This window comes from Glycomyces xiaoerkulensis (genome assembly GCF_002798405.1).
GTDB lineage: Bacteria > Actinomycetota > Actinomycetes > Mycobacteriales > Micromonosporaceae > Glycomyces > Glycomyces xiaoerkulensis.
This window is the reverse complement of sequence record NZ_PGGV01000039.1, coordinates 6,321-62,567: the sequence shown is the minus strand read 5'-3', so window position 1 is coordinate 62,567 and position 56,247 is coordinate 6,321. Positions and strand designations below refer to the sequence as shown.

54 protein-coding genes and 1 pseudogene (1 of these 55 cut by a window edge) are annotated in these 56,247 nt (G+C 71.1%); 26 read left to right on the top strand and 29 right to left on the bottom strand.

All coding sequences use genetic code 11. From position 1 onward, the window contains the following. Positions 1-747, bottom strand: partial view of a hypothetical protein gene (locus tag CUT39_RS19890; protein ID WP_157930853.1) — the 5' portion only. The gene continues 351 nt to the left of window position 1, outside the view; only the first 747 of its 1,098 coding nucleotides appear in the window; it begins with the start codon at positions 745-747; its stop codon lies beyond the left edge, outside the window. Between the two features lie 361 nt (positions 748-1,108). On the opposite strand from CUT39_RS19890, the gene CUT39_RS19885 reads away from it, so the two are divergent. After that, positions 1,109-2,647: a gamma-glutamyltransferase family protein gene (locus CUT39_RS19885; RefSeq protein WP_198587302.1), complete on the top strand. Its 1,539-nt coding sequence runs from the start codon at positions 1,109-1,111 to the stop codon at positions 2,645-2,647. Positions 2,648-2,718: 71 nt separating this feature from the next. Beyond that, the gene (locus tag CUT39_RS19880; RefSeq protein ID WP_157930852.1) at positions 2,719-3,837 is read left to right on the top strand and encodes a DNA glycosylase AlkZ-like family protein; all 1,119 of its coding nucleotides are present in this window, start codon (positions 2,719-2,721) and stop codon (positions 3,835-3,837) included. Positions 3,838-3,897: 60 nt separating this feature from the next. Here the strand turns inward: CUT39_RS19880 and CUT39_RS21550 are convergent, their stop codons facing one another. From CUT39_RS21550 to CUT39_RS19865, 3 genes are all read right to left on the bottom strand, one after another. Next, positions 3,898-5,055 (bottom strand): S1 family peptidase, encoded by a 1,158-nt coding sequence (locus CUT39_RS21550; protein WP_100449206.1) that lies wholly within the window; start codon positions 5,053-5,055, stop codon positions 3,898-3,900. A 314-nt stretch (positions 5,056-5,369) separates the two neighbouring features. Next, positions 5,370-6,044: a response regulator gene (locus CUT39_RS19870; protein ID WP_100449205.1), complete on the bottom strand. Its 675-nt coding sequence runs from the start codon at positions 6,042-6,044 to the stop codon at positions 5,370-5,372. Continuing rightward, positions 6,041-7,354: a sensor histidine kinase gene (locus CUT39_RS19865; RefSeq protein ID WP_100449204.1), complete on the bottom strand. Its 1,314-nt coding sequence runs from the start codon at positions 7,352-7,354 to the stop codon at positions 6,041-6,043. Before CUT39_RS19865 ends, CUT39_RS19870 begins: the two co-directional genes overlap by 4 nt. Before the next feature lie 144 nt (positions 7,355-7,498). On the opposite strand from CUT39_RS19865, the gene CUT39_RS19860 reads away from it, so the two are divergent. The 8 genes from CUT39_RS19860 to CUT39_RS19825 all read left to right on the top strand — a co-directional run bounded on the left by CUT39_RS19860 (position 7,499) and on the right by CUT39_RS19825 (position 13,285). After that, on the top strand, positions 7,499-8,203 hold the full coding sequence (locus CUT39_RS19860; RefSeq protein ID WP_100449203.1) for a DUF998 domain-containing protein: 705 nt from the start codon (positions 7,499-7,501) through the stop codon (positions 8,201-8,203). Continuing rightward, complete coding sequence (locus tag CUT39_RS19855) at positions 8,200-8,931, top strand: class I SAM-dependent methyltransferase (RefSeq protein WP_100449202.1); 732 nt, start codon at positions 8,200-8,202, stop codon at positions 8,929-8,931. Before CUT39_RS19860 ends, CUT39_RS19855 begins: the two co-directional genes overlap by 4 nt. A gap of 16 nt (positions 8,932-8,947) precedes the next feature. Further along, complete coding sequence (locus CUT39_RS19850) at positions 8,948-9,211, top strand: hypothetical protein (protein ID WP_100449201.1); 264 nt, start codon at positions 8,948-8,950, stop codon at positions 9,209-9,211. A 160-nt stretch (positions 9,212-9,371) separates the two neighbouring features. After that, positions 9,372-9,812: a hypothetical protein gene (locus CUT39_RS19845; protein WP_100449200.1), complete on the top strand. Its 441-nt coding sequence runs from the start codon at positions 9,372-9,374 to the stop codon at positions 9,810-9,812. A 66-nt stretch (positions 9,813-9,878) separates the two neighbouring features. Further along, positions 9,879-10,937 (top strand): hypothetical protein, encoded by a 1,059-nt coding sequence (locus CUT39_RS19840; protein WP_100449199.1) that lies wholly within the window; start codon positions 9,879-9,881, stop codon positions 10,935-10,937. After that, complete coding sequence (locus CUT39_RS19835; protein ID WP_100449198.1) at positions 10,937-11,650, top strand: hypothetical protein; 714 nt, start codon at positions 10,937-10,939, stop codon at positions 11,648-11,650. Before CUT39_RS19840 ends, CUT39_RS19835 begins: the two co-directional genes overlap by 1 nt. Positions 11,651-11,879: 229 nt before the next feature. Beyond that, positions 11,880-12,683, top strand: coding sequence for an SDR family NAD(P)-dependent oxidoreductase (locus CUT39_RS19830; protein ID WP_100449197.1), 804 nt, complete (start codon positions 11,880-11,882; stop codon positions 12,681-12,683). A gap of 251 nt (positions 12,684-12,934) precedes the next feature. Beyond that, positions 12,935-13,285 (top strand): Rv3235 family protein, encoded by a 351-nt coding sequence (locus CUT39_RS19825; protein WP_100449196.1) that lies wholly within the window; start codon positions 12,935-12,937, stop codon positions 13,283-13,285. A gap of 132 nt (positions 13,286-13,417) precedes the next feature. Here the strand turns inward: CUT39_RS19825 and CUT39_RS19820 are convergent, their stop codons facing one another. The 4 genes from CUT39_RS19820 to CUT39_RS19805 form a co-directional block, all read right to left on the bottom strand. Further along, positions 13,418-14,632 (bottom strand): MFS transporter, encoded by a 1,215-nt coding sequence (locus CUT39_RS19820; protein WP_100449195.1) that lies wholly within the window; start codon positions 14,630-14,632, stop codon positions 13,418-13,420. 41 nt (positions 14,633-14,673) lie between these two features. Beyond that, on the bottom strand, positions 14,674-16,008 hold the full coding sequence (locus CUT39_RS19815) for a hypothetical protein (protein WP_100449194.1): 1,335 nt from the start codon (positions 16,006-16,008) through the stop codon (positions 14,674-14,676). Further along, positions 16,005-16,514: a SigE family RNA polymerase sigma factor gene (locus CUT39_RS19810; RefSeq protein ID WP_100449193.1), complete on the bottom strand. Its 510-nt coding sequence runs from the start codon at positions 16,512-16,514 to the stop codon at positions 16,005-16,007. The genes CUT39_RS19815 and CUT39_RS19810 overlap by 4 nt, the downstream gene beginning before the upstream one ends. A 112-nt stretch (positions 16,515-16,626) precedes the next feature. Next, on the bottom strand, positions 16,627-18,069 hold the full coding sequence (locus CUT39_RS19805) for a protein kinase domain-containing protein (RefSeq protein WP_100449192.1): 1,443 nt from the start codon (positions 18,067-18,069) through the stop codon (positions 16,627-16,629). Between the two features lie 388 nt (positions 18,070-18,457). Between CUT39_RS19805 and CUT39_RS19800 the strand changes: the two genes are divergently transcribed. Next, positions 18,458-19,960 (top strand): Hsp70 family protein, encoded by a 1,503-nt coding sequence (locus CUT39_RS19800; RefSeq protein ID WP_100449191.1) that lies wholly within the window; start codon positions 18,458-18,460, stop codon positions 19,958-19,960. Between the two features lie 142 nt (positions 19,961-20,102). Further along, entirely contained in the window at positions 20,103-20,420 is a 318-nt protein-coding gene (locus tag CUT39_RS19795) for a DUF4333 domain-containing protein (RefSeq protein ID WP_100449190.1), read from the top strand. A 49-nt stretch (positions 20,421-20,469) separates the two neighbouring features. Here CUT39_RS19795 and CUT39_RS19790 read toward each other — a convergent pair whose 3' ends face one another. Then, positions 20,470-21,531: a hypothetical protein gene (locus CUT39_RS19790; RefSeq protein WP_100449189.1), complete on the bottom strand. Its 1,062-nt coding sequence runs from the start codon at positions 21,529-21,531 to the stop codon at positions 20,470-20,472. A 217-nt stretch (positions 21,532-21,748) separates the two neighbouring features. Between CUT39_RS19790 and CUT39_RS19785 the strand changes: the two genes are divergently transcribed. Then, a complete protein-coding gene (locus tag CUT39_RS19785; RefSeq protein WP_100449188.1) occupies positions 21,749-24,076 on the top strand; it encodes a M28 family peptidase in 2,328 nt (775 codons plus the stop codon). Here CUT39_RS19785 and CUT39_RS19780 read toward each other — a convergent pair. The 5 genes from CUT39_RS19780 to CUT39_RS19760 form a co-directional block, all read right to left on the bottom strand. Continuing rightward, the gene (locus CUT39_RS19780) at positions 24,073-25,527 is read right to left on the bottom strand and encodes an ATP-binding protein (RefSeq protein ID WP_100449187.1); all 1,455 of its coding nucleotides are present in this window, start codon (positions 25,525-25,527) and stop codon (positions 24,073-24,075) included. The two genes, CUT39_RS19785 and CUT39_RS19780, sit on opposite strands and share 4 nt — an antisense overlap. 227 nt (positions 25,528-25,754) lie before the next feature. Beyond that, on the bottom strand, positions 25,755-25,952 hold the full coding sequence (locus CUT39_RS19775; RefSeq protein ID WP_100449186.1) for a DUF397 domain-containing protein: 198 nt from the start codon (positions 25,950-25,952) through the stop codon (positions 25,755-25,757). Continuing rightward, positions 25,949-26,797 carry a Scr1 family TA system antitoxin-like transcriptional regulator gene (locus tag CUT39_RS19770; protein WP_157930851.1) on the bottom strand — a complete coding sequence of 283 codons (849 nt, stop codon included), beginning with the start codon at positions 26,795-26,797 and terminating at the stop codon, positions 25,949-25,951. The genes CUT39_RS19775 and CUT39_RS19770 overlap by 4 nt, the downstream gene beginning before the upstream one ends. A 181-nt stretch (positions 26,798-26,978) precedes the next feature. Further along, positions 26,979-28,181 (bottom strand): McrC family protein, encoded by a 1,203-nt coding sequence (locus CUT39_RS19765; protein WP_100449184.1) that lies wholly within the window; start codon positions 28,179-28,181, stop codon positions 26,979-26,981. Beyond that, positions 28,178-30,412, bottom strand: a complete 2,235-nt coding sequence (locus CUT39_RS19760) for an McrB family protein (RefSeq protein WP_198587301.1) — start codon at positions 30,410-30,412, stop codon at positions 28,178-28,180. Before CUT39_RS19760 ends, CUT39_RS19765 begins: the two co-directional genes overlap by 4 nt. A gap of 184 nt (positions 30,413-30,596) precedes the next feature. Between CUT39_RS19760 and CUT39_RS19755 the strand changes: the two genes are divergently transcribed. After that, positions 30,597-31,442 (top strand): NAD(P)H-binding protein, encoded by an 846-nt coding sequence (locus CUT39_RS19755; RefSeq protein ID WP_100449182.1) that lies wholly within the window; start codon positions 30,597-30,599, stop codon positions 31,440-31,442. Positions 31,443-31,458: 16 nt separating this feature from the next. On the opposite strand, the gene CUT39_RS19750 is transcribed toward CUT39_RS19755, so the two are convergent. Continuing rightward, complete coding sequence (locus CUT39_RS19750) at positions 31,459-32,391, bottom strand: aldo/keto reductase (RefSeq protein WP_100449181.1); 933 nt, start codon at positions 32,389-32,391, stop codon at positions 31,459-31,461. A gap of 32 nt (positions 32,392-32,423) precedes the next feature. Further along, a complete protein-coding gene (locus CUT39_RS19745) occupies positions 32,424-33,284 on the bottom strand; it encodes an aldo/keto reductase (RefSeq protein WP_100449180.1) in 861 nt (286 codons plus the stop codon). Positions 33,285-33,436: 152 nt separating this feature from the next. Between CUT39_RS19745 and CUT39_RS19740 the strand changes: the two genes are divergently transcribed. Then, positions 33,437-34,360 (top strand): LysR family transcriptional regulator, encoded by a 924-nt coding sequence (locus tag CUT39_RS19740; RefSeq protein ID WP_198587300.1) that lies wholly within the window; start codon positions 33,437-33,439, stop codon positions 34,358-34,360. A gap of 17 nt (positions 34,361-34,377) precedes the next feature. Here CUT39_RS19740 and CUT39_RS19735 read toward each other — a convergent pair whose 3' ends face one another. Beyond that, positions 34,378-35,208 (bottom strand): MerR family transcriptional regulator, encoded by an 831-nt coding sequence (locus CUT39_RS19735; protein ID WP_198587299.1) that lies wholly within the window; start codon positions 35,206-35,208, stop codon positions 34,378-34,380. 100 nt (positions 35,209-35,308) lie between these two features. Further along, positions 35,309-36,151, bottom strand: coding sequence for an alpha/beta fold hydrolase (locus CUT39_RS19730; protein WP_100449177.1), 843 nt, complete (start codon positions 36,149-36,151; stop codon positions 35,309-35,311). Between the two features lie 76 nt (positions 36,152-36,227). Between CUT39_RS19730 and CUT39_RS19725 the strand changes: the two genes are divergently transcribed. Then, positions 36,228-37,079, top strand: a complete 852-nt coding sequence (locus tag CUT39_RS19725) for a helix-turn-helix domain-containing protein (protein ID WP_100449176.1) — start codon at positions 36,228-36,230, stop codon at positions 37,077-37,079. Positions 37,080-37,137: 58 nt separating this feature from the next. Here CUT39_RS19725 and CUT39_RS19720 read toward each other — a convergent pair whose 3' ends face one another. The 4 genes from CUT39_RS19720 to CUT39_RS19705 are packed head-to-tail and all read right to left on the bottom strand — an operon-like array spanning position 37,138 to position 40,547. Then, positions 37,138-38,307, bottom strand: coding sequence for an ABC transporter permease (locus CUT39_RS19720; RefSeq protein ID WP_100449175.1), 1,170 nt, complete (start codon positions 38,305-38,307; stop codon positions 37,138-37,140). Beyond that, on the bottom strand, positions 38,294-38,962 hold the full coding sequence (locus CUT39_RS19715; protein WP_100449174.1) for an ABC transporter ATP-binding protein: 669 nt from the start codon (positions 38,960-38,962) through the stop codon (positions 38,294-38,296). The genes CUT39_RS19720 and CUT39_RS19715 overlap by 14 nt, the downstream gene beginning before the upstream one ends. Beyond that, a complete protein-coding gene (locus tag CUT39_RS19710; RefSeq protein ID WP_100449173.1) occupies positions 38,959-40,020 on the bottom strand; it encodes a peptidoglycan-binding protein in 1,062 nt (353 codons plus the stop codon). The genes CUT39_RS19715 and CUT39_RS19710 overlap by 4 nt, the downstream gene beginning before the upstream one ends. After that, positions 40,017-40,547 carry a hypothetical protein gene (locus CUT39_RS19705; RefSeq protein WP_157930849.1) on the bottom strand — a complete coding sequence of 177 codons (531 nt, stop codon included), beginning with the start codon at positions 40,545-40,547 and terminating at the stop codon, positions 40,017-40,019. The genes CUT39_RS19710 and CUT39_RS19705 overlap by 4 nt, the downstream gene beginning before the upstream one ends. A 144-nt stretch (positions 40,548-40,691) precedes the next feature. Here CUT39_RS19705 and CUT39_RS19700 point away from each other — a divergent pair, with 144 nt between their 5' ends. Both CUT39_RS19700 and CUT39_RS19695 read left to right on the top strand, forming a co-directional pair. After that, the gene (locus CUT39_RS19700; protein WP_100449211.1) at positions 40,692-41,363 is read left to right on the top strand and encodes a response regulator transcription factor; all 672 of its coding nucleotides are present in this window, start codon (positions 40,692-40,694) and stop codon (positions 41,361-41,363) included. Next, entirely contained in the window at positions 41,360-42,502 is a 1,143-nt protein-coding gene (locus CUT39_RS19695) for a sensor histidine kinase (protein WP_100449171.1), read from the top strand. Before CUT39_RS19700 ends, CUT39_RS19695 begins: the two co-directional genes overlap by 4 nt. Before the next feature lie 42 nt (positions 42,503-42,544). On the opposite strand, the gene CUT39_RS21375 is transcribed toward CUT39_RS19695, so the two are convergent. Then, positions 42,545-43,357, bottom strand: coding sequence for a helix-turn-helix domain-containing protein (locus tag CUT39_RS21375; RefSeq protein WP_100449170.1), 813 nt, complete (start codon positions 43,355-43,357; stop codon positions 42,545-42,547). 104 nt (positions 43,358-43,461) lie between these two features. Here CUT39_RS21375 and CUT39_RS19685 point away from each other — a divergent pair, with 104 nt between their 5' ends. Continuing rightward, positions 43,462-45,273 carry an MFS transporter gene (locus tag CUT39_RS19685; protein ID WP_100449169.1) on the top strand — a complete coding sequence of 604 codons (1,812 nt, stop codon included), beginning with the start codon at positions 43,462-43,464 and terminating at the stop codon, positions 45,271-45,273. A gap of 21 nt (positions 45,274-45,294) precedes the next feature. On the opposite strand, the pseudogene CUT39_RS21370 reads toward CUT39_RS19685, so the two are convergent. Beyond that, positions 45,295-46,035: pseudogene (locus CUT39_RS21370) on the bottom strand (MFS transporter); the annotation flags it as partial. Between the two features lie 255 nt (positions 46,036-46,290). On the opposite strand from CUT39_RS21370, the gene CUT39_RS19675 reads away from it, so the two are divergent. The 3 genes from CUT39_RS19675 (at position 46,291) to CUT39_RS19665 (ending at position 49,060) form a co-directional block, all read left to right on the top strand. Continuing rightward, positions 46,291-47,145, top strand: a complete 855-nt coding sequence (locus tag CUT39_RS19675) for an alpha/beta hydrolase (RefSeq protein ID WP_100449167.1) — start codon at positions 46,291-46,293, stop codon at positions 47,143-47,145. 213 nt (positions 47,146-47,358) lie between these two features. After that, positions 47,359-48,429, top strand: coding sequence for a sensor histidine kinase (locus tag CUT39_RS19670; protein ID WP_100449166.1), 1,071 nt, complete (start codon positions 47,359-47,361; stop codon positions 48,427-48,429). Between the two features lie 4 nt (positions 48,430-48,433). Further along, the gene (locus tag CUT39_RS19665) at positions 48,434-49,060 is read left to right on the top strand and encodes a response regulator (protein ID WP_100449165.1); all 627 of its coding nucleotides are present in this window, start codon (positions 48,434-48,436) and stop codon (positions 49,058-49,060) included. Between the two features lie 86 nt (positions 49,061-49,146). Here the strand turns inward: CUT39_RS19665 and CUT39_RS19660 are convergent, their stop codons facing one another. The 3 genes from CUT39_RS19660 to CUT39_RS19650 form a co-directional block, all read right to left on the bottom strand. Continuing rightward, positions 49,147-49,635 (bottom strand): hypothetical protein, encoded by a 489-nt coding sequence (locus tag CUT39_RS19660; protein ID WP_100449164.1) that lies wholly within the window; start codon positions 49,633-49,635, stop codon positions 49,147-49,149. A 326-nt stretch (positions 49,636-49,961) separates the two neighbouring features. Continuing rightward, the gene (locus tag CUT39_RS19655; protein ID WP_100449163.1) at positions 49,962-50,621 is read right to left on the bottom strand and encodes a response regulator; all 660 of its coding nucleotides are present in this window, start codon (positions 50,619-50,621) and stop codon (positions 49,962-49,964) included. After that, positions 50,614-51,780 (bottom strand): sensor histidine kinase, encoded by a 1,167-nt coding sequence (locus CUT39_RS19650; RefSeq protein WP_100449162.1) that lies wholly within the window; start codon positions 51,778-51,780, stop codon positions 50,614-50,616. The genes CUT39_RS19655 and CUT39_RS19650 overlap by 8 nt, the downstream gene beginning before the upstream one ends. A gap of 204 nt (positions 51,781-51,984) precedes the next feature. Between CUT39_RS19650 and CUT39_RS19645 the strand changes: the two genes are divergently transcribed. Continuing rightward, a complete protein-coding gene (locus CUT39_RS19645; protein WP_100449161.1) occupies positions 51,985-52,899 on the top strand; it encodes an ABC transporter ATP-binding protein in 915 nt (304 codons plus the stop codon). Then, complete coding sequence (locus CUT39_RS19640; protein WP_100449160.1) at positions 52,896-53,606, top strand: hypothetical protein; 711 nt, start codon at positions 52,896-52,898, stop codon at positions 53,604-53,606. The genes CUT39_RS19645 and CUT39_RS19640 overlap by 4 nt, the downstream gene beginning before the upstream one ends. A gap of 19 nt (positions 53,607-53,625) precedes the next feature. Here CUT39_RS19640 and CUT39_RS19635 read toward each other — a convergent pair whose 3' ends face one another. Continuing rightward, the gene (locus CUT39_RS19635; protein WP_198587298.1) at positions 53,626-54,243 is read right to left on the bottom strand and encodes a hypothetical protein; all 618 of its coding nucleotides are present in this window, start codon (positions 54,241-54,243) and stop codon (positions 53,626-53,628) included. A 129-nt stretch (positions 54,244-54,372) separates the two neighbouring features. Here CUT39_RS19635 and CUT39_RS19630 point away from each other — a divergent pair, with 129 nt between their 5' ends. Continuing rightward, entirely contained in the window at positions 54,373-54,990 is a 618-nt protein-coding gene (locus CUT39_RS19630) for a TetR/AcrR family transcriptional regulator (RefSeq protein ID WP_100449159.1), read from the top strand. Further along, a complete protein-coding gene (locus CUT39_RS19625; RefSeq protein WP_100449158.1) occupies positions 54,987-55,898 on the top strand; it encodes an SDR family oxidoreductase in 912 nt (303 codons plus the stop codon). Before CUT39_RS19630 ends, CUT39_RS19625 begins: the two co-directional genes overlap by 4 nt. Positions 55,899-56,067: 169 nt before the next feature. Here the strand turns inward: CUT39_RS19625 and CUT39_RS19620 are convergent. Beyond that, positions 56,068-56,247 (bottom strand): RICIN domain-containing protein (locus CUT39_RS19620; RefSeq protein ID WP_198587297.1); only part of this gene is annotated, 180 nt, incomplete at its 5' end.

Sequence of the window (56,247 nt, the reverse complement as noted above, 5' to 3'; positions counted from 1 at the left end):
CTGCCTGACTCCGGACCCCGACTGTTCGTCCTGGACTTCCGCGGTGTCTTCGTACGACTCCGTGGTCAGGAACACGAGCATGGGGCCGACCCGGTCGGCCAGTTCCGCGAAGGCCTCCCTGCTCCGCAGCGCCGGGGTCAGCACCCCGAGCGTGGTGCTCTCCGGCAGGCCCTCGGCGGTCATCGCCTCGCGGACCGCCTTCAGGTGGTCGACGACCAGCGCCTCGTCGTGGGCGTGGATGGCCGCTAGCATCACCTCGTCGAACCGGTGCGAGGTACCGTCGTCGTTCCGATCGGATGACAACGCCTGCAACAGGTCCCGGTAATGCTTCACCAGTTCCCCCTGGGCGGCGTCCTCCAGGAACTGGAGCGTCGCGGCCGTGCCCTCGGCGCGCAGATAACCGCGCACCTCGTCGCCGGGCTCGGCCTCGATGATCTCGGCCACCGGCGTCCCGTCGACGCACAGTTCGCTCAGTCCGTGCTGCGGAGACGAGGGGTCGACGTGCGCGCGAAGGCTGAAAGGGGAAGTCACACGGTCGGCCGGCAGCACCATCATGAACTCTTGGTCCTCGGAGTTGATGCGCAGCCGCATCCCCTCGGTGTCATTGCCGCGCAGGCCGTAGAGATTGAGCGCGATCAGCAGCAGTTCGCTCCACTGGAGGTCATGACGCACCGCCAATCGCCGCCAGCGGCGCACGGTCGACGAGATCGGGCCGGCAGTATCTGCAGGCTGAGTCGGCTCGTCCATCACCAGTTCCGATCCTTCTTCTCGTCCCCACCGCTGTCTTCCACCGTACAAGAGACTTTGCCGTACAGGTGGACACGGTCTGCTTCCATGCTAGGCGCTACCAGGCCCAAAAGCATGCGTCGTGATCGGCGGCACTCCGATTCCCACCGCCGTCGGAATACCGTTCCCGGCCCTCGGCACTTATCCTCGGCATCGAATGCATACACCCCTGATGACGTGGAGCCGCGCATGTGAATCGGTGTGGCGCATCGGCGTGTCTCAAAAAGTAGCGGACAAGTTCACTAGCCGCGCGGCAAGGTAGGCTTCGGTCCCGGAGGCCGCGCCCGACCGGCCCGGCCCGACCGCCGAGAAAGGAGCACCGTTGGTCAGTCAAGGCATGGTGTGCACGGTCGACCCGCGCGCCAGCGACATCGGACGTGCAGTGCTCGCATCCGGCGGCAACGCCGTCGACGCCGCCATCGCGTCCGGGGCGGCCCTGGCCGTGGTCGCTCCGCATCTGTGCGGGCTCGGCGGGGACCTGTTCGCGCTCGTCCACCGGCCCGGCGACCCGGCGCCGGCCGCCTTGAACGCCTCGGGCCGCGCCGGTTCCGGCGCCGACGCCGCGGCACTGCGCTCCGAAGGGCACCGGGAGATGCCGTTCCGCGACGACATCCGCTCCACTCCAGTGCCCGGGTGCGTCGACGGCTGGCTCGCTCTCCACGAGCGGTTCGCGACCAGACCGATCGACGAACTCCTCGGCCCCGCCGTCGAACTGGCCGATCGCGGCTGGCCCGCCACCGCCATGCTCGCCCGCGCCGGGAGCACCCTCGAAGGCGTCGCCGGCGCCGAAGACCTCGTCGGACTCCGGGCCGGCGATACCGTCACGCGTGCCCGGACCGCCGCCGCGCTGCGGGCGATCGCCGCCGACGGCCGCGACGGGTTCTACCTCGGCGACTTCGGCCGCGGCCTCATCGAGCTCGGCGAGGGCCTGTTCACCGAGGCCGACCTCGCCGACTCCCAAGCCGACTGGGCGCAGCCGCTGGGCGTCGACGCCCTCGGCCACCGCGTCTGGACCGCCGCCCCGAACTCCCAGGGCTACTTGCTGCCGCTGGCCCTGGCCATCGCCGGACACCTGGAGGTGCCCGACGACCCGGCCGACCCGCTGTGGGCGCACTACCTGATAGAGGCCTCCCGCCAGGCCGGGGCCGACCGACCCGAACGGCTCTACGACGGCGCCGACGTCTCCGACCTGTTCGACGCCGCCGCCGACCGGGCCGGACTGATAGACCCCGACCGGCGCGGCGAGGCCCCCGTCGGTCGCCGGCCGGGCGGCACCACCTACATGGCCGTGCTCGACGGCGAGGGCACGGCCGTGTCCTACATCCAGTCCAACGCCGCCGGGTTCGGCACCGGGCTGTTTGAACCGCACACCGGCATCGGTCTGCAGAACCGCGGCACGGGCTTCAACCTGACCCCCGGCCACCCGGCCGAGTTCGCGCCCGGCCGCCGACCGCCGCACACACTGGTGCCGGCGTTGGTCACCCGAGCCGACGGCACGCTGCGGCTGGTCGCCGGGACCATGGGCGGGGACTCCCAGCCGCAGATCCTCATCCAGTTGCTGCACCGGGTCCTGCGCACCGGGCAGCCGGTGGCGGCGGCCGTGGCCGCGCCGCGGTGGCGGCTGCACCCGGGCGAGACCGGCTTCGCCACCTGGACCGGCGCCCACGGCCTCGACGTCGAGATCGAAACCGAAGCGCCCCAGACCTGGAGCGCGGGACTGGCCGCGCGCGGGCACGCCGTCGCCCCGGCGGGTTCCGGTTTCGGGCACGCGCACCTGATCGAGGTCGACCCGGACGGCGCGGTGTCGGGCGCGGCCGACCCTCGCGCCGAGACCGGGACGGTCGCGGCCGCGCCGAACTGACCGGTCGGCGGATTGTCGGTCCCGGCCGCTACGGTCGGGCCGATCGCGTACGCCGAAGGGAAGAAGCAGCAGTGCCGGAGTCGATCAGCCTCGCCCAGGCCCGCCGGATCGCCGTGGCCGCTCAGTTGCGGCCCCGGGCCGCGCGCTACAAGACCGTGCTCGAGCGGCTCGGCTGCATCCAGCTCGACACCATTTCGGCGGTCCGCCGCGCCCACGAGCTGACGCTCCTGGCGCGCGGCCTCGACCTCGACGAGGTCACCGGCAGCCTCGACGAGCGGCGCACCGCCGTCGCCTTCGAAGGCTGGGGCCACGCGATGTCGCTGCTGCCGGTCTCGGCCTGGCCGTACCACTCGTTGCGGCGGTCCCGGTGGCGCGACCACTGGCGGGAGCACCCCGTCCCGGCGTCGGCGATCGCCGACGTCCGAAGCCTGGTCGCCGAGCACGGGTCGGTCACCGTCGGACACTTCCCCTCGGGGGCGATGCACCGCGGCGAAGGCCCGAGCAACATGGGCGACAGTTGGAATCTGCGCACCGACCACAAGCGGGCCGCCGAACTGCTGATGCTGACCGGAGAACTGGCCTGCACCCACCGCATCGGATTCAAACGCGTCTACCGGTCCGCCCGCCGGGCCGTGCCCGCCCGCCACTTCTGGGACGCCGATGAAGCCGAATGCCGCCGGTATCTGGTCGGCACCGCGCTGCGCAACCTCGGCGTCGCCACCACCAAGGACGTCGCCGACTACTTCCGCATCAAGGTCGCCACCGCCGAGGCGACCCTTCGCGAACTCGAGATCGAGCAGGTCGCGGTCGAAGGCTGGCGGAGCCGGGCCTGGGTCGACCCCGGCGTCCGGCGCCTGCGCACCCCCGGCACCGACCGGCCGGTCGCGGTGTCCATGTTCGACCAGTTGGTGTGGCTGCGCGAGAGGATGGCGCGGCTGTGGGGCCACGACTGGAAGATCGAGATCTACGTGCCGCGAGCGAAGCGGACCTTCGGCTACTACTGCCTGCCCATCGTGGTCGGCGACGATATCCCCGGTCGAGTGGCGCTGCGCCGCAACAACGGCGAATTGGTCGTGGAGGCCGCGCAGTGGGACGAGTCGCGCGCCGACCCCGAACACCTGAAGGCCGCGGTCGACCGCGTCGCGGACTGGGTGGACGCCAAGGCCCGCTGGGAGGCCCCGCGCGCGTGAGATCGCGGAGGGCCTCCCCTCTCGGGAAGGCCCTCCGCTACCGGGGGGAAACGGGGAACGTCAACTGGTGACCAGCGTCAGGTTCCAGGCGTTGAGCGCCGGGTTGATGGGCTGGAAGTAGGTCGTTCCGCCCCAACTGCAGTTGCCGGAGCCGCCCGAGGTCATGCCCTGGGCGCTGTTGCCGCTGATGAACGACCCGCCGGAGTCGCCGGGTTCGGCGCAGACACTGGTGCGGGTCAGGCCGTAGACGGAGCCCTGGGAGTAGCGCACCGTCTGGTTGAAGGCCTGGATGGTCCCGCAGTGCCATCCGGTCGTCGAACCGGAGCGGCAGACCGAGGAGCCGACCGCGGCGCGGTTCGAGTTGTACACATAGCGCGAACCCGAGTACATGTTCACGATGTTGTAGAGGGTCTCGCCGCTTCCGACTTCCACCCATGCGGCGTCGTTGCCGGGGAACACCGAGTTGCGGAAGGTGCCGGGCGCGGCCGAGCCTCCGGTGACCCGGGCGCCGGTGCTGCCGCAGTGGCCGGCGGTGAGGAAGCCGGGCGTGCTGCCCCGGCGGGCGGCGAAGCCGACCGAGCAGCGTCCCGAGTTGTTGATGTAGTAGGCGTCGCCGCCGCGGACGTAGTACGGCTCCGGCGCCTCGGTGGTGGTGTCGACGGTGACCATGTCGGCGTCGATTCCCGCGGCCTCTGCCAGGTCGGTCGCGGAGTCGGCGTCGGCGGCCTCGATGACGACGGTGTTGGCCGGGAGGTCGACGTAGTAGCCGTAGACGTCGTCGCCGGCGACCTTGTCGAGCACGTCGATCGCGGCCTCGAGGTCGGCCATGTCGTGGTCGACCACGACCGGGGTGGCGCCTTCGGCGGCCAGCTCGTCGGTGTCGGCCTTCGAGGTGGTGGCGACCATGATCTCGTCGGCGTCATCGGAGACCCACAGGCCGGCGTAGGTCTCGTCGAGCGATTCGGGGACCTGCTCGAGCAGGTCGGAGGCGACCGACTCGACCGCGAGGCGTTCGTAGACCTCGGATGCGGTGAGGTCGAAGGTCTCCGACATCTCGTTGACCATGCCGGCGCTGACGTTGCCGAGCAGGTCGGCGCGGGCCTCATCGGCCTTCAGCTCGAGCGGGTCGGCCGAGGCCGGCGCCGAGCCGAAGGTGAGGGCGGTTGCGGTTGCGATGGCGCTCGCGGCGGTGACCGCAAGCACGCGTTGGCGTTTCATCTCTCAATGCCTTTCGGGTGAGGGCATAAGACAGCTACCGGGGGGTAGTTGTCGCGGCAGTTGCTGGTGAGCAACGCCACACAGAGGAGATTAAAGCCAAAACGCTCAAAACAGAAGATGGCAATAATTCAGTTAATATGCCTCCAGTATTCATTTTGCTGTTGAAATACGAAGAGCCACGCCATTGCCGTGTTTTACGGTCATACTGCTGCAAACTGCTGCGGCCCGTGAGGCGGATGAGATCTGCTGCCTCGCGGGCCGGAACGGATAGGGTCGGCTTCCGGTCACAAACCGTTCCCCCGAGCACCCGCGCCTCAATCGCGGGGTTCCCCGGCGGTCACCAGGCCGGTCTCATAGGCGCAGATGACCGCCTGGGCCCGGTCGCGGAGGCCCAATTTGGCGAAGAGGTTGCCGACGTGCGTCTTCACCGTCTGCTCGGACACGAACAGATGCGAGGCGATCTCGCCGTTCGACAGACCGCGCGCGATTAGGCGCAGCACCTCCTCCTCGCGTGCCGTGAGCGCGTCGAGCTTCGAGGATCGGACCAGTTCGCCGCGCCGCGAGCCGAAGAACTCCTCGACCAGACGCCGCGTCACCGACGGCGCCAGGAGCGCGTCCCCGTCCGCGACCACCCGGACGGCGCCGGTCAGGTCGTCCGGCGGGGCGTCCTTGAGCAGAAACCCACTGGCACCCAGTCGCAGCGCCTCGTATACGTAGTCGTCGACATCGAACGTGGTGAGCATCAGAACCCGCGGGCGCCGCTCTTCGGGCGTCGACAGGATCCGGCGTGCGGCATCCAGTCCGTCCAACTTGGGCATGCGGACGTCCATGAGGACGACGTCGGGCCGCAAGCGCGAAGTCTCGGTGACGGCCTCGACTCCGTCCGCGGCGTCGCCCACCACCTCGATGTCCGCCTGCGCCGCAAGCAGCGCGGCGAATCCGGCACGCACCATCGCCTGGTCGTCGGCGATGAGAACCCGTATGGTCACGATGATCGCTCCTGTGGTGTCGGTCGGGCGTCGAACGGCAGCTCGGCCCGGACGCGGTATCCGCCGGCATCGGTGGCCCCGGTCTCGAGCGACCCGCCGAGCAGGGAGACGCGTTCGCGCATCCCCGCCAGGCCGAGCCCGACGCGCTGCGGCTCGGTCGCGCGCCCGCCCTCCGGCGGCGCGGCATTGACCACCGTAATCACCACCTTCGACCCGAGCCGGCCGACCTCCACTTCGGTCGCGGCCCCGGCGGCGTGGCGCACCACGTTGCTGAGCGCCTCCTGCACCACCCGGTACATCGTCAGCGAGACCGACTCCGGCAGATCCTCGGGCAGCTCGTCCACGGTCAGCGCGGCCGGCGTCCCGGCCCGGTCGACGGCCTCGACCAGGCTGTCGAGCTCTTCGGGTCCGGGCACCGGCTCGCGCGGCCCCGATTGGTCGTCGCCGCGGAGCACCGCCAGCAGTCGACGCATCTCGCTCAGCGACTCCCGGGCCTGCTCGCTGATCGACCGGAACTCTCCGCGGGCGTCCTCGTCGAGACCCTCGACCCGGTACTCGGCCGTCTGCGCCTGCACGGTGATGACCGACATGTGGTGGGCGACGATGTCGTGCAGCTCCCGGGCGATCCGGGCCCGTTCTTCCAGGAGCCGCCGCCGCGTGCGTTCGGCCTCGGCGACCTGCTCCTCCTCGGCGACGCGGGCCCGCCCCTGCCGCCAGATCCGCACCGACAGGCCGACCACCAGGAACAGAGCCCCGTAGGTGCCGGTGATGGTGAGGTTCTCGTTGACCGTGTCGACCGGGGCGGCCGCTCCGGCGGTGACCGGATCGAGGAACCCGTTCACGGTCGCCCAGGACACCCACGCTCCGGCCGCCAGCGTGCCGAGCCACACGGCCACCGCCACCCCGAGCCGCCGTTCGCGGGCGACCGCGAACTGCACCACCATCAGGCAGAACATCAACGGCACCGTCGCCGGCCATGGATCGGAGCCGATCGTGTCAGCCCCCACCGCGACCATCGCGTAGGAGGCCATCGCCAGCAGCCAGGCGGCGAACGGCCGGAACCGCGCAAGGACGATCGCCGCGCTGGTCAGGACCGCGACCACGATGCCCCAGCGCATGGAGTACTCGGTGTGCAGGATCTCGCTGTGGGGGCCGAGCAGGACCAGCGCCAGCGGCACCGAGCCGGGGCCGACGAACGCGAGCACTGTGGACAGCCTCCAGCGCCACGAGTCGTCGCCGACCGCGCCGGTGCCGATCAGATAGCTGAGGAACCACCGCGCACTGCGGCGCGGACCGTCGTCGGATCGCACCGCTCCAACCTAAGCCGATCCCGACCGCGCACTCATCACCCGCCGGTGCCGTTTCGCGCGTGCCGCCTCACCCCGTGGCATGAGGGCCGATCTCGCGCCGCGGAGCGAGGCCGACCGGGCCCGATCGGCCATAGCGTTCGCCGCATGAATCGAGCACTGCTGAGAACGAGCGCGGCCGGGGTCGCGGTCGGCGCGCTGAGCTTCGCGATCATGCACCTGACCCAGTCGGCCCAGGTCGATCCGGTGCGGTCTCCGGTCTCCAGCTACGCGCTGGCCTTCCCCGGGGCCGTCCTGTTCCCGACCGGCGTGCTGGGGCTGGCGCTGGCCTGCGCGATCCTGGCCGGTCGCGGGGTGGGCCTGCCCAGTGACCGCTCGATCCGAATCCTGCTGGGCGTCACGGTCGTGATGCTGGTGGGTGCGGCTGTCTTCCGGACCGGAACCGCCGAGTCGGGCTTGACCGTAGGCGCTCAGATCCACCGCTACACCGCCGGCGCGGCGTTCGTGATGCTCACGGTCGTGGCGGGGCTCGCGGCCTTGCGGATGCGAGAGGCCGCGGCACCGCCCGGAGTTCGCCGGGCCACGCTCGGAGCGGCCCTCATCTCGGCGTCGATGTTCGCGGTCACCACGGTCAACACGTTCCTGCCTGACCTGGCCGACGGGGGCCAGTGGCGGGGGATTCCGCAGCGGGTGCTGCTGATGGCGCTGTCGGTCCTGGTCTGGACGCTCATCGTCAATTCGAGTCGCCGGGCCGAGCCGGTTCCGGTCCCCTGGTCCCGCGTGGTGAGCCGCGAACTGGTTCCGGCGACCGATGCCGTACCGGCCGGAGTCTTCGTAGCGTCGGAGTCATGAACAAGCCGATGCGCGACTTCGAGCGACTGTCGACCGCGATCGATGCGATCGCGGTCCACGTCCAGCGCTACGAGCGGTACGCATCGGAGCTGGCGCGGGCCCGTGCCGAGCTGGCCGCCATGCGTCGCGACCGCCCGGGCCTGCGGGCGGCGCTGGACGACATGGAGGCGGAGCTGTCGTACCTGCGGGTGCGGGCGGCGCGGCCGGGCACGGTCGTCCAGATCGGTTGCGACGGTGGATGGTCGGCCGCTTGGCTGCTGCTGGCGTTGCGCGACAACGCCCACGGGCGCCTGTGCACGTTCAGCCCGGCCGGAGAGCCGGCCCGGGCCGTACCCGCCGAGTTGGCGGCGGAGCGCTGGGAGTTCACGGCCGGCGACGTCCGGAAGCGGGCCGAGGCGCTGCCGGCCGAGATCGGCTACCTGTTCGTCGACGGGCCCCATTCGGCCCGATTCGCCCGGTGGTACCTGGCGAACCTGGTCGCGCCTCTGGCTCCCGGTACCCCGGTGAGCGTGCACGACGTCTTCCACCACCGACGCCTGCTCCCGTTCGGGGAGGCCGCGGTGCTCCTCGGGTGGCTGCACCGCCACCGGATCGACTACTTCACGGCCGCCCCGGCGCGGCAGCCGGTGGTCCACCGCCAGTTGGGCCGTGTCCGAATGGCGATGGGGTTCTATGAGGACCTCCGCCGCTCGCAGCGCAACCCGATGGTGTTCTTCCAGGCCCCCTGAGCTTGAGTTCTGAGTTGTGTGGGCGGTATGGGCGCGAAGGCCGCTGGTCGCCTTCGAGATCGCGGTCGTCGTCTCGGGCGTCGCGATCCGGCTGGCCGCAGCCGCCGTGTCAGGTGACCCCGAGCTGACCGGAGTGGTCATCACCCAGCTCGGGTCCGGGCTTCTTGACCACTGCGGCCCGATCGGACCGGTCCGCACCCGCGAGATGGAGCAGTGGTGCGACCGGACGCGGAACGACGCTTCTCCGAGCGACGGCAGCCCCGCCGAGGAGGTCCGGTAGGGACCCGATGCGACCGCGAACGGCGTCGGCCAGTGGTGGAGCGCGTATTGCACGATCGTGTCATGATCGACGAGCGTCGCGCGCGACCTCGTGTGCCACCCCGGACGGAGCGCCCGACAAGCGACGAGTACCGACACGAGTGACCCCAGTTGGAGACCGGTTGGGCGACAGGATCAGATACGACCCGCAACTCATCGACGAAGTCGGACGTACCGCCTGCCCCGACATCGCGAACTTCTACGACGACATCACGTCGCAGGCCGCCGACGCCGGACGCGGCCGAAGCGGGGCGTTCGGTGACCACGACTTGGCCGGGACCTGGAACGACATGTTCAACCTGTTCTACGAGATCGTCCACGAGACCGGCCAGAATGTCCGCACCCTCGGACCGACGCTCATCGAGATCGCGCAGGACCAGGAGATCCTCGAGGGCGAGCTCGTCCAGTCCTTCGGCGACATGGAGTCGGAGATCGAGGACAACGGCTACGACTCCTCGCCCTCGGAGAACTACGAGGACGCGCCGGCGGCCCCTCCTGACCCGGACGAGAAGGATGAGAACCCGTACGCGGATCATCTCAACGGCGGGTACGGCCCCTACTAACGGCCGACGAGGCACGTTGAAGCGCAATGACCAGCGGCACTGCGACGCGATCTACCGGGAGGCGTCTTGAGCTACTACGAAGGCATCGACTTCGGCTCGCTGCCGAATACCTACGGCGACATCAGGGACAAGATCAGCGAACTCCACCCGGCCTTCCTGGAGATGTACCAACGGGAACACGCTTTGTCGGCGTGGCCGGACTATGAGTTCATCATCAAGCTCTCACTTGACGAGGCGGCCGACAGGTCCCGACGCAACAATCAGTCGATCCTGGGCAACACCAACACCCAGGACCTGCAGAATCCGCACCGGCCTCCCCACATACTCCCCTTCCGCGTCCCCAAGGACGCCACCGAGGCCGACGAGGCCGCCATCGACCAGGCGGCGAGCGCGGACACGGAGACGGCGCTCGAGGAGATCCGCAGCGCCTTCTTCGAGGTGCTCGACGACGGTTCGCTCGCGCAGATCGACGGGCTGCTCCGGCAGGCGGCGCCCATGGCCGAGACAATCGACTCGCTCATCGAGACCCACCAGGACGGAGGGTTCAAGCAGATCCGCGAGCTGTTCGAAGCCTGGGAGGGTTCCGACGCCGACGAAGGCATGGAGAAGTACGGCAACCGCCTCCGGCCCGCGGCCGGCTTCCACCGGCTGATCGCCGCCGGACTTCTGTCCGGAGGCGCCGCCGAATGCGCCGCCAAGCTTACCGCTCAGCTGCAGTTGGGCGAGGCGCTCGACAAGGTCCACGACCAGATCGACGAGTTGAAGTCCGGCAGCAACCCCAGTCTCAAGATCTCGGCTCGGACCGTCTTCAGTCATGTCCCCTTCTCGGGGGTCCTCATCAGCCTGGGGGACGGCATATCCGAAACTATCGGCAAGGACGACTCGTCGGTCAGCGACTGGGTGAACGGCTTCTTCGACGCTCTGGAATTCGACTACGAGATGGGGCTGGAGTCGCAGAACGCGTCGAAGCTGAAGAGCGAGCTGCTGGCGACCGCGGAGGCGGCCAAGGAGCAATTGCGCTCGGCCAGGGACGACGCAAAGAACAGCTTCGCGATCGACTACGGCACCTGGGAGGGCTTTTACAATTCCGACCCCCAAGTCCTCATCCCCGGGGAGAAGGACTGATGGCCCGTTCCGCTCTCCGGTCCGCCCCGCCGCTGGCGGCGGCCGTCCTCCTGGTGGCGGCGATCGGCTGCACCGGCGGCGGCGAAGAGGACCCGCCCCCCACCGAATCCCCGGCGACTGAGACTGACGCCGAGCTCGACTACTACACCATTCCCACCGATCCTTGCTCGGTGGCGGACCTGACGGGTCTCGAGACGATGCTCGGGCCGACCGAGTCGACCGGACCGGACTACGGCGACGAGGAAGAGGAGTCGATCTCGGTCTCGGGAGACACCTATTGCGATGTCCGATATCACGACGGTACCAACGAGACCTGGGTGTACCTCTCGATCGAGCTGCTGCGGGAACCGGCCGGGGAGGCCGCCGGGCAGGACCCGAACCACGACTTCGGTCACTGGTGGTCCTACACATCGGACGACGCCGACGAGAATCTCGAGTCCGTGCCCGATCCGGTGGCGATCCCGGTCGAGACTGCATGGGAGTCGTCGCAGGTGTTGCATTTCATTGAAGTCAGCGATGATCGATTGACATGGGACCCGGAGGGCAGTGGGCTCGCCCTCATCGGCACCTTCACTGAAAGCAACGTGGCCGTGAAGATCGCGCTTACCAGGGAAGGCTTCGACGAGCCTGAGACGCCGGAGCCCGACGAAGCCGCCGAGGCGATGGTCGACCTCGCCGAGCAGATCCGCCCGAGCCTGGGACCGGTGCCGTAAGCGAGCTTCAAGGCGTTGAAGCGGCGAGCGGTCGCCACGGCCTCCACCAACCGTTCGCTCCGAGTTTGAGCACTGAGCACCGTGCGCCAGTCCGAGCGGTTCTCGTCCGGTCGGCAGGGCAGCGAGGCGAAGACCGCCCACCGGAGTGAACCGGCCCGGACCTGGGCCTGAGACCGCCGTCATTCGGCAACCGGCCGCGCGAAGCCGCCGAAAGTCATACATTCAAGGCGTGGAGCCAGCAGACAGGGTCTTCGTCGTCACCGGGGGCGGGAACGGCATCGGCCGGGAGGTCGTGCTCGGCCTGCTCCGCCGCGGCGCGCGCGTCGCCGCCGTCGACCTCAGCGAAGAGGGCCTCGCCTCGACCGTCGGACTCGCCGCCGCCGACGACCGGCTGACCACCCACAAGCTGAACGTCGCCGACCGCGATGCGGTCGGGCGGCTCCCGGCCGAGGTCGAAGGGACCTTCGGCCGGATCGACGGGCTGCTCAACGTCGCCGGCATCGTGCACCGCTTCGCCCGCGTCAACGACCTGGACTTCGAAGAGATCGAACGGGTCATGGCGGTCAATTTCTGGGGCGTGGTCAACACGGTCAAGGCGTTCCTGCCGATCCTGCTCGAGCGCCCCGAGGCGAGCCTGGTGAACGTCTCCAGCATGGGCGCGCTCGCCCCGGTGCCCGGGCAGAGCGCCTACGGCGCCAGCAAGGCCGCGGTCAGGCTGCTCACCGAGGGCCTCTACGCCGAGTTGCGGGAGACCCGCGTGGCCGTGAGCGTGGTCTTCCCCGGAGGTGTCGGCACCGACATCCTCACCCACTCCGGAGTCGAGATGGACCGCGGCAAGGGCTCGTCCGGCGCCGCCCGCAAACTCACCGCCGCCGACGAGGCCGCCGCTCAAATCCTCGATGCGGTCGAGAAGGGCAGCTTCCGTGTCCGCATCGGGGGCGACGCCCGCCTGCTCGACCGCCTCGCCCGATTCATGCCGCAGCGCGCGACCGTCATGATCGCCGACAAGATGAAATCGCTGCTCGAATCCTGAGGCGCCGACGCCGGTGGCGACACACGGGGCCGATTCGCCGATTTTTGTAGGGTTCGGCATCCGGTGCCGGTTTACCCCCGCGGCTGTGTCGCTTACGTCGACCGATCCGAGTTCCCGTCACAGTACAGGGTCCACAGTCATCGCATCGGGTGAACGGATCGATCACCAAGGGTGCGTTTGACTTCACCGATGGTGATGTCTAGATTCCTTCCTCAATGGAAAAAGCCCACCATTTTTCTGGAGGAACGATAGTGCGCCGCAACGATGCCGTGCCCCAGTCCGACCGACTCTCGCCGCGCCAGGCGGTCAACGTCTCCTGCTACTTCCTCAATGTCCTCACCGGACGCAAGCCCGCCGCGGGGGCGAAGCAGCTCGCCACCGCGCACGGCTGGGTGGCATTCGCGCGGGTACGACGACGAGTACCCTCGCGGTTCCGGCGGGTCCGCGTGCGGCGCATCGCCTGCCCGGGTCCCGACATCGCCGAGATCGTGGCGATGGTGGAGGACGGCCGCACCCACCGGGCCATGACCTTCACCTTCCGCGCCACCGTCGAGGGCTGGCGGCTCGACGACTGCGACCTTCTGGACGGAAGCCGGCGGTAGCGGCCGCTCGGGGAGCGGTCCTCGGCACGGAGATCCTGCCGAGCGCCGCTCCCGGCGACCGTCAGTGGTCGCGGGCCGGGATCGGAAACTGCTCTGGCCCGGCAGGAACGACGCCGCCACGAGGACGCCCGCTCAGCCGACCGGGGCTCGCTCCCGCGGCGGCTTCGGGGAGTACCGCGGCACCCACTTGGCGAGCCATCCGGCGCCGAGCCACGAGACGGCGCCCAGCGCCACCGCCGCCGCACTGAGCGGGAATGCCAGGGTGACCAGGCTGATGATCCCCGGACCGGCGACGTTGCCCAGGTCGGCGCACAGCCGCCAGCCGCCGAGGAACTGGCGGCGGTCCTCGGACGGAGCGACGTCGGCGCCGAGCGTGAGCACGATGCCGGCAGAGATGCCGTTGCCCAGCCCCATCAGGCAGGCGACCAGCCCGATCGTCGCCACCGAGGCGGTCAGCGGCAGGATCAGGAAGCCGGTGCCGAGCACCACCATGGCCGGCAGCGCGACCCAGAGCCGGCCGAAGCGGTCCATGATCGCGCCGCCCGGATAGAACAGGAGCATGTCCACCGCCGCCGCGGCCCCGAAGATGAGGCTGGTGGTGGTGGCGTCGTGCCCCTGGGACTCGGCCCAGAGCGGCACGATGCTCTGCCGGGTGGCGCGGGCGACCGAGATCAGCAGGATCCCCACCCCCACCGTCGCCAGTGCCCTGCGGTGGGCCACCAGTACCGACCAGGTGCCGCGCCGGGGCGCCGCGGGCGCGGCGCGGCCGTCGGCGGGCAGCCTCGGCAGGGTGAGGCCGAGCAGCCCTCCGGCGAGGCTCATCGACCCGGCGAACGCGTAGGCCGCCCCGAGCGCGAACTGGTCGACCAGGAACGCGCCGGCGAACGGCCCGATGAACAGGCCGATGCGGAAGGTCCCGCCGAGCGTCGACAGGGCCCGGGCGCGGTAGTGGGTCGCGACCGCCTCGGCCAGGTAGGCGTGCCGGGCCAGCCCGAACACCGCCGTCGCCAGGCCCCAGACGAACACCGCCGCCGAGAACACGGCGAGCGAGCCGGTCACGGCGCCGACGAAGAGCGCCGCGGCGTCGACCAGGCACGCGGCGAACAGGATCCGCTTCTCCCCGAACCGCTGGGCCAGCGCTCCGGCGGGCAGGTCCCCGGCCAACTGGCCGAATCCCAGGAGCGCGGCCACGACCGCGGCTTGCGGGACCGTGGCGCCCAGGTCCAGTGCCGACAGCGCGATCAGCGGCACGATCGCGCCGGTGCCGATCGAGATCAGCGTGGTGGGGCCGTAGACCGGGACGAGCAGCGAACGCCAGTGGATCGGTGCGGAGGGCTCGGCGGTCACGGCGCGAACCTACCAAGCGCTGAGCCCTACTTGCCGACCGGTCAGCGGATCTGGTGGACGATCTCATCCAGCGCCTCGAAGCCGACCGGAGGGTCGGCGGTGCCGCCGACGACGCCGGCGCCGATGGCCCAGCCGTCGGCGGCCCGGTGCTCGATCGAGGTCAGCTCCGTCTGACCGCCGCCGTAGGTGCGGTGGGTCAGGGCGGTGGATCCGTCTAGCTCGGTGAACTCGCAGTCCGCGGCGAGGGTGCACCGCGCGTAGTGCTCAGCGGCGGTCCGGGTGGCCCCGCCGTCGCCGGGAGCCTCGATCGGGGTCTTCTGGAGGAAGAACGTCACCGCCTCGCCGCCGACGTCCACCTCCAGGTAGGCGAGCTCCGTGCCGTCGTTGCCGTAGTGGTCGTCGGCGGCCGGGGCGAACCCGGTCGGCTCCCCCTCCGCGATCTCGGCTTCGGGAACCGTCGCGACCACGGCTTGGGTGAACGCTTCGATCAGTTCGCCGTCTTCGGGGATGAGGTACCCCTCGTCGTGCTCCCGCGTCGGCGACTCCTCGCCGCCCGCGATGGCGGCGGCGATCCCGGCGAGCTCTTCGTGCGTGACCTCGAGGGGCTCGAGGCCGTATTCGCCGCCGCCCGTTTCGACCCGGACGACCGTGCCGTCCGCGAGGCCGAGCAGGACGCCGCTGAAGGGGATCGGGTCGCCTTCGGGATTCTCGTCCTCGTCGACCACGACCCGGCGGTCTCCTTCGGTCTCGAGCAGGGCGCCGGCCTCGGAGCCGTGGTTCCAGGTGCAGTCGGCGGCCTCGCCGCACTCGGCGATCTGCTCCATCCGTTCCTCGAGCGGCCCCTCGACCGGGTCCCGGACCTCCACTGTGAGGTCCGCGTCGCCGCCGGAGTCGGGGAAGACGGCGATCTCGTGGTACCGGTAGCCGCCGAAGTCCGGGTCGTAGTGGAAGCCGTCGTAGTCGGTCTGGCCTTCGACGCAGAGCGCGCCGAGGCTGCCGCCGATCTCGGTGACGGCCTCGTCCAGGGCCGCCTCGTACATCGCCGAGGTCTCGAGCTGCTCGGAGGTCATCTCCTCGGTCGGCCCGGGGCACGGCTCGTACGGGAGCTCCTCGCCGTCCTCGGTGGTCTCCGCGGGGGGTTCGGGCCCGGCCTGGCCGACCGGCGGCCGGTCTTCGCCGGAGAGGACCACCGGGGCGGCGAGGACCATTGCGGCGGCGGCGAGCACCGCCAGTCCGCTCGAGCCGGCGATGGCGGTTCGCCGCCGCCGGACCGATCGGCGGCCGGCGGCGACGATGGCGTCGGTTCCGGCCCGGTGCACGGGTTCGGGATCGGCCAGCGCTGACGTGAAGAGTCTACGGATTTCGTCGGGGTTCACGATGGGGCTCCTTGGCCGGTGAAATCGGCGTTCTCGTACAGGGCTCGCAGCGTCTGCAGCCCCCGCGCGGTCTGACTCTTGACGGTCCCGACCGAGCAGCGCAGTATCCGCGCGCTCTCCTCGACCGACAGGTCCTCCCAGAATCGGAGCACCAGGGTCGCCCGCTGCCTGGGCGGCAACCGGGCGAGGGCGGCGACGGCGGTCAGGCGGTCGTCGTGGGTGTGCTCACCGGCCGTCGGGCCGGGCGGTTCGGCGAACGAGCGCTCGCGCCGGAACCATCCCCGGCGCGACTCGTCGATCAGCGAGTTGGCGATGATCCTGCGGGTGTAGGCTTCGGCGCTGTCCCGGCGCGTCCGGGTCCATGCCGAGTACAGCTTGACCAGCGAAGTCTGCACGGCGTCTTCGGCGCGGTGCCAGTCGCCGCACATCAGGAACGCCGTGCGCAGGAGAGCGCCGCGGCGGGCTTCTACGTATTCGCAGAACTCGACTTCTTGCTCGGGGGTCATTGGGGCCTTCCGTCGCGTCTCCGTCCCCCGTTACTACGGAGCCGGACCGCCGCCGGGTTGCACGGCGGAAGGACGGTCCTCGGAGGGAGGGCGTCAGTCGACGCGCCTCGCCTCAGGGGCAGTCCTTCAGCCCGAAGTAGGAGATGGTGACCTTGCGGTCGTATTCGACCCATTCGCCGCCGTCGGGGTTCTGGGAGACGATGTTGCACCCGCCGGTCCGGGCGCCCGGTTCGGGCAGGAGCGTCGGCGCGACGGCCACCCGGGTGTAGCCCAGCGAGGTCAGGTGCTGCTCGGCGTCGTCCGCCTCCATGCCGATGACGTCGGGGAGCTCCGCGCCGGTCGCCGGCGGGGCCGCGGTCGGCTCGTCGGGCTCGGGCGCCGGTTCCACCGGGGCGACCTCGGTCGAGTCCGCGGCCGGTTCGAGCGTCTGGTCGGCACCGGGCGGGTCGGTCGCCTCGTCCACCGGCGAGGGCTCGATCCCGGCTCCGCCGGGGACGACACTGCTGGAGACGAAATCGGAGGCGGGGGCGGGGTGCTCCAGCGACTCGTCCGAGCCGACCGCCGTGCCCACCCAGGGGCGCCACACCACCGCCACCAGGACCGCGATGAGCACCGGGACCAACCCGGCCAGGAGCAGGGACTTCCGGCCGCGCCGCCGCTCCCGGCCGCCGAGCTCCTCGGTCGCGGCCGGCGGCGTCGGCCGGGTCTCGCCGGTCCGCTGCGCCGGGACGGCGACCGGCTCGACCGCGGCCCGGCAGGCCGCGGCCAGCTCGGAGCCGGTCGGCCACCGCTCCTTCGGGTTCTTCTTCAGGCAGCGCGCGACCACCTCGCCCACGCGGCCCGGGATCTCGGGCGGCAGCGACGGCGGCTCCTCGTAGAGATGCATGTGGACGGTATCCAGAGGATCGTCCGAGGCGAAGGGCGGCCGGCCGGACAGGCACTCGTAGGCGACCGCGCCGAGCGAGTAGAAGTCGGCGAAGCGGCACACCTTCCGGCCGTTGAGCTGCTCCGGTGACACGTAGGACGGGGTCCCCAGGATGCCGTTGGGCGAGGTCAGCCGGGACCGGTTCTCGTCGAGCGATATCCCGAAGTCGACCAGCCTCGGCGAGCCGTCGGGCTCGATCAGCAGGTTGCCCGGCTTGATGTCCCGGTGCACCACCCCGCGCTCGTGGGCGGCGTCGAGCGCCTCGGCGACGGCGGCGACGTACCGCATGGCCTCCTCGGGCGCGAGCCGGCCGTGCTCCTCGAGCAGTCCGGTCAGCGTGCGGCCCTCGATCAGCTCCATGACGATGTACCGCACCGGGCGTCCGCCCTCGACGGTCTCGCCGTAGTCGTAGACGTCCACCAGGCCGGGCCCCTTCAACCCGGCCAGGATCCGCGCCTCCCTCGCGAAACGGTGGCTCGAATCCCGGTCGGCAAGGGCCGCATGGAGGATCTTCACCGCCACGGTGCGCTCGAGGTAGGAATCGAAGGCGCGCCACACCGCGCCCATGCCGCCCGAGGCGATCATGGCGTCGAGCCGGTACCGCTCGGCGACGAGCGTTCCAGTATCCACACGGTCTCCCTGGGGGCGTTTCGGGGAACGAGAACCGCGAGCATGGGTCACTGCTCGCGCAAGAGGCGTCTCTCAGCGTACATACGCGCCGCCGCACCGGGCCCACCGCAGACCACCCGGGGCGACCGGCGACCACCGCAGCGATGAACCGTTGCGCCCCTGGGCAGCCGCCTCCGCAGGAGGTGGGAGCGCGGCGCGGGAGCGCTCGCAGGACCACCGCCGCGGGCCACCGGACTTCACCCGGAGGGAGTAGAGGGGCGGGCGGTGCCTTTCGGGTGAGAATCGGCGGCGACCCCCATCGGTGGGCAGGTCGTCACAGTGCGCTCCGACTGGGACGGCTACGCGCCGTAGTTTCTCTTCACGGCCGGTTTTGCCTAGACTCGTCCCCATGCATCCCTCCCGCCCGCCGGCCGCAGTGGGCATTGACCTGGGGTCCTCGACGACGACGGTCATGGTCTGCCGCGGCGAAGAACGTCCACGTGCCCAACGAGTCGACCCCGGTTCCGACGAGCTCCCCACCGCCCCGGCCGCCCTGGTCATGCCCGCCTCCTGGGACGAGCCCCGGCGCCGTGCCCGCGCCGCCGAGGCCGACCGGGCCGGCTTCGGCCACGCCGAGCCGATCGCCGAACCCGAGGCCGCCGCCCGCTACTACACCGGCGTCGTCGGACGCGAGCCGGCACCCGGCACCCCGCTCGTCGTCTACAGCCTCGGCGCCTCCTCCTGCAACGTCAGCGTCGTGACCGCCGAGGACGACCGCTTCACGGTCCTGGCCGCCGACCACCTCGACGACGTGGGCGGGCGGCGCTTCGACGAGCTCCTCGGCGCCTACCTCGCCGGGAGGCACCGCCCCGACCACCCGGAATTCGCGAGCCGGATCGACGGCACCGGCGACCCGGCCGACCGCGCGGAACTGCTCGACCGGATCAGGGCCGCCCGCGAGAAGCTGTCCGACTGGGCGACGGTGACCGTCGACGCCGGGTTCGGGCCGGAGCTGACCCGGACCGAGTTCGAACAGGTCGTGGCCGACCCGGTCGCCGCGACCATCGCCCTGGTCGAGCGCACCATGGACCGGGCCGGCCTCACCCCGGACGATCCGGTGAAACTGATGGTCGTCGGCGGCGCCGCCCGGACGCCGATCCTGGCCTCGAGGCTGCGCGAGCGATTCAACGCCGACCTGTTTATTCCGGCCATGCCCGAGCTGGCCGTCTCGGAGGGAGCGGCGCTCGCCGCGCTCGCGGGCGCGGCCAAGTCCGGCACGTCCGGGCCCGTCGGCGATCCTCGCCCGCACTCGATGCTGCCGTTCGGGGTGCTGGTGGTCGCCCTGGCGCTGCTGTTCGCGATCGCCGCGCCGATCGGCGTCGGACTCGTCCGCGGCGACATGGCCTTCACCGAGGTCGTCGGCGACAGCGCGATCGACCTGCCCGAGCTCGGAGGCCTCCCCGAATCCGAGTCCGCATCGGAGTCCGAGGCCGAGCCGGACCGGCAGGACCCGCCGGCCCCGGAGTCCAGCGACGCCCCCGGAACGCCGACGACCGGCGAGCCGCCGAGCATCGAATCGGAGACCGAACCCGGCGCCGAACCGTCCGAGTCCGAATCCGAACCGCCATCGGACGAGCCCAGCACCTCGCCGTCGAGCCCCCCGGCCTCCGAGAGCCCGGACGCCACCGGCGTGATCCCCGACGTCACGGGCGAGTCGGTCTCGGACGCGAAGCGGATCCTCGCCGAGGAGGGGTTCACCGAGGTGGTGGTCCACGGCCGCCGGCGGACGCACGAAGGACCCCGCTACGACGACTGCGAGGTCTCCTCCCAAGGGCCCGCGGGCGGGACCGAGCGCGGCTACGACGACCGGATCACCCTCACCTACACCTACGTCGGTACCGACACCTGCTGACGCCCACCGCATCGAGGCCCGACCGGCGTTGTTCCCGGCGACGGTTGCCCATGGCCGCTAGCCTGTGAGGCGGCCCTTCGGCGTGGTCGGATCCCCGCTCGCGCACGGGCCCGCAGACACGACCACATAGGAAGGCCTGCCCATGAGGAAGCCAATCGCACTCGGCGTCCCGCTCGCCGCGGCCGCCATGGCGCTCTCCGCCTGCACGGCGGAGGCCGGGCGGACCATCTCGGCCGATTCCATCGCCGACGCCGCCGCCGACGCCCTGGAAGAGCAGATCGGCACCCGGCCCGACGTCGACTGCGGAGACGACGCCGTGATTCCCTCCGAGGGCAAGGAAGTCGACTGCGTGCTCACCGACCCCGAGACCGGGGACGAGTACGACACCACCGTCACCTTCGCCGGAGAGGACGGCGGCGAATGGAACTTCGACGTCCAGGTCGCGAGCGAACCCCGGTAGGCCCGCCGCGGCGATGCGAACCGCCCGGCCCGCATCGCCGCACCGGCGACTACTCCGGCGCTTCGGCCGGTCGCGGGTGCACGAGGAGGACCACCAGGACCGCCGCCAGCGCCGCCGCGACCGGCGGTCCCGTCCACATCTCCGGGGCCGGCCAGTCGTCGGCCTCCACACTCGACACGACGAAATAGGCCAGCCACGTCACCACCGACCAGCCGGCGGCGAAGGCCAGGAGGTCCGCCCGCCGCGCCGCGTGGAGCGGCCTGACCCTCGTCCACAGGTCGGCCAGGACGCCCGATCCCAGCAGGACCGCCATGATGCCGAGGTTGTCGAAGCCGACGGTGGCCCCCGAAACCAGGGCCGGCCCGGCGAACAGGATCGCGTGGGCGCCCGCCGGGGCCCGGAAACGGCGGGCGACGACCAGGATCGAACCGGTGAGGATCGCGTTCGCGCCGACGACCGCGCCGGCCAGCCCCCGGGCCTCGGGCGGGAAGTGGCCGTGCTCCTCGGTCGGCTGGAACATCCACACCACGTCCTCGGCCGTCCAGGCGAAGGCGTTCACGTACCGGAAGAACATCAGCAGCATCAGCAGGAACAGGCTGAAGCCGATGAAACCGGGGACGACCGGCCCCAGCCTGGGTGAGGCGGACAGGTCGCGGCGCCGCCAGACCGCCAGCCACGGGGCGATCACCATCATCCCCGAGCCGACCGCCAAACCGAGGTGCGAGGGGCTGAAGAAGGCGTCGATGGACGTCTCGATCCCGAACACCGAATGCCAGAGCATGTCGGCGACGCCCATGAGCAGGAACAGCGGGGCGCCGACGACCGCGGGGCCGTAGCCGACCGGCACCGCCGCCGGGCCGTGACGGCCGGCGATGAGATTGCGCAGCACCAGCAGGGCGACCCATCCGGCGAGCGCGGCGAATCCCGAGTAGAGGGACAGGTGCCACCAGGTCCAGAACGACTCGGGGCGCCCGGTGGCGTGCGCCCAGAGATCGAGGGTGAATCCTCCGATGAACCAGAGGGACAGCAGCGTGGTGACCAGGTCCTGCCACCAGGCGGGGAGCAGGCGCTCCTGTCGTGAATCGGTGAGAAGGCTTTTGAGCGTGATCATGCCGGGCTCCAGGGGGTCTGGGCTATTCGCCCTTATGGTGGCCCAGAAGGCGTTTCGGCACAAGGTCCCATGTGAACACCGACCGGGGTCACCGGGCGCGCCGCGGGCCGCCGGGAATCGTTCGCTCAGGTCGCGATCGGCACCGGAGGTCGACATCAAGCGAGCGCCGACCAGTACAGTGGGTGCGTCCCCCGGCTCCGAACCCCGAGGACCGCCGATGAACGGCCGCATACTCGCTCTGCCCGCCCGCCCCTGGGCCGCGCTGGCGCTCCTGGCCGTCCTGGCCGGGCTCGCCGTCGCGAACTGGGCCGCCGACACCGCCTCGCCGTCGCCCGCACCCGCCGACGCTCCCGAACGCGCCTTCAGCGCCGACCGCGCCTGGGACACCGTCGAGGCCGTCGCCGCCGAACCCCACCCCATCGGCACGGACGCCAACGACCGAGTCAGGGACCTCCTGGTCGACCGGCTCGAGACGCTTGGCTTCAACGTCGAGGTCGAGACCGGACCGGCCCGCGACACCGCCGACGGCCGGGTCCACTTCGGCTCGGTCGCGAACATCGTCGCGACCCTGCCGGGCACCGACCCCACCGGCACGGTCCTGCTCACCTCCCACTACGACTCGGTGCCCTCGGGACCCGGCGCGGCCGACGCCGCCTCCGGAGTCGCCGCCCTCGTCGAGACCGCTCGGGCGCTCAGCCTCGACCGCCCCCACCGCAACGACATCGTCGTGCTGCTGACCGACGGCGAGGAGATGGGACTGCTCGGCGCCGAGGCCTACACCCGCGCCCACCCGGCGACCGACCGGCCGACAGTCGTCCACAACCTGGAGGCGCGCGGCGTCTCCGGACCCTCCCTGATGTTCGAGACCTCGGAGGCCAACGCCGAGCTGATCGACCTATTCGCCTCGGCCGCACCCCACCCGCACGGCGACTCCTCGGCCATCGAGGCCTACCGGCAACTGCCCAACGACACCGACTTCACCCGCTTCGCCGAAGCCGGGTACATCGGCCTCAACACCGCCTTCATCGGCGGCGCCTCCTGGTACCACACCCCGCGCGACGACACCGACCACCTCGACCCGGCCAGCCTCCAGCACCACGGCGAGAACGCCCTCGGCGTCGCCCGCGAACTGTCCGGCATGGACCTGACCGAACTGGAGGCTGACCGCGACCGGACCTTCTTCGGGTTCCTCGGCGCCCTGATCCACTACGACCAGGCATGGAACGCGCCGCTCGCCTTCGCCGGTCTCGCCGCCGCCCTGGCGGCGGCCGGTCTCGCGCGGGCGCGGCGCCTGCTGAGCCTGCCGCGCCTGGCCGGAGCCTGCCTCGCCTTCACCGCGCCCATCACGCTCGCGGCCGCGGCGGCGATAGGCCTGTGGCCCGCCCTGCAGGCACTCCGCCCCGGCTACGCCGACACCTTCGGCCTGCTGTTCAACCGCACCTTCTACTACCTGGCGATCCTGGCGTTCGCACTCGCGGCGGTGGCCGCCTGGTACGTGCTCCTGCGCGGCGTGCTCGGCCGCGCGGCCCTGGCGCTGGCGCCGCTGATGTGGCTGGCCGGGCTCGGCATCGCCACCGCCTTCGCCGTCCCCGGAGCCTCGTTCGTATTCGCCGTGCCCGCGCTGGCCGCGGTCGGCCTGGTGGTCGCGATGGCCCTCGAGCGGCGCCGCCGGGCGCTCCGCGCGGTCGGCTACGCGGTCTTCGCGCTGTCACTGGTGCCCGTGGTGGTGCAACTGAGCTGGACGTCGAACCTCATCGAGGCGTTCGGCATGGAGCTCGCCGCCGTCCCGGCGGTGCTGATCGTCCTGTTCGCCGCCCCGGTGCTGCCGGTGGCGACCATGTTCGGCGGCACGGCGACCCGGGCGCCGTGGTTCGTGCCCTCGACCGCAGCGGTGTCGGCGCTGGCGCTGGTCGCCGCCGGATTGGCGGTCGACCGGTTCGACGCCGACCGCCCCCGCCAAGCCTATTTGTCCTATGTGATCGACGCCGACAGCGGCGTCGCGGCGTGGGTGAGCCGGGACCGGGACCGTTCGGAGTGGACCTCCCGGTACGTCACCGAGGACGGCCTGGAAGGCTCCGGGCTGCCGGAGGCCTACGTCGCCGCGTCCGCGCCGGTCACCGGCCACGGCACGGCCGACCCGGTCGACCTGGAGCCGCCGCAGGCCGCCTACGTCGCCCAGGAGGCCGGCTCGGTGACGCTCCACCTCTCCTCGCCGCGCGGGGCGAACACGATGTGGCTGGCCGTCGACGGCGGACCCGAACGAGCCGAGGTCGCCCTGCCGGACGGCACTACCGCGAGCGCGGAGATCGACCCGCCGGCCGATGGCGAGGGCCCGACGCAGATCTGGTTCTACAATGTCCCCGACGAAGGGGTCACCGTCACCGTCCACGGTCAGGCCCACCTGCTCGACTTCACCGTGTTCGACCAGTCCCACGGCCTCGAAGGCCTCGACGGCTTCACCGAGCGGCCCGACGGACTCATGCGCTCCCGCAACCGTCTCAGCGACACCGTCACCGTCGCCACCCAGGTCATCGATGCGCCTTAGGAGCGGTAGAGCTCGTCGAGCCCGATCAGTTGGATCCGGGGGTCCTTCGCCGCCTCGGCGGTGAGGTCGTCGCTGAACCCGGCGGCGCTGAAGCAGGCCAGGGCCGCGTCGGCGGCCCGGTGGTGCTTGCGTTCCAGCAAGTCCCGCACCCGGGCGAGCCTCGCGAGGTGGTGCAGGTCCATGCGGGTGCCCCACTTCGCTTCGCCGATGCAGAGCACCTCGCTCGGCCGTCCCGGCTCGGTCGGGCCGGTGGCGACGACGTCGATCTCGATCGGGGTGCGGGTCCGCTGGTCGGTCATGGTCCCGGCGGCCACCGCGGCGGGGAAGGCTCCGAATCGGTCGCCGGAGGCGGTGTAGGCGCGGCACAGTTGCTCGAAGTGCGGGCCCATCACCCGGCTGTGGAACTGCGGCTTGCTCTCCTCCCAGACCGAGGCGGCCTGGCCGAGTTCGAGCCGGGACCAGGAGCGGCGCATGATCGCTTCGTAGAACTCGATCAGCGGCTCGTTGATGCGGAACAGGTGCCGGTTGGCCTTGAAGGCGTCGGGCTCGATGCGGATCAGGTCGCAGTCTTCGAGGACCGAAAGGGCGTGGGTGAGGTCGGAGGCCTGGCGTCCGCAGTGCTCGGCGATGCCGCCCCGGGTGTGGCGGCCGGCGGCGATGGCACCGAGTACGGCGTGGTACAGCGAGGGGCTGCGGACGCCGCTCTCGGTGGTGATGAGGTAGCGGGCCTCGCGGTAGAGGGGGCTCCGGTCGTCGAGCACGTGGCCGATCACCCAGTCGTCGAACTCGGAGAGGTCCCGCGGCGCATGATGGTCGACGTACCGGGTGCGGTAGGCGGGGGTGCCGCCGGTGACGGCGTGCAGGAGTGCGGCGAGCCTCGGGTCGTCGGCCTGCCAGAATTCGGCGGCGGTGCGGTAGTCGAACGGTTTGACGATCAGCTCGAGGGAGGCTCGCCCGCGCAGGGGGGCGTCGCCGCTGAGCAGGCCGCCCATGGTCGCCATCGCCGACCCGCACAGGATCAGGCGGGTCGGCGCGGCCTCGGTCCACGCCCGCTCGCGGGAGTCGATCTGGTGCTGGATGATCGACGGGAGGGCTGGGGAGGCGCCGATCAGGTAGGGGAACTCGTCGATGACGACGCTGCGGCCCGCGCAGTGCTCCAGGACCTGGTTCAGCGCCTCGTTCCAGGAGTCGAACTCGAAGGTGCCGGGGGTCTGGAGGTAGTCGGCCAGGGCCCGGCCGAGCTGGGCCAGGGATTCACGTTCGGTGGCCTCTTCGGCGGCGAAGTAGAACCCGCCGGTGGCGTGGGTGAGGGCCTGCAGCAGGAAGGTCTTGCCTTGGCGTCGCCTGCCGCTGACGATGCCGAGCGTCGGTTCGGGCGCGGGGCTGTTGACGAACCGGTCCAGGGCCCGCCATTCGCGGTCCCGGTCGAAGAGCACCGCGGGCTTGTCCATGAACCTCCCTAATCTCATGCAACTATGGTTCATGCAAGTATACTTGCATGAACCATAGTTGCATGGAATCGTGCTAGCGGTCGCCCGATCGCCGCCGAAGCGCTGGACGGTGTCGCTCGAGGGAAGGCGATCGGCGGCGGGTTCTCGGTGCCGCCGCCGACGCGATGGATGGTGCTGTGCTTTGTGGGCGGCAGCCCGCTTGCCTCCACGCCGGGCTGTCGCGACCACTACTGCCCGGGGGCGTCCTTCACCCATGCGAGTAGAGCGTTGTAGCTGCTCGCGTCGACGGTGAGGATGGGGCGGTCGTCGGCGAGCTTGCTGTCGGACACCTGCGGGGTTTCGCCGTTGAGACGGACCTCCACGCAGTTGTCGTCCTGGTTCGCGCCGCTGCGGCTGGACTTGCGCCACGGCCCGATGCTCGTCATTTCAGGAAGTCCTCCAATGCGATCGACTTGCCCGATGCCTGCTTGAAGGCACCGGTGAAGAACCTACCTCGCGTCGAGTCGGCGGGAATGAATCCCGAGCCCCGAGGCGCCTCGACGTTGAGTATGGTCTCCTCGCCGTCGTCGTATTCCAGCAGCTTCAACGTCCAGGTCTGCAGGTTGTAGCGGCCGGCGCTGAACGGAATGACCCGGACATCGGCGAAGGGGAGGGCAGAGATCTTGCCCAGATCGGCCAGGATCTCTTCCTTCTCGGGGCCGAGGTCGATCGTCAGCGCGGCCTCACCGAGCAGGAACATGGCCGGGCGCTCGGACCTGATCCAGCGTTCACGCCGTGTCATCCGGAACTCCAGCCCCTCATCCCAGTCGAACTCGTCTTCACCGGAGACGCCGCTCGTATCTCGGATCATCCGGCAGTACGCCTCGCTCTGGATGCGCGAGGGGAGCACTGAGAACGAGTGGAATGCCAGGTAACCGGCATTGTCCTCGCACTGCTGGTAGAACCAGCCGCGGTCTTCCAGGACGCTCGCGTAGTGGCTGCACCAGTCTCTTGCTCTGGCTGCCTCCGCGAGCCGTGCGATGTGGTCCATCAGCTCGTACGGCGTCCGGTAGAAGCGGAGCAGCGCGAGCACGGTACCGACCTTGAGCCCGCGATACCGCCCGGACTCCAGACGTGTCAGGGTCTTCGGCGAGCAGATGTCCCGCGGGATGTCGGTCTTCTCGTACCCCTTGGGCAGCCGCGGTCGGGGCCGGGTCCGTTCGGAGATGAGTTGGCGGCCCAGCTCCATCAGGGGAGGAGGGCCAGGGATCGCTCCGTCACTTTCCGTCATGATCCGGGATTGTGGATATCGTGACCGGTTGGTTACAAGATCATCCTGTGTGTCGCACACGTGTCGGCCTGTGTCGGATATCCGACTTTGGTTGAATTCGGTTGCGCAGGCGGCAATCCTGGCTCGGGATGGCCGACGAGCCTTCTTCCTGGTTGCGATTCGCTCGGGAGAGAGCAAGGAGTCAATCGAGGTTCGCGTTGGAGCGGCCAGTGCGAAGGGGGCCGAGCACCTGCTCGGCCAGCTCGCCGATCTTTCGGAGGATCGTGGTCGGTGGCGCCTCGAGGTCGAGAGGGAACCTGAGGATGCGGATGGGGGAGTTCCGGACGCTCAGCCACTCCGGTTCCCGAAGTCCGTGGGCGTAGACCAGGCAACCCGTCGTCGCGGCGAGCGCGGTGCAATAGGACACGATCTGGAAGTGGTCGGTATTGTTGCCGCTCTTGTCCTGGAACTTGTACTTGGCGTCCAAGACCGCGTCCGTCCCGCTTCCCGTGGACACGATGACATCGGCTCTGATCTGGATGGTCCGCTGGTTGTCGAGGTGGCCGCGGAACTGGTCGTCGACCCGTCCTCGGAGGCGGGTGAACGACTCGCGCAACGCCACGGTGACGAAGTCCTCGAAGACCTGGTGTACGGGGACCACGAACGACGCCACGTTCATCCCGCCGGGGTCCGTCTCCGTCGACTGGTGGCGGAGCACGATCTCGGCGATCCGGAGTGCGTCGGTGTAGTGCGCGTTGAGGCGGGTGGTCGACCATTCCGGGATCGACCTCGTGTCGGCCAGGACTCCGGCCCCGCCGAGATGTGCGTCGAGCCGGGCGATCCGCGCCGGTATCCCGTCGGGCAGCCTGGGCACGTCGGCCATGCTCCGCAACGCCGTCCGGAGCAGCCGGTTCTCGACGACATCGGTGGTGTGCTCGTCGTACCGCACTTCCAGGGGGAACGACTGGCCGGGACGGGCGCCGATCTGGTCGGCCACTCTCATGCGGCCCCGGAGCACTGGCGAGGCGGCGTCGACCGACGCGTATCCCCGGATCGGGCCGCGGGCCAGCGCGCGTTCGGCGTACCGGACGAGGGACTCGGCCAGCGCCGGCCACAGGTCGGCCTCGGCGGCTCCGGGGGCGTCCTCGGGGCGGAAGTTCGGGTTCTTGGCGTATCCGATCAGGAACAGCAGCCGCGAGATGCCCATTTTGGGCTGGACCTGGACGTCCAGGTCGCCGATGCGGACCGCGCCGACCTTGCCGGTGGCGCGCAGGCCCCACCGTCCGCCCGGCGCGGGTGCGACCTTGACCAGTCCGGTCTCCCTGAGCGCGGCGGCGGTGTCGTGGTCGATGGTGCGGACTTCGGGCCGCTGCTGGAACTCGTCCAGCACCACGGGGTCGGTCACGTCGCGTTCTGCTCCCGGTCCGCGTCCGGGTTCGCCGCCGCTCCGGTCGCCCGCCGGACGGCGTCGAGTCCGAACCGGTCGTTGATTTCGGTACGGCCGAGCCTGCCGTGGAAGTGCTCCTCCAGCAGCGGCAGCAGGTCGTGCCGCCATATCCGGGCGAGCCCGGCGTCGGTCTCGGCCTCGGAGCCCATGAGGTACGAGGGACCGATCTTGAAGTCTCGGTCCGATTCGGGGATGGCCTCGTTCAGCGCCCGCAGCAGCGCCGGACGCGGATCGTCGGTGGCGTCGCCGCCCAGCGATCGGGTGAGGAGATCGCGCACCGGCCACTCCTCGGGATGCATCTCCTCGAACGCGAACCGGCGCCGGATCGCGGCGTCGAGCAGCGCGATCGACCGGTCGGCGGTGTTCATGGTGCCGATGAGGTAGACGTTCTCCGGCAGCGAGAACGATTCGCCGGGCGAGTACTGCAGGCGGACCGAGCGCTCGCGGTACTCCAGGAGGAAATAGAGCTCACCGAAGACCCTCGACAGGTCGGCGCGGTTCATCTCGTCGATGATGAGCACGTGCGGACGGGGATCGTTGTGCGCCTTGCGCGCCAGGTCGCGGAGCGGCCCCGGCCTCAACTCGAACCCGACTGAGCCGTCCTTGGCGGGAGTCGGCCGGAAACCCTCGAAGAAGTCCTCGTAGGAATAGGAGGAATGGAACTGCACCAGTTCCACCGCGTCGCGGTCGGTGAGGTGCGCCGCGAGTTCCTGGGCCAGATAGGTTTTGCCGGTTCCCGGCGGCCCGTAGAGCACGATCTGCTTCCGGCTCTTGACCAGCGATACCAGGTCGCCCAGCCAGTCGGGGTCGTAGTGGATCCGCTCGGACAGCCGCTGCAGCCGTGCGGGATCGAGCGGATCGACCACGGGAGGGGTCTGCCGTGCCTCCTCGGTCGAGTCGGCCTCGAGTCCGATCAACTGCGACAGTTCCTTGAGCTCGCCGCTGATATCGACGATCCGGTCGGAGCGTTGGAGCGCCGCCCGCAGCGACTGCGGCGCATTGGCGAGCGCCATCGGCCTCTCGTTGTACCAGTCGACCTCGCGGTGCAGTTCCGCTCCGGGCTCCGTGCCGAGCGTCGGTTCACTTTTGACCACGCCGGCCCAGAGCCGGTCGTCGACTACGGTCACCACCAGGTCGTCGGGCTGGATCAGCGACCAGAACGAGTGGATCTCCGTGGTCAGCGCCAGGCGGTCGGCGTAGTCGAGGTGGCCGTAGCCGCTCTCGACCGCACTCCGGATCACCGCCCGGTCCATGGTCTGCGGCAGCGGACCGAGGCGGGCGCCGGGGAAGGTGATCGAGCCCTGATCGGTCCACGGCGACGGCCCTGTTTCGCCGCCCTGCGGCGGGCGGAGGAACCAGGCCCGCTGTTCGTCGCCGGGCCGTATCGCCGTCCTCCATTCGTCCCTGAACGGCCGCTTGTAGAGGTCGATCCGGTCGCCGTGCTGCCGTTGCAGGCGCAACGTGATCTCGAACAGGTCCCGGTCGGGGTCGCCGGTGGCCTCGCCGTGGGGCAGCAGGTGCCCGAATGCCGCGCGGATCCTGCGCTTGTGCTCGACATTGACGATCGGGAGGAAGTATCCGGGGAAGGCGAGGTAGAGCAGCGCCTCGGTCATGGAGGCCATCCCTCCGGCTGTGCGGACCCAGTCGCGCCAGGCCCAGGGGTCGGCGATGATGCGCGACCGCTCGTCTTCGGGCAGTCGGAACCAGCTCGTGAGCAGTTCCACCGCATCGAAGAGCCATTTCCACAGCATCGTGTGCGCTCCGGTGCCGCCGTTCCAGGTGCCCTCGTGGAAGGCGTCCAGGACGTGGTCCGGGATCTCGACGCGCTTGCGCATCCAGTGGAGCACCCGCTCCACTCGTTCGATCTTGCTGCTCGGCCTGAGATTGCCCTTGAGCAGGGGGAGGGACTGCAGCGCGAGCAGTTCGGCCATGAGGAGCTTGGCGTCGTCGGAGGCGTCGGCCAGTTGCCGTTCGAGCTTCTCGTGGAACTTGTCGCTGCCTTCGTCCGGCCGGAGGTTGTAGCAGCGGTGGAGTTCACCGACCGTTTCGGCGTTCCACAGCGGTCTGCCCCGGTCGAACAGGGACGTGCCTTCGCCGAATCCCAGGTCGATGTATTCACGGCCGACCGCGCGGATGCCGTCGTCGTCGCGGGCGGGGATCAGGACTTCGCTCGTCGAGGGGTCGATCACAAGCCAACCTTTCGGTGCTCCGCAGCTCTCTGTCCTCATGCTACGTCGCCGGACCGACCGGCCCGAGGCAGTGCCGTACCGGCGAGTACAGCGGAGTCGATGGAGCGCCGCCGTAGACGCATCCGCATGGACCGTGGCGTCTGGGACATGTGAGCTCGCGCGTCGGGGGAGTTGACTGGGTTCCATGGCAGACAGGAACGAATCCACCATTCTCGTCACCGGCGCCACCGGCAAGGTCGGCCGCCGACTCACCGAACGCCTGCGGACGGCCGGGCACGACGTCCGCCCGGTCTCCCGCAGCACGGCGGTCCCGTTCGACTGGTTCGACCGGTCCACCTGGGCGGCGGCGCTCGAAGGCGTCGGGGCGGTCTACATCATCCCGCCCGACGAGCCCTTCCCGGCCGATGAGTTCGCCGCCGAGGCGGTCAAGGCAGGTGCGAGCCGCCTGGTCGCCCAAGCCGGGCGGCGCATCCACCTCCTGACCGAGCTGCTGGGCATCGAACCCGGGACGATCGGCATGCACGCGGCCCAGGAGGCCGTGCAGAAGACCGACGCCACCTGGACGGTGCTGCAGCCCAACAACTTCAACCAGAACTTCAACGAAGGCATCCACCTTGACGAGCTGCACGCGGGCGAGCTCGCGCTGCCGCTGGACGACGCCGCCGAGCCGTTCATCGACGCCGACGACATCGCCGCCGTCGCCGCCGCGGTCCTGACCGAGGACGGCCACCACGGCCGGATCTACGAACTGTCCGGCCCCGAAGCGCTGACATACGCCGAAGCGGTGGCCGCGATCTCGGAGGCCACCGGCATGGAGGTGTCCTTCCGGTACGAAGGCCCCGAAGCCCACTCGGCGCGGTTGCGGTCGGCGGGCGCGCCGGAGGAACTCATCGGGTTCCTCGAGGCGATGTACCAGCTCATGCGCGAAGGCGGGATCGGCGAGGTGGCCGACGGCGTGAAGCAGGTGCTGGGCCGCGAGGCGGTGTCCTTCGCCGACTGGGCCGCCACGGCGGACTTCGGCCGGGCGTAGCCCGGCCAACCGGGGCCTACGGCACGGTGTATCCGGCGGCGCGGAACAGCTCGTACCACTCCGCCCGGGTCAGCGGGACCTCGGAGCCCTGGGCCGAGGCCGCCACCCGCTCGGGGTTGGTGGTGCCGATGACCACCTGCATGTTCGCCGGGTGGCGAGTGATCCAGGCGGTGGCGATCGCCAGCGGCGGCACACCGTACTTCGCCGCCAGCCGGTCGATGGCGCGGTTCAGCTCCGGATACCGGTCCGAACCCAGGAACGGCCCGTCGAAGAAACCGGCGGTGAACGGCGACCAGGCCTGCACGGTGATGTCGTGCAGCCTGCAATAGTCGATCAGCCCGTCGTCGCGGCTGATCGACTGGTCGAGCCCCTGCATGTTCGCGGCCACACCCTGAGCCAGCAGCGGGGCGTGGGTGATCGAGAGCTGCACCTGGTTGGCCACCAGAGGCTGGTTGACGTATTTGCGCAGCAGGTCGATCTGCCTGGGAGTGTGGTTCGAGACGCCGAAGGCGCGGACCTTGCCGGCGGCGGCGAGCTCGTCGAAGGCGCGGGCCACCTCCTCGGGCTCGACCAGGGCGTCGGGCCGGTGCAGCAGGAGGATGTCGATGTAGTCGGTGCCGAGCGCGGCCAGGGATCCGTTCACCGACTCGACGAGGTGCTCGTAGGAGAAGTCGAAGTACGGGCCGTCCTTGACGATGCCGGCCTTGGTCTGGATGGTCAGCCGCTCCCGCTCGGAGGCGGTCAGGCGCATCGCCTCGCCGAAGCGGCGCTCGCAGCCGTGGAGGTCGTGGCCGTAGACGTCGGCGTGGTCGAGGAAGGAGATGCCCGCATCGGTGGCGGTGCGCACCAGGGTGCGGATCTCTTCGTCGGTCTTGTCGGGGATGCGCATGAGGCCGAGCACCACGTTCGGTGCGGTGATCTCGGTGCCGGGCATGGTGAAGGTCTTCATGGAGTTGTCCTCGTCGTCGGTGGAGTGGGCGGTCAGGCCGCGATGAGGCGGGCGAGCTGGTCGTCGGTCAGCTCGACCTCGGCGGCGCCGGCGGAGTCGCGGATGCTCTCGGGGCGCGAGGCGCCCGGGATCGGGACGACCACCGGGGAGAGCGCGAGTTCCCATGCGAGCGTCGCCTGGTAGACGCTGACGCCGAGTTCCTCGGCGACCGACCGGAAGGCGGCGTGCCGGTCGGCCAGCTCGGGGGCGTTGGCGATGCCGCCGAGCGGGCTCCACGGCAGGAAGGCGATGCCGAGCCTGGCGCAGTGTTCGAGCTCTTCGAGGCTGGACAGGAAGCGCGGCGAGAACTGGTTCTGGACCGAGGCGAGGCGGCCGCCGAGGATCTCGTTGGCCTCCTCGATCTGGTCGATGTTCGCGTTCGAGATCCCGGCCATCCGGATGGTGCCCTCGTCGAGCAGGTCGCGGAGGGCGCCGATCGAGTCGGCGTAGGGCACCTCGGGGTCGGGCCGGTGGAACTGGTACAGGCCGATCGCCTCGACGCCGAGTCGCTTGGCCGAGTCCCGGGCGGCCTGCTTGAGGTATTCGGGGCGGCCGTTCTGGGTCCAGCTTCCGTCGCCGGGGCGCAGGTGGCCGCCTTTGGTCGCGACGAGGACCTCGTCGGCTCCGGCGCCGCGTCCGCGCAGCGCGCGGGCGATGAGCTCCTCGTTGTGGCCGACTTCGCCGGCGTCGCGGTGGTAGGCGTCGGCGGTGTCGATGAAGTTGACGCCGGCGTCGAGCGCGGCGTGGATGGTGGTGATCGACCGGTCGGCGTCGGGGCGGCCCTCGATGGACATCGGCATGCCGCCGAGGCCGATCGCCGAGACGCGGCGGTCGCCGATGGTGCGCTGCTGCATGGCTGCTCTCCTTGATGCCGGATGGGATGCCCTGGGGCACGTCGATGCGGTGATCGCCGCGGGGGCTGGCTGACCCTGGACATCCTAGGAACCGGTAATCTAGAAGTCCAATAACTGCTACTTATGGGATTCAGAAGCACGGGGCATCGATCATGGATCTGCGGCAAATGGAATACCTGGTGGCGCTCGCCGATGAGAGGCACTTCACTCGCGCCGCCGAGCTCACCGGGATCTCGCAGTCGGGCCTGTCGGCGGCGATCCGCGGCCTCGAAGAGGAGCTCGGCACCGGCCTGTTCGTCCGGACCACGCGCCGGGTCGAGCCCACCGAGGCCGGGTTCGCGCTGCTGCCGTATGCGCGGTCGATGCTCAAGGAGGCCGCCGACGCGCGCGACGCGGTGGTGAAGGCCAGCCGCGCCGTTTCCGGGTCGCTCCGGATCGGGTCCGAGCAGTGCCTCGGCCTGGTCGACGTCGCGGCCCTGCTCGACCGGTTCCACCGCCGCCACCCGCAGGTGGAGACCCACTTCACGCAGTGCGGTTCGCACGACCTGCTCGGCATGCTCAGGTCCAGCGAGCTCGACGTCGCCTTCGTCGCCACCGACCGGCACCTCAGCGCGCTGCCGCACACCGAGATCGGCCGGGAACCGCTGGTCGTCCTGCCGCCGCCGGACCACCCGCTCGGCACCCGCGCCTCGATACCCTGGGAGGCGCTGGACGAGGAGGACTTCATCGACTTCGGTCCGGCCTGGGGCATCCGCACGCTGAACGAGGCCGCATTCGCCTCGCACGGCGTGCACCGGCGGGTCCGGTGCTCGGTCAACGACGTCCACACCCTGCTGGACCTGGTCAACCGCGGACTCGGCATCGCGGTGGTGCCGAAGCACGTCGCCGCCAAGCCGCAGGCGGCCGGGCTGCGCGCCCTACCGCTGGCGGACGGCGGGGTTCCGGAGTGGACCGTCTCGGTGGTTTCGACGACCGGAGGCCACGCCGAGGCCCCGGCCGCCCACCTGCTGGAGCTGCTCAAGGACACGCCGGTCTGCGGCAGCGAACCGGCCCGCCTGGCGCTCGACCGCGCCTGACCGGCCGCCGATCACGTTCAGTCCGGCGCCGGGCAGGGGTGCTCGCGGACCGGGCACTGCAGCTCGACCGCCCGGGGGTCGTTCGGCGGGCCGTCCAGGTGGACCTGGCGGTGCAGGCCGTGCGAGGTCAGGCCGTGCTCTTCGAGCGCGACGTCGAAGGTCGACCAGGCGTCGGCGATCTCGGCGGCCGGCCCGCGGTGGATCACCGCCGCGCCCCTGGCCTCGGCCGGGAGGTCGACGACCTCGACGCCCTCGGCGCCGCCGAACTCCTCGCCGATCGGGACGGCGGCGGCGATGTCGATCTTCGAGCCGTCGGGCCGCCCGTAGTAGGTGCGGACGCCGCCGCTCTCGACGGCGACGCCCGCCGCCGCCAGGCGGTCCTTGAGCGTCTCGAACAGCGGCGCGATGGCGTGGCCGATCTCGGTGGTGTCGTTGACCTGTGCGGCGATCTGGGCGAGTCGCAGCGCCGGCAGCGGCTTGAACTCGAGCGTGTCGTTGGTCATGGTCAGTCCTCTTTCGATCGATCGAAGACGCCTGCCCACCTCTTGCAGCCGCCGGGTGTCGGTCTCGATCCGCTGCTCCAGCTCGGCGTGCCGCGTGCGCAGCATCCGGTGGAGCCGTTCGGCCGGGACCTCCTCGTCGAGGATGGCGCGGCACTGGGCGAGCGTGAAGCCCAGCTCCTTCAGGGCGACCAGCGCGTTCACCCGCCCCACCTGCGAGGCCGAATACCAGCGGTACCCGGTGGACGGGTCCACGTGCTGGGGACGCACCAGGCCCTCGGCGTCGTAGTGGCGCAGCATCCTCACCGACACCCGGGCGTGGCGGGCGAGATCTCCGATACTCAACATGGCCACATCAGTCCAGCCCATCTCACCGTGTCAGGGTCAAGGCGATCCTCTCACGGCATGACGTGACCTGGACAACATACGAGTGCTCCGGTCGCGGCCGCTACACCCTCCGCCGGGCGGTGAAGGCCAGCAGCAGTTCGGCCGTCCGCGGCGGATCCTCCAGGATCGGGGAGTGTCCGACCCCGGGCAGCCGGTCGACTTCCGCGCCCGGGACGGCGCGGTAGTCGGCGGCCGACGAGGACCGCCATCGCCGGTCGTGCTCGCCGAAGATCACCAGCAGCGGCTTGCCGACGTCCGCCAGACGGTCGGGCAGCGTCCGCTGCTCCAGGTAGTGGTCGGCCGCCTGCGTGGTGGCGGCGAACGAGTGGAAGGTCATCCCGCGAACGTCGTCCACAATCGATTGCGGGACCCGGAAGCCGTCGCGGCTGAAGCCGGTGGCGGCGAGCCGGCGGACCTGCTCCTCGTCCGGCGGCCAGTGCGAGGGCCCGATCCCGGCCGGTTCCGGCGCGATGAAGGCCCCCATGTCCGGACCGGTGCTGACGAGCGCGAGCGCGTCCACCAGCTCGGGCCGCTGCTCGGCGAGTGAGGCGGCGACCATGCCGCCGCTGGAATGGCCGACCGCCACGGCCCGCTCGATGCCGAGACGGTCCAGCGCCTGTCCGGCCCGGCGTCCCTGGTCGGGTATCGAGTAGGTGCCGTCGTCCGGCTTGGCCGACCGGCCGCATCCGAGCAGGTCGATCCGGATGACGCGATGGGACGCCGTCAGCAGCGGTACCAGCGCGTCCCACGAACGGCCCGACGCGGCCGAACCGTGGACCAGCAGGAGCGCCGGAGCGTCCGGGGGACCGTCGTCGCGCGCGTGGATGTCGCCGTCCTCCAGAGGCAGGAGCGTTCCCTCGGTGGTCTCGGAGTCGCCTTTCACCTGCGGTTCTTCATCAGTCATGAGGCCATGGTCGCCCGGGGCAAGCGCCGGGGTCTTGGAGGAATGTTCCTGCCCGGTCGGCGCATAGAATGGGCGGATGCGTTCCAGTGCGGGCGAACGGGCCGACCCGGCCGAGTGGGACGTCGCGACTCCGGGACGGCCCGGCCGGGTGCCCGGCGTCGGCATGGCCGGATTCGGCGTCCGCCGCCTGACCGGCCTCCGCATGATCCCGCACCCGGCCGTGACGCTGGTCCTGGAGTTCGGTGCGGGACGCCCCGTCGTGGACGAGGCCGCCGGGCGGCGGCAGTGCGGCAACCTCGTCGCCGGGCTCGGAAGCGGGTTCGGCGGCACGGTCCGGGTGCATGGGGAGCACATCGAATGCGTGCAGGTGCGCCTGTCCCCGCCGCTCGCGCGCGCGGTCCTGGGCACCGACCCCGGCGACCTGGACGGCGCCACGGTGGCACTCGACGACCTGTGGGGCCGCGAGGCGCGCCGGATCAGCGAGCAACTGGCCGAGTCCTCCTCATGGGAGGACCGCTTCGCGCTGGTCGAGGCCGTCCTCGCCCGTCGCGGTCAGGGACGGCACCCGGTGGAACCGGAGGCGGCCCTGGCCTGGAACCGGATCGTCCACAGCCGCGGCCGGGTCCGGGTCGACCGCCTGGCCGCCGAGATCGGATGGAGCCGCAAGCGCCTGTGGTCCAGGTTCCGCACGCAGATCGGTCTGTCGCCCAAGCAGGCCGCCAAGCTGGCCCGCTTCGACCACGCCGCCCACCGCCTGGTCGCGGGCGAGGCCGCGGCCTGGGTCGCGTTCGAGAGCGGCTACAGCGACCAGTCCCACCTGCAGCGCGAGGTCAAGGCGTTCACCGGAGCGACCCCGGCGGCCTTGTCCGGAGCGCCGTGGCTGACCGTCGACGACGTCGCGTGGCCCCGGCACGAAGTGCCCGCATGATCGGCTCCTTCCATTCGGCGCAGGAGAGCGGCGGCCCGCGAAGGCGGGCCGCCGCGCCCTACGGGGCGGTGAGCGCCTCGGTGGGGGACAGACGGGCGGCCTTGACCGCCGGGTAGAGACCGGCGATCGCCCCGATCGCGGCCGTGGCCGCGACGCCCCCGCCCAGGACCCACGCCGGGACCGTGGGCGGCCAGCCCTGCCACGCGGCGTAGGCGGCGGTGATCGCCGAGCCGAGCACGACCCCGCCGAGGCCGCCCAGCAGCGACAGCAGCAGCGACTCGGCCAGGAACTGGCTGCGCACGTTCCCGCGCGTGGCTCCCAGGGAGCGCCGCAGGCCGATCTCGCCGCGCCGCTCCAGGACCGATATCACCATCGTGTTCGCGACGCCGACCCCGCCGACCAGCAGCGCCACCGCGCCCAAGCCGAGCAGCAGGCCGGTGAAGGTCTCCTCGGCGGCCTCGGCCGCCACCAGGGCGTCCGAAGGCCGCGAGACCTCGACTTCGTCCGGGTGCTCGGGGTTGGCCGTCGCGCCCAGGACCGCCTGCACGTCCGACACCGCCGACTCGGAGGCCCTGGTGTAGACGGTCGTGGCGTGGGTGTCGAATCCGAGGTACTCCTCAGCGGCCTCCCAGCCCACGATCGCCGCGGTGTCCAGCTCCGGAGCCAGCTCCGCCGGCTCCAGAATCCCGACCACGGTGAACCACTGGCCGCCCAGCCATATCTGCACGTCGGGGTTCGCCGACACGCCGAGCCGTTCGGCGGCCTCGGCTCCCAGTACCACCGCCGGGTAGTCGTCGGTCGCCTCGCTGAGCCACCGCCCCTCGGCCATCTCGCCCGCGACCACATCGAGCAGGTCGAGGCGGGCGGCACGGGCGGTGATGCCGCCGGTCTCCACCTCGGGGATCAGGTCGTTCCGGTACACCGACGCGTCGATCGCCCCCACCGCCGAGGTGTCGAGCACCGGGCCGATCCGCTCGATCATGGCCTCCGAGGCCAGGGGAAGCTCCGACTCCTCGCCGAACATCGACTGGCCCGGCCCGACCGTGAGCAGGTTCGTGCCCAACGCGTCCAGTTTCCGGTTCAGATCCGCCGACGAGGACGCCGAGATGCCGACCACCGCGACCATCGCGGCGATGCCGATCGCGATCCCGATGGCCGACAGTGTCACCCGCAGGGGCCGCGAGCGCAGCCCGTAGGCGCCGGTCCGCCAGACGTCAGCCCACCGCATCGCGCACCACCCGCCCGTCGCGCATCTCGATGCGGCGCGGCAGACTCGCCGCGATGTCGCGATCGTGGGTGATGACCACCACGGTCGTGCCCGCACCGTTCAGCTCGCGCAGCAGTTTCATGACCGACTCGCCCGACACCGAGTCGAGGTTTCCGGTCGGTTCGTCGGCCAGCAGCAGGTCCGGTTCGCCCACGATCGCGCGGGCGATCGCGACGCGTTGGCGCTGCCCGCCGGACAGCTCGTGCGGTCGACTGGAGGCCCGGTCGCCCAGGTCGACGCGCTCGAGCGCGTCGGCGGCCCGCTCGCGCCGCCCGGCGCGCGGCATCCCGGAGTACAGCAGTCCGTCGGCCACGTTGTCCAGGATCGGCACCCCCGGAGCGAGATGGAAGGACTGGAAGACGAAACCCAGCGAGGTCGCGCGCACATGCGAGACCTCCTTGTCCGACAAATTCGCCACCTCGTGCCCGGCCACGCGGACCGTCCCGGAGGTGGGCCGGTCCAGCGTCCCGGCCAGGTTCAGCAGGGTCGACTTCCCCGAGCCCGAGGGGCCGACGATCGCCGCCAGCTCCCCGTCGCCGATACCGAGCGAGACGTCGTCGAGCGCGGTCACGCCAGGGTAGGTCTTGGTCACCGAATCCAGCGTCACGACGCTCATTCCGGGACCACCACCGACATGCCCTCGTCCAGGCCGTCGCCTTCGACCTCGACCAGTCCCCGCTCGAAGAAGCCGGTGTCGACGGGAACGATGGTGGTCTCCCCGCCGTCGGCGATCTCCAGCCCGTAGCCGCCCTCGCGCAGCGCCAGCAGCGCCTCGACCGGGACGGCGAGCACGTCCTCGTGGACGTCGCGGGTCAGCTCCACGGTCACCGGCGCGGACTCCAGGTCCCCGAGCGGCCCGTCGTCGACGGTCACGGTGACCTCGATGGTGGTCGGCTCCTCCTCGCCGGAGGCGACCTCATCGGAGCCGCCGCCGGAGACGGTGGTGCTCACATCGGTGACCTCGCCGTCGACCTCGGTGCCGTCCGGCAGCGTGACGGTCACCGCCATCTCCTCCTCGGCCAGGTCCTGGTCGCTCACCTCCAGTTCGAGCGTCACACTCCGCTGGTTCCGGGTGTAGCCGAGGATCGGGCCGTTCGACGGGTCCCCGACGGAGGCGATCCGCTCGGCCACCCGCATCGTGTGCGGCAGGAACACCACCGATCCGAGCGGGACCGTGCCGGTCTCGGCCATGCCGATGTCGGCCTGCCAGTCCTCCACGGCCGCGGCCGTGGCCCAGGTGTAGGAGTCGTCGGCGGTGAACCGGTTCTCGTAGCCGTTCTCCGACAGGAACCGCTCCAACTGTTGGACGTCCGGGCCCTCGGTGCCGGGGACCAGATCGCGCCACATCGGCAGCTCGCCCTGCATGACGACCACGGGCTCGTTGTTCACGAAGTAGGCGGCGGTCCCCGGCTCCAGCACCGTCCCGGCCTCGGCCATGTCGGTCACCGTGCCCTGGAGCAGGCCCGCCAGCTCGTACACCGTGCCGTAGGACAGGGTGCCGTCGAAGTCCTCGGTGCGAGCCATGTCGCGGCGCTCGATGTCGGCGGTAGACGCCGGCGAGTCGTCGGCCGTGGCTTCGGAGCCCCCGGTGCCGAGGAACGTGAATGCCCCGGCGACCGCCGCCGCGGCGGCGACCGCTCCTCCGCCGAGCAGGATGTACCTCCGCGTGCTCATCGGCCGCCACCTCCGAGTCCGAACTCGTGGATCTCCGCGCACGCCTCGCTGGCCTCCTCGAAGTCGGGATCGTCCAGCAGGTCCCTGGTGACGGACATGCCGTCGCCGGAGGGGTCCGGGAAGTCCTCGACGCCGTTCTCTCTCATGCAGTCGGCGAACTCCCTGGCGGTCTCGTCGTCGAGGTCGGGTCCTCCGGCGCTTCCGGAACCTTCGGCCGCGCGGAAGTCCTCGAGCAGGTCTTGGCAGGCGTCCATGGCCGCCTCGAAGTCCGGGTCGTCGGTGACGTCGCCGTCCATCATCACCGGACCGCCACCGGGGTCGGGGAAGTCCTCGACGCCGTTCTCACGCATGCAGTCGGAGAAGGCGAGCATGGACTCCTCCTGCGTCAGGTCCTCGCCGGTCTCCTCGGTCCGGTCGGTATCGCCGCCGGCGCTGGCGACGTCGTCGTCGGACCCGGCGGCGTCGTTGCAGGCGGCGGCCAGCATCAATGCCGAAGCCGCTCCGGCCACGAGCAGTGTTCGTCTCACGTTTTCGCTCCCATCCGTGGATGTTCGATCGCGCGGCCAAGTGAAACTCCGTGGACGTGTGGTCTCCGTCAGCGAATTCGCTAACGCGGTCCTTATGCGGTCCGGGGCAGACTTACGGTCGATCGAGACGGGAGGATGGCATCGATGCGAGTGCTGGTGGTCGAGGACGAGAAGATGCTGGCCGACGGGATCGCCGAGGGGCTGCGCACCGAGGCGATGGCCGTCGACGTCTGCTACGAGGGCGATTCGGCACGACTGCGCCTGGCCGCCTACGACTACGACGTGGCGGTCCTCGACCGGGACTTGCCGCGAGTGGGAGGCGACGACCTGTGCCGGAAGATCGTCGACGGCCCCCACCACACGCGCGTTCTGATGCTCACCGCCGCCACTGAGGTAGAGGACCGTGTCGAGGGGCTTTCGCTCGGCGCCGACGACTACCTGGGCAAACCCTTCGCTTTCTCCGAACTGGTCGCCCGAGTCAGGGCCCTCGCCCGCCGCTCGGTCCCGGCCGCGCCCCCGGTCATCGAGCGGGCCGGGGTCACCGTCGACACGGCGCGGCGGCAGGTGTTCCGGGACGGCCGCTATGTGCCGCTGTCGAAGAAAGAGTTCGGGGTGCTGGTCGAACTGGTGCGGGCCGACGGAGCGACCGTCTCCACCGAGAAGCTGCTCGAGAAGGTCTGGGACGAGCACATCGACCCGGCCACCAACGTCGTTCGGGTGACGATGATGACGCTGCGCCGCAAGCTCAGTGATCCGCCCGTGATCGAGACCGTGCCCGGCTCCGGGTACGTCGTAAGAGAGGAGCGGTCAGCATGAGCCTGCGCACGAGACTCACGATGTGGTACGCGATCACGTTCTTCGCGGCGGGCGCGGTCGTGATCACCGCGGTGTACCTGGTCGTCAGCGACCGAATCAGCAACAACCTCCAGACCCTCTCCGTCGACCGCGACGGTCTCAAGAAGGTAGAGATGCCCTACGGCAGCACCGGAGTGGTGGGCACCATCCTCGACCGGCAGGCCGCCTACAACGACGCGACGATGGACCGGGTGCTGGCCTGGTCGATCGCCGCGCTCGTGGCCGTCGGCCTGATAGCGGTGATCGCCGCCTGGCTCATCGCCGTCCGGGGGCTGCGCCCGATCGACGCGATCACCGGCACCGCCAGGCGCGTGGCCGACCGCAGCCTCCATGAGCGCATCAACCTCGAAGGCCCGAACGACGAGATCAAGCGCCTGGCCGACACCTTCGACGAGATGCTCGCCCGGCTCGACCGGGCCTTCGAGGGGCAGCGCCGCTTCGTCGGCAACGCCTCCCACGAACTGCGCACCCCGTTGGCGATCAACCGGACCCTCCTGGAGGTGGCCGCCGCCAACCCCGATGCCGACCAGCGGCTCAAGTTGCTGGCCGAGAACCTCCTGACCGTCAACGCCCGCCACGAGCGGCTCATCGACGGCCTGCTCACGCTCGCGCAGACCGAGCACGCCGGACCCGACCGGTCTCCGGTCGACCTGGCCGACATCGCCGCCCACGTCGCCGACGACCTCGGGGGCGAGGCCGCGGAGGCCGAAGTGGGGCTGCGCGTCGAAGCCCGCCGGGCGGTCGTGTCCGGTGACGCGACCCTGCTGGAGCGGTTGGTGGAGAACCTGGTCGCCAACGCCGTCAAGCACAACCTCCCCGGCGGCCGTGTGGAGGTCGCGACCGCCGTCCGCGACGGCCGACCGGTCCTGACGGTCGCCAACACCGGACCGGTCGTGCCGCCCTACGAGGTCGAGGCGCTGTTCGAGCCGTTCCGGCGCGGCCAGGACCGCGACCGGATCGAATCGTCCCGCGGCGTCGGCCTGGGACTGTCCCTCGTCGACTCGATCGCCCGCGTCCACGGAGCCGTGATCCACGCACGGCCCCGGCAAGGCGGCGGACTCGACATCACCGTCGAGTTCGCCCCGCACCGGCGGTCCTGATCCGGGCGCCGTCCCCGCCGCCGATCCATCGCGGGCCGCGGCTCAGGCGACTCGACGGTCGAACTCGCCGCGCACCCGCGCCGGTGTGGTGCCGAGCGTCGCCCGGAAGGTCCGCGTCAGATGCGCCTGGTCGGCGAAGCCCAGCTCCCCTGCGATCGCGGCCAGGTCGACCTCGCCCGCTTCGAGCCGGGCCAGCGCCCGGCTCACCCGCACGCGGTTGCGGAACCCGGTGAGACCGCCGCCCGTCTGCTCCCGGAAGACCCGGCTGAGGTGGGCCGGCGAGGCGCCCAGCGCCCGCGCCAGGCTCACCAGATCATGCGAGGCGGAATCGCCCTCCAGAACCGCTTCGCGTGCGCGGGCGGCCAGCCGCGCCCGGGAGGCGCGGGCCGCCACCGTCCGGGCCGGTGACCCCCGGCCGTCCGAGGACGAAGTGCGGACCGCCGCCACCACCGCGCCGACCAGGCGCTCGGCCGAATCCGAGCCGTCGCGGGCCGCCCGGAGCAGCAGCCGGTGGGCCAACTCGGTGACGCCGTCGACCCGCACCGCCGTGGGCACCGGACGGTCACCGACGACCTCCCGCCAGAGGGCGGCGCCGATCGAGACGAACGTGCAGACGTCACCGCCGGCCGGATGCGCGAACCGGTGCTCCCGCCCACCGATCTGCACATAGCCCTGCGTGACGTCCACGTCCTGCTCCGAGCCCGCGCTCGCCATCCGGAAGCGGCCGCGCCGCGGCAGCACCAGACCGAACGAGTCGGCCGGCTCCGCCGCCGACCAGCGCCGGTGGTCGTCAGAGCACGCCACGACCCGGACCGAGTACTCCGACTCGGACAGGACGGACGTGTAGCGGCGCACCGCTCCACCGTATCCGGGGAGGCCGACACTCCGGCGGTACCAGGTATCGGGAGCCGCGCAAGGATGTTCAAGACCGGCGCCGCTCCCCGTGGAACCTTGGGGCCATGCCGAAGCGCCTCCTCCTCGCAGTGCTGCTCATCGCCCAGACCATGGCTTCGATGGACGGCTCCATCGCCAACATCGCCCTACCCGCGATCCAACGGGACCTCGGTGCCACCGGAGCCACGCAGCAGCTCATCCTCTCGGCGTACCTCCTGGCGCTCGCCAGCCTCATCGTCACCGGGGCGCGGCTCGGCGACCTGGCGGGCCACCGGCGGGCGTTCCGGTGGGGACTCGCCCTGTTCACCGCCGCATCGCTCGCCTGCGGCCTGGCCCCCGACCCGGTCGCCCTCGTCGCGGCCCGAGCGGTCCAAGGGGCGGGCGCGGCGCTGCTGATCCCGCAGGTGTTCTCCCTGATCCAGCACCACTTCCAAGGCGCCGCAAGGCGCCGCGCGGTCGGCCTCTACTCCATGGTGCTCGCCCTGGGGGTCGCCCTCGGCCAGCTCCTGGGCGGGCTGCTCGTCTCGGCGGACCTGTTCGGACTGTCGTGGCGGCCGGTCTTCCTGCTCAACGTGCCGGTCGGGATCCTGCTGCTCGCGGTCATCCGGCGGATGCCGCCGGCGGCCGACGCCGCCGGGCCCGTCGGCCGCGCACCGGCGCGCCGGTTCGACGTCCCGGGGACCATCGCCCTCGCCCTCGGCATGGGCGCCTTCACCGCACCGCTCACGCTCGGCCGCGAATCCGGCTGGCCGTGGTGGAGCTGGGCGGCCCTCGGGGCCTCGGCCGCGCTGCTGGCGTGGTTCCTCCGGCACCAGACACGCGCGAAACCGCCCCTGCTCGACCTCGCCGTGCTGCGTCCGCCCGGCATGAAGCCCGGCCTGATCGCGTGCGCGGTCGTGATGGGCTGCTACGCGGCTTTCCTGTTCGCCTTCACCCTGCACGTCCAGGACGACCTGGGCTGGACGCCGCTGGCGGCCGGGCTCGCCTTCCTGCCCTACACGATCGGTTTCGGGACCATGAGCCTCACCTGGGCGCGGATGCCCGAGCGGGCCGTGCGCGCGCTCCCGGTGGCCGGACCGGTCGTGATGGCGGCGGTGGCGGCCGCGGTCGCGACCGGAGCCTCCCCGTGGGCCCTGACGCCGCTGCTCGCGCTGGCCGGGGCCGGACACGCGGCCGGGTACAGCCCGCTGATCGCGAGGCTGTCCGACCTGGTGCCGCCCGGTCGCGCGTCGGCGCTGTCGGCGCTCAACTCGACCGGGCCGCTGGTGGCGCAGACGGTCGCGATCGCCGCGATGGGCGGGATCTTCCTCGCGGCGGGCCTGGTGTGGGCGCTCGGCGCGACCGCGGTCGTGCTCCTGGCCGGGGCGGGCTGCGCGGCGATCGCGCAGCGTGCGGGCCGGTCGTCGGCCGCGGCCGTGGGCGTCTCCTTAGGCCGGTGGACCGTCGGGCTCGGCCGCCTCCGGCCGGGGGAGCGGCGTGACGACCGCGGCGACCAGGACTGCGAGCGGCACGATCGTGGACAGCCACAGCACCAACTGGAACGAGCCCGTCCAGGAGTAGAAGACCGAGTACAGGACCGGCGCGAACGCGGTCGAGGCGATGGTGACCGACGCGATCGCGCCCCGGATCGCGCCGATGTGGGCGGTGCCGAACAGGCGCGGTGTCATGCCCGCCTCGATGGCGCGCACGGCGTTGCCGGCGGCGCCGACGGTGACGCCGAACCCGATCGCCGACAGTCCGGGATCGACCATCGTCCCCCAGGCGATCGCGAGCGCGAACGCGAACATGGAGCAGGCCAGCAGGAGCCGGGGACGGCCGCGGTCGACCAGGTAGCCGAGCAGCAGCGTCGCCGTGGTGCCGGCGATGGTCTGCGGTAGGAAGTTCGCGGCGGCCTCGGTCGCCGACAGGCCCCGTTCGCCGAGCAGCGCGATCTGGTGGAATCCGATGGCGGTGCCGAAGAACCCCGCGGTGCCGACGCCGGCGACCAGCACCCAGAAGAAGGGGTGGCGCATGGCCTGGCCGCGGGTCATGCCCCATTCGGTCTGCGTCTTCGTCCCGTTGGCCGGGTCGCCGTCGACGAACTGGCCCAGGTCGGCGGGCCGGTTGCGCACCAGCAGGACCGAGAGCGGGATGACGACGAGGGCGACGGCGGCGGCCTCGACGAGCATGGCGGTGCGCCAGTCGGTGGCGGCGATGAGCCGCTCGAGCAGGACCGGCGAGACCGAGATGATGCCGCCGCCGATGGCGCCCTGGAGCCCCAGGACGGTGCCGCGGCGCTTCTCGTACCAGCGGGAGACGAGCGTGGCCGCGCACAGGCCCAGCGCGCCCTGCCCGAGCATCCGGATGCCGACGAATCCCGCGCCGAGCCCGATGATCTCGGTGGCGGAGGCGAGCCCGACGAGCGCGAGGCTGAAGGCCGCGGCGATGACGGACATGGTGCGGCGGGCGCCGTACTTGTCGACGGCCCGGCCGATCCACGGCAGTGCCATGGCGCCGGTGAGGGTCCCGATCATGTACGCGGTGGAGATGACGGTGCGGCTGACGCCGATCTCGGCGATCATCGGGTCGAGGAAGACCGAGATGGAGGCGGTCTGCCCGGGTGCCGTGAATCCGAGGGCGATGGTCGCGACCACGACCATGCGGGGACCGGAGAAGCGCTGTCGAGCGGCGCGGGGCACGGTGGCGGTCACGGGATGGGACTCCAGGTGGTTCGCGTGGTCGAGTACTGGCCGGGCGGCAAGGGGCGTGAACCAGCCTAGAGCGGGGCGGGCGGTTCCGCCCGGATCGTCGTCTGCGGAGTGGGCCGACGTGGCCGAATTCACCGGCTCCGCCGGGGTGCGACGCGAGTAGCCTCGCAACGGCGCCTCACGCCGAGCGAATCGAGGGTTAAGAATATGCGGCATCTGGTCAAGTCCATCTCGATCGCGCTGCGCGCCCTGGCGAGCGTCTCGCCCCGGCTGGCGGGCCGGGCCGCCTTCTTCCTCTTCTGCCGTCCGATGGGGAGGGGCGCTGTCCGGGAGCACGAGCGGGACTTGCACGAACGCGCCGAACGCTCCGTGCTGGAGGTGGACGGCAACCAGGTGGTCGTCCACCGCTGGGGCCGCGGCGAGCGCCCGGTGCTGATGGTCCACGGCTGGGGCGGGCGGGCGTCCCGCTTCGCCGATACGGCCCGGGCGCTCCTCGACCGCGGGATTCCGGTGATCGCCTTCGATGCGCCCGGGCACGGCGAATCGAGCGGCTCGATCACGCACATCCTCCACTTCGAGGAGATCATCGAGCGGTTGTACAAGGACGTCGGCGCTTTCGGCGGTATCGTGGCGCACTCCTTCGGCAGCCTGGGCGTCTTCAAGGCCCTGCGTTCGGGAGTGGAGACCGACCGGGTCGTGTCGGTCAATGGCGTCTGCGACTTCTTCCACCTCCTGGACGTCTTCGCCGAGCGGCTGGGGCTCGGCGCGGAGGTCGAGCGGGACCTGCGCGAGCGGTCGGAGCGGCTGCTGGCCTCGGGCGACGACATCTGGGACCGCTTCTCCGTCTCGCACGACCCCGATCTGATCCGGGCGCCGATCCTGGTGGTCCAGGACGAGGACGACGACGTCGTCGACCCCGAGCAGGCGCGCCGGATCGTGGCCGCGTTCGCGCCGCGGGCGCGGCTGGTGACCACCGAGAAGCTGGGGCACCGGCGGGTCCTGCATTCCGACCGGGTCACCTCGGCCGTCGTCGGTTTCCTCGCCGACGAGCGCGGGCGCTGAACCGGAGCCGTCGAATTCGTTCCGACTGCCGCACAAAGGAACTCATTGCACGGCGGAATGAGCATTGTGGTATGAATTACATACAATCCACCGCTCGGGTGCGATACTGATTGCAGGGCACTGGTGGTGGGGACCGGTCCTTGCCTCACCGAAGCGACGCCGCCGACAACACGAGATTCAGGGATGCCGCAAGCGCCAACGAAGTTCCCCGATATGACGATCGCAGCGGCCGACCGGCCGGGTCCGGGTCGCCTGATGCGCCTGCTGGTCGTGGCCGTGGCTCTGCACCGGGCCGTCTCCTTCGGACTCGGGGTGGCCGACGGCCCCGAGTCGCCGAACTCCGTGACGGCGACCTATGTGCTCCTGATCGCCTGGAGCGCCGCCCTGGTCGCCCTCTCCTGGCGGGACGGCGCCTTCCATCCGGCGGCGGTGCTGCTCGACATCGCGCTCGCCATCGGCGTCGGACTGACCGCGACCGGCTGGGGCGACTCCGGCGAGCAGCTCGGCCACCGGGCGCTGCAGGCGGCGGCGGTCATCGCCGGGCTCGGGCTGACGGTCCGCCTCCAAGCGGTCGTGCTCCCCGCACTCGTCGCCGCGGGTCTGGCGGCACTCTCGATGCCGGGCCCGGACTCGGCCTCGTGGACGGAGAACGCGATCTACACGTCGATCCTGGTGGGCCTCTGCCTGACCGGGACGCTGAAGCAGCGGCTGCTCCGGTCGGTTGTCAGCACGCTCGAGGCCCGAGGGCGGCCCGGCCTGCCGGCCGAGGAGCGGCGGCTGGTGCACGACACGGCCATGGCCACCCTCAGTGCCATCGCCTCGGGCGCGGTGGATTCGGCCAACGACCGCGTCCGGGCGCGGGCGGCCCGCGACGCGGCCTATCTGCGGCAGATGCTCCTCCACGGCCGACTCGAACCCGGGAGCCTGGCGGTCGGGCTCGCCGACGTGGTGGCCGACGCCGAGGCGACCGGCCTGCGCGTGCGCGCCAACTACGCCGGACTGCCGTCCGACATGGACCCCCGTGTCACCACGGCGATGGCGATGGCCTCCCGCGAGGCGCTGAACAACGTGCGCCGCCATGCGGGGGTGGACGAGGCGTGGCTGACCGCCGCCGTGGAGGAGGGCGAGGTGGTGGTGCGGATCGTCGATCACGGCAACGGTCTGACCGATGCCTCGGGCACCGGCATCACCGAGTCGATCGTCGCGCGCATGCGGGAGGTCGGCGGGACCGGGTCGGTCGAGTCGGACCCCGGGGCCGGCACCGTTGTGGAGCTGAGGTGTTGACCGCGTGATCCGACTGGCGGCTGTGGACGACGACCGGATGCTGACCGGCGCTCTGGGCACCTGGTCGGCCGAGCGGGCCGACATGCGGCTCGTGGCCGCGGCCGAAACGGTCGAGCCGCTGCTGCGGCGGGGGACCGGCGACATCGACGTCGTGCTGCTGGACCTGCTACTGGCCGACCGCTCCGACCCGGCCGAGAACGTCCGCCGCCTGGCCGCGGCCGGGCCGCAGGTCGTCATCGTCAGCGTCGTGGCCGAACCCGGGGAGGTCATGACCGCCTACACCGCGGGCGCCAGCGGGTACGTGGCCAAGAGCAACGACCTGTCCGAACTGGCCGGGGCCGTGCGGCGCATCGCCGCGGGGGACGAGGTCTGCCGACCGGAGCTGGCGTTCGCCATGGCCCACGACCAGCGCCCCGAACGGCCGCGGCTGGCGGCCCGGGAGCGGCAGTTGCTGGTGAACTACGCCTCCGGGATGACGCTCGAGGCCGCCGCGCGGCGCATCGGGATCCGCCCTTCGACCGCCAAGTGCTACCTGGAGCGGGTCAAGGAGAAATACCGCCGGGTCGGTCGGCCCACCTACACCAAGCTCGACCTGGCCGACCGGGCCCGCGAGGACGGCCTGGCCCGGTAGCAGCACCGCAGGGAAGCCCCCCTGCGGCGGACCCCGGCTGCGGCGCCGCGGATCCGGCAGGAGGCTTCCCCGATTCCTACCGGGGCCTAGTAGGGGTTGTAAACCTGGCGGTAGTCGTCGTACTCGACGAAGTCTCTGCCGACGAAGGTGTTGCCTTCCAGTACGAACAGCACGTTGTAGTTGCTGGTGGTGAACTGCCCGGAGAAGGTCTCGCTCCCGCCGCTGCAGAGGTTGCCGGGCGGCTGGTAGCCCGGCTTGTGCGTGTCCAGCACGGTCTGCGACCAGGAGCCGCCGGAGTAGGACGCGTTCTTGCCGACCGACAGGGTCGGCGGGGTGTAGCTGGACTGGCGGCACACCTCGATGGAGTACCGGAAGGTGTCGCCGTCGGTGTCGAACTGCACCCAGCCCTCGGCGTAGCCCAGGTCCTGGTTGTAGGGGCCGTCCACCTGGAGCTCCACGTTGTACTGGTTGCCCCAGGCGGCCTGCGCCGGGGCAGCGGTCATGACCGCCGAACCGGCGGCGAGGAGCATGGCGGCGAACACGACCGCCGTGCGCCTCAAGAGAGTCGACAGCATTGCTTCTCCTTTCGATCGGTCTCCAGCGGCCGGTGCCGACCGCTGCGAGGGGTCGGGCAGTGGTGGCACTGCGGTCGCGCCGGCCTCCCGATGCCGTGGGCGCGCTCCCAGCGACGGAGGTGAGCCTGGACGGACGATCCATCCCCTTTGACCTGTCGTGGCGACCGGCGCGACTGCATTCTGATGCTATGTACGCACGCTGAGCCACAACAGACGACGGAACGGACGTCTTGACAGATCGCCGAGACTGTGCGGGGGGACCGGGAGGCCGACCGGACCCGTCGTCCATGAGGGACTCGCCGGTCCGGCCCGTCCGCACCCGGGCGTCAGTCCAGCAGGCCGGCCCGGTAGGCGAGAATGGCCGCCTCGACGCGGTTGGTCAGACCGAGCTTGGTGAGGATCCTGCTCACGTGGGTCTTGGCCGTCGCCTCGCTCATGTACAGCGTGGAGGCGATGTCGGCGTTCGACAGGCCGCGCCCGACCGCGGTCAGCACCTCGCGCTCCTTCTCGGTCAGCTCCGAGATCCGGGCCCGGGCCCGGTCGCGTCCGTCCCGCCGCGGCTGGGCGAACCGTTCCAGCAGCCGCCGGGTCACTCGTGGAGAGAGCATCGCGTCGCCCTCGGCGGCGCTGCGCACGGCGGCGACCATATCCTGCGCGGAGGCGTCCTTGAGCAGGAAGCCCACGGCGCCGTTGCTCAGCGCTTCGTGGACGTATTCGTCCAGGTCGAAGGTGGTGAGCACGACGACGCGGGGCGCATCCGCCAGATCGGCCATGCGCGCGGCGGCGGTGAGCCCGTCGGCGCGCGGCATGCGGATGTCCAGCAGCACCACGTCGGGCCCGAGCTTCCGGGCCAGGTCGACCGCTTCGGCGCCGTCGGCGGCCTCACCGACCACGGCGATGCCGGGTGCGGCCTCCAGGATGGTCCGGAGCATCGAGCGGACCATCCACTCGTCGTCGGCGATCAACGTGCGGATCGGGTCACTCATACCCGTCCTCCTCTGCGCGCGGGACCGTCGCGACCACCTCGAATCCCCCGTCGGCGGTCGGTTCGGCGGCGAACTCCCCGCCCACGAGCCGGACCCGCTCGGCGAGGCCGAGCAGGCCGTGGCCGCCGCCCGGCAGGCCGCCGCCCTCCACCGGGCGACCGCGGCCGTTGGCGATCGAGAGCCGCAGCCCGTCGGGCGCGTGCCGGACCCGCACCCGGGTCCGCGCGTCCGGGGCGTGCTTGTGGACGTTGGCGAGGGCCTCCTGCGCCACGCGGTAGATCGCGTGCTCGACCAGCAGGGGCGGCCGCTCGCCGACCTCGTCGACCACTTCCAGCGTGACCGGCGTCCCCAGCCGCCGCGACTGCTCGACCAGCGCTTCCAGGTCGGCGATCCCCGGCTGGGGAGCCAGCGGCGCGTCGCCGTCCCGGCGGAGCACCTCCACCAGCGAACGCAGCTCGTTGAGCGCCTCGCGCCCGGTGGCGCCGATCTGGCTCCCGATCCGGGCCGCGTCCGCTCCCTCGGTCGCCTCGAGAGCGGTTGCATGCAGCACCATCAGCGACACGCGGTGGGTGACCACATCGTGCATGTCGCGCGCGATGTGGGCCCGCTCCTCGCTCCTGGCCTGCGCTATCCGCTGCGCCTGGTCGCGTTCGGCCCGCTCGGCGCGCTCCCTCGTCCGCTCCAGCAGCTCCCGCCGGGTGGCGACGTACATCCCGATGAGCGCGGGAGCCAGGCAGACCGCGATGCCGATCGGGATGGCGCCGTCGGGACCCGCGTACCGCCAGATCGGGGCGCCTGTCACCACGACCGCGACCGAGGCGCCGACGGCCACCTTGGCCCACGACGCCGTCCGCTCCGCGAGCGTGTAGATCGCGACCATCACCGCCGCGTGCGCCGGCACCACCGCGTTCACCGCCAGCGCGCCGAGCAGGAACACCACCGGGATGCGGCGGCGCTGCCAGGCCAGCAGCCCGACGGCCGCCCCCAGCGGGACGCCCGGCCACGGCGGCGGGATGCGGCCGGCGAACCCGAACAGGCTCGGACCGAAGAAGTCGCTGGACCCGAACAGGCCGGTCGCGGTGAGCACCGCCAGCACCACCGCCGTCGCCGCATCGACGAGCGTGCGGCGGTGGAGCCGGGGCGGCCGGTGAGCGGACATACCGATTCAGCGTATAGCGCCCGGTGTCGATCGCATCGGCCGAAAGTTGTACGTCGGTCGCGCCGATCGGCTACGGACGACCGATCGGGTCTCCCGGATCGGCCGATGCGCGGCGACCGGCCGCCGGGCCAGGCTCGATGCATGAATCTTGCAACGCATCCCGACCGGCGGCTCCCAGCCGGTACCCAGCGCTTCGGGGAGGATATGAACGGAACCGCGAAAGCCGTGGAAGTCGCGGGCCTGACCAAGCATTTCGGATCGCTGCGCGCGGTGGACGAACTCGATTTCACCGTCGAGTACGGCTCCGTCGTCGGTTTCCTGGGGCCGAACGGGGCCGGCAAGACGACCACGCTGCGCTGCCTGGTGGGCCACGTCCGGCCCCAGGCCGGACACGCCCTCATCGCGGGGCGCCCGTACCGGGACCTGGCCGATCCGGTGTCCACCGTCGGCGCGGTCCTCGAGAACGGCGCGGCGCATCCGGGCCGCAGCGGACGGAACCACCTGCGGATCCTGGCACGCCAGGCCCGCATCGGCCCCGAGCGGGTCGAAGCGGTCATCGACCGGGTGGGGCTCGGCGACGCCGCCCGCCGCCGGGTGGGCGGCTACTCGCTCGGCATGCGGCAGCGGCTCACCCTGGCCGCGGCGCTGCTCGGCGACCCCGCCGTGATGCTGCTGGACGAGCCCGCCAACGGTCTGGACCCCGAGGGCATCAGGTGGCTCCGCGAATTCCTGCGCGGCCTCGCGGCCGAAGGGCGCGCCGTCCTCGTGTCCAGCCACGGCCTCGCCGAACTGGAGCTGACCATCGACAAGGCCGTCGTGATCGGGCACGGGCGGCTCATCGCCGAGCAGTCCCTGTCCGAATTGGCCGCCGCGGCGGGCGAGCCGCAGACCCTGATCACCGTCGCCGAACCGGACCGCCTCGCCGACGTGCTGCGGCGCGACGGGCACGAGGTGCTCGGCCGCGACGGCGACCGGCTGACCGTAGCCGGCGACGACGCCCGCACCGTGGGCCGGATCGCCTTCGAGCACGGGATCGCGGTGGACCGGCTCGCGACCGCACGCCCCTCCCTGGAAGAGGCCTACTTCCGTTTGACCGCAGGAAAGGAAGCGATCCGATGACCGCGCTGATATCGGCCGAGGCGACGAAGCTGCGCACCGTGCGCTCGACCTGGTCGGTCCTGCTGGTGCTGCCCCTGGTGGCCGTCGTCAGCCTCTTCGACGCCGTGTTCGACCCCGTCGAGCACAACTCGGTCCTGGTGGACTTCATGGACGTCTCGCTCACCGTCGTGGCCATCATCGTCGCCGCCTTCGCGGCGGTGAACGTGGGCGGCGAGTTCCTCCGGCGAACGGTCGGCCTGGACTATCTGACCGTCCCCAGGCGCGTTCCGGTGCTCGCCGCCAAGATGGCGGCGTTCGCCTACGCCGGTGCGCTGCTCGGTTTGGCCACCGGGGCGGTCGCCCACGCGGTCGTCATACCGATCGCCCTCGGCCGGGACGTCCCGCCCGACGGCATCGGCCAGATCGTCGCGCGCATCGCGACCGTGGCGGTCGCGACCGCCCTGCTCGGTGCGCTCGGCGCAGCCATCGGCGTGCTCGTGCCCCATCCGGCGATCGCGGTCGGCGCCATCATCGGCTGGCAGCTCGTCGAAGGCGTCCTCGGCGCGGCGCTCGGCATCGCCCCGTACCTGCCGATCAGCCTGCTCACCAGCGCCGCGCATCTGGGCGGCACGGTGTCCTTGCCCGCCGCCTTCGGTCTGCTGGCCTCGTATGCGGCCCTGGTCGGCGCCGCGGCCATGCTGGTCGGAAGACGGCGCGACCTCAATTGAACCGGTGCCGCCCGGCGGGTCACTCGCGGGGCGGCTCGGCCGGGGCGAGGCGCCCGGCGCCGCGGAGCGCCAGGCGGCGTCCGGCGATGACGGTGGTGAACAGGAGTCCCAGCGTCAGCAGGTAGCCGGCGAACATCCAGGAGGCCGGGCGCCAGTCGTCGACCGTCAGCAGGGTGATGGTCGCGGCGACGACGACCAGTCCGTAGAAGAAGGCGTTCTCCGAGTGCGGGTCGCGCCAGGCCTTCCGCAGGGTCGGGACGCCGCCGGACCCGTCGGCCAGGGCCGCGAACAGCACGGCCAGCGGCGCTTGGCCGAGCCCCAGCCAGACGGCGAGGGCGGCGACCGAGATGGCCCCGCAGACCAGGTCGAAGCCGGTGATCCGGACGGCGCCGTGGCGGCTGATGAACGAGGCGGCGACGACGATGAGGGGGTTGACGCCGGCCGCCAGCGTCTGCACCGAGGTGAGCCCCACGCCTTCGTCGAGCTGGGCGAAGAAGCCGATCAGCGGTGCCGCCGCCCACAGGACCCAGGTGACGCGATTGGGGTACGCGCGGCCGGTCAGCGTCGCGTGGGCGTAGCGGAGGCTGCCGAGCAGTCCCAGCCCCGCGCTGAGGAACACCCAGTTCGGATCAAGCACGCCCGAACCCTATCCGAACGGGGTTCGCCGAAGCCGTATCGAACAGATCACACGTTCGGCTCCGGGGGTGGAGACCGACGAGCACCGTGGTTTAATAAATGAACAGTCATTTATTATTGGGAGGCCGAAATGGCGGGACGTCCCCGAGGGCTCGACGATGCGGTGATCCTGCGCCGGGCCGCCGAAGTCATCGGGCGCGTGGGCCCCGCGGGCCTGACGCTGACCGCCGTGGCCGACGAGGTCGGCCTCGTCCCCGGCACCCTGGTGCAGCGCTTCGGATCCAAGCACGGCCTCCTGGTGGCCCTGGCCCGGCAGTCCGCGCAGGACGCGGACGCCATGTACGAGCGACTGCGGCAGGGGCACGCCTCCCCGCTGACGGCGCTGGCCGCGCTCGCGGCCGACGCCATGGCACCCATGTCCACGCCCGAGACCTTCGCCAACCACCTGGCATTCCTCTGCATGGACCTCACCGATCCCCGGCTCCACGAGCACGCGCTGGCCATCCACCGCGCCCAGGGCCGAGCCGTCCGCACCCTGCTGACCGAAGCGGTCGCCGCCGGCGAGCTCCGGGCCGGAACCGACACGGCCGCACTGGCCGCATCCGTGCAGGCGAGCATCGCCGGCACTGGACTCGTCTGGGCCCTCGACAGACAGGGCGCGCTGCCGCAGCGACTCCGGCGCGAGATCCGGTCCCTCTTGTCACCGCACGCCACACACCGCGGAACCACCGCTTTGGAGGAATCATGACCGATGACCACCGGCCGCTCGCCGGCAGAACCGCCCTGGTCGCGGGAGGAACCCGCGGCGGAGGCAGAGGCATCGCCGTCGAACTCGGAGCCGCCGGCGCCACCGTGTACGTAACCGGACGGAGCAGCACCGCCGGACGCTCCGACCTGGACCGCCCCGAGACCGTCGAAGGGACCGCCGAGCGGGTCGACGCCGCCGGCGGAACCGGTATCCCGGTGCGCACCGACCACGGCCGCCCGCAGGAGGTCCGCGCGCTGGTCGACCGGATCGCCGCAGAGCAGGACGGGCGGCTCGACATGCTGATCAACTCCGTATGGGGCGGCGACCCTCTGACCGACTGGGAGCACCCCCTGTGGGAACAGGACCTGGACACCGGCCTGCGGCTGCTGCGGCAGGCGGTGGACACCCACGTGATCACCAGCCGGTTCGCGCTGCCGCTGATGGTGGCCCGCAAGAGCGGACTGGTGGTGGAGGTCACCGACGGCAACACCGCTCGGTACCGGGGTTCGTTCTTCTACGACCTCGCGAAGTCCGCCGTGATCCGCCTCGCGGTGGCCCAAGCGGCGGAACTGGAGCCGCACGGCGTGGCAGCCGTGGCCGTCTCACCCGGTTTCCTGCGGTCGGAGGCCATGCTGGAGGGGTTCGGCGTCGGCGAGGAGAACTGGCGCGACGGCGCGGTCAAGGACCCGCACTTCGCCCACTCCGAATCTCCCGCCTACCTGGGCCGGGCGGTCGCGGCGCTGGCCGGCGACCCCGCCGTGATGGAGAAGTCCGGGCGCGCCCTGGCCACCTGGGGCCTGTACGAGGAGTACGGGTTCACCGACGTGGACGGCACGCAACCGGACTGGCGGGCCCACTGGAACAGCGCCCTGGAACCGGAACTCGGGCCGCTGGGGGAGCCGCTGTAGCCCCCGCTCGAACCCTCCGTACGGATAGTGGGCGAGCCCCCGGAAGGAAAGGGCTCGCCCGGCGTCCCGGGATCGAGGGGTTCGAGGTGCGGGACGCGCGCCCGCCGGCCGATCGCGGCCGCGGGGCTTATTGTGGACAGTCAATGCGAGGCATGCCGCCCCGTTGTCGCTACGAGATCGCCCAGTCTTGGACTTCGGAGCCGTTGCAGGTCCATTGGCGGACTTCGGCGCCGTCGTCGGTGCCCCATTCGAAGTCGTCGAGGCACAGGCCGGAGTAGCGGTTGACGATGTTGGAGTAGCCGCCGCCGGCGTCGACGATCTCCCACTGCTGGACCTCGTTGCCGTTGCA

What these genes read in the sequence shown, in the direction of transcription:
- CUT39_RS21550 (WP_100449206.1), bottom strand. Translation starts at nt 5,055, where the DNA reads ATGAAACGCCAACGCGTGCTTGCGGTCACCGCCGCGAGCGCCATCGCA.
- CUT39_RS19860 (WP_100449203.1), top strand. Translation starts at nt 7,499, where the DNA reads ATGAATCGAGCACTGCTGAGAACGAGCGCGGCCGGGGTCGCGGTCGGC.
- CUT39_RS19855 (WP_100449202.1), top strand. Translation starts at nt 8,200, where the DNA reads ATGAACAAGCCGATGCGCGACTTCGAGCGACTGTCGACCGCGATCGAT.
- CUT39_RS19835 (WP_100449198.1), top strand. Translation starts at nt 10,937, where the DNA reads ATGGCCCGTTCCGCTCTCCGGTCCGCCCCGCCGCTGGCGGCGGCCGTC.
- CUT39_RS19810 (WP_100449193.1), bottom strand. Translation starts at nt 16,514, where the DNA reads ATGACCCCCGAGCAAGAAGTCGAGTTCTGCGAATACGTAGAAGCCCGC.
- CUT39_RS19800 (WP_100449191.1), top strand. Translation starts at nt 18,458, where the DNA reads ATGCATCCCTCCCGCCCGCCGGCCGCAGTGGGCATTGACCTGGGGTCC.
- CUT39_RS19795 (WP_100449190.1), top strand. Translation starts at nt 20,103, where the DNA reads ATGAGGAAGCCAATCGCACTCGGCGTCCCGCTCGCCGCGGCCGCCATG.
- CUT39_RS19790 (WP_100449189.1), bottom strand. Translation starts at nt 21,531, where the DNA reads ATGATCACGCTCAAAAGCCTTCTCACCGATTCACGACAGGAGCGCCTG.
- CUT39_RS19785 (WP_100449188.1), top strand. Translation starts at nt 21,749, where the DNA reads ATGAACGGCCGCATACTCGCTCTGCCCGCCCGCCCCTGGGCCGCGCTG.
- CUT39_RS19780 (WP_100449187.1), bottom strand. Translation starts at nt 25,527, where the DNA reads ATGGACAAGCCCGCGGTGCTCTTCGACCGGGACCGCGAATGGCGGGCC.
- CUT39_RS19775 (WP_100449186.1), bottom strand. Translation starts at nt 25,952, where the DNA reads ATGACGAGCATCGGGCCGTGGCGCAAGTCCAGCCGCAGCGGCGCGAAC.
- CUT39_RS19770 (WP_157930851.1), bottom strand. Translation starts at nt 26,797, where the DNA reads ATGACGGAAAGTGACGGAGCGATCCCTGGCCCTCCTCCCCTGATGGAG.
- CUT39_RS19755 (WP_100449182.1), top strand. Translation starts at nt 30,597, where the DNA reads ATGGCAGACAGGAACGAATCCACCATTCTCGTCACCGGCGCCACCGGC.
- CUT39_RS19750 (WP_100449181.1), bottom strand. Translation starts at nt 32,391, where the DNA reads ATGAAGACCTTCACCATGCCCGGCACCGAGATCACCGCACCGAACGTG.
- CUT39_RS19745 (WP_100449180.1), bottom strand. Translation starts at nt 33,284, where the DNA reads ATGCAGCAGCGCACCATCGGCGACCGCCGCGTCTCGGCGATCGGCCTC.
- CUT39_RS19740 (WP_198587300.1), top strand. Translation starts at nt 33,437, where the DNA reads ATGGATCTGCGGCAAATGGAATACCTGGTGGCGCTCGCCGATGAGAGG.
- CUT39_RS19735 (WP_198587299.1), bottom strand. Translation starts at nt 35,208, where the DNA reads ATGTTGAGTATCGGAGATCTCGCCCGCCACGCCCGGGTGTCGGTGAGG.
- CUT39_RS19730 (WP_100449177.1), bottom strand. Translation starts at nt 36,151, where the DNA reads ATGACTGATGAAGAACCGCAGGTGAAAGGCGACTCCGAGACCACCGAG.
- CUT39_RS19725 (WP_100449176.1), top strand. Translation starts at nt 36,228, where the DNA reads ATGCGTTCCAGTGCGGGCGAACGGGCCGACCCGGCCGAGTGGGACGTC.
- CUT39_RS19720 (WP_100449175.1), bottom strand. Translation starts at nt 38,307, where the DNA reads ATGCGGTGGGCTGACGTCTGGCGGACCGGCGCCTACGGGCTGCGCTCG.
- CUT39_RS19715 (WP_100449174.1), bottom strand. Translation starts at nt 38,962, where the DNA reads ATGAGCGTCGTGACGCTGGATTCGGTGACCAAGACCTACCCTGGCGTG.
- CUT39_RS19710 (WP_100449173.1), bottom strand. Translation starts at nt 40,020, where the DNA reads ATGAGCACGCGGAGGTACATCCTGCTCGGCGGAGGAGCGGTCGCCGCC.
- CUT39_RS19700 (WP_100449211.1), top strand. Translation starts at nt 40,692, where the DNA reads ATGCGAGTGCTGGTGGTCGAGGACGAGAAGATGCTGGCCGACGGGATC.
- CUT39_RS19695 (WP_100449171.1), top strand. Translation starts at nt 41,360, where the DNA reads ATGAGCCTGCGCACGAGACTCACGATGTGGTACGCGATCACGTTCTTC.
- CUT39_RS19685 (WP_100449169.1), top strand. Translation starts at nt 43,462, where the DNA reads ATGCCGAAGCGCCTCCTCCTCGCAGTGCTGCTCATCGCCCAGACCATG.
- CUT39_RS19675 (WP_100449167.1), top strand. Translation starts at nt 46,291, where the DNA reads ATGCGGCATCTGGTCAAGTCCATCTCGATCGCGCTGCGCGCCCTGGCG.
- CUT39_RS19670 (WP_100449166.1), top strand. Translation starts at nt 47,359, where the DNA reads ATGACGATCGCAGCGGCCGACCGGCCGGGTCCGGGTCGCCTGATGCGC.
- CUT39_RS19660 (WP_100449164.1), bottom strand. Translation starts at nt 49,635, where the DNA reads ATGCTGTCGACTCTCTTGAGGCGCACGGCGGTCGTGTTCGCCGCCATG.
- CUT39_RS19655 (WP_100449163.1), bottom strand. Translation starts at nt 50,621, where the DNA reads ATGAGTGACCCGATCCGCACGTTGATCGCCGACGACGAGTGGATGGTC.
- CUT39_RS19650 (WP_100449162.1), bottom strand. Translation starts at nt 51,780, where the DNA reads ATGTCCGCTCACCGGCCGCCCCGGCTCCACCGCCGCACGCTCGTCGAT.
- CUT39_RS19645 (WP_100449161.1), top strand. Translation starts at nt 51,985, where the DNA reads ATGAACGGAACCGCGAAAGCCGTGGAAGTCGCGGGCCTGACCAAGCAT.
- CUT39_RS19640 (WP_100449160.1), top strand. Translation starts at nt 52,896, where the DNA reads ATGACCGCGCTGATATCGGCCGAGGCGACGAAGCTGCGCACCGTGCGC.
- CUT39_RS19630 (WP_100449159.1), top strand. Translation starts at nt 54,373, where the DNA reads ATGGCGGGACGTCCCCGAGGGCTCGACGATGCGGTGATCCTGCGCCGG.
- CUT39_RS19625 (WP_100449158.1), top strand. Translation starts at nt 54,987, where the DNA reads ATGACCGATGACCACCGGCCGCTCGCCGGCAGAACCGCCCTGGTCGCG.